Origin of the sequence: Streptomyces colwelliae (genome assembly GCF_048158785.1) — a bacterium.
Classification (GTDB): domain Bacteria; phylum Actinomycetota; class Actinomycetes; order Streptomycetales; family Streptomycetaceae; genus Streptomyces.
Genome location: NZ_JBLTJC010000045.1, coordinates 1 through 42,660, shown reverse-complemented (window position 1 = coordinate 42,660; position 42,660 = coordinate 1). Strand labels below are relative to the sequence as shown.

Genomic DNA, 42,660 nt, shown 5'->3' with positions numbered 1-42,660 from the left:
GGCACAGTGCGGGGGGCGGGGACCCTCCGCAGGGGGCGAAACAGTGTGAGGCGGCGACGCCGGACCACTGGGGACCTTGGGGGGTTCTGTGCGGCAGGGGGGAATAGTCGACCCTTTTCCGTCGGCGCGTGGGCGTCTGGCGAACGGGGCAATGAGTCAGCCCGCGACCGATTGGGAGCAGCGGTACCGCCGTACCGTGATCATCAGTGACACCGTGGCCACCGCCTTCGTGGTGGCGTCGATCGGTGACTTCTTCGGGGCCCGGGACGCGGCCAACTGGCATGAGAAGTGGGGGATTCTCGCCTTCGGCACCCAGCTGCTCGTGCTGGGAGCGCTTGCGGTGAGCCGGTCGTGGGCTCCGGCAGTGCTCGGTCAAGGCGCCGAGGAATTCCGGCGGTTGGGACGTTCGCTGTTCACGGCGACCGTCGTCCTGGCGCTCGGCGGGATCGCGCTGACCTCGCGCAACATCAAGCTCTGGATCTTCGTCGCGATCCCCGCGATCGCGCTCGTCACCATGACCGAGCGGTATCTGCTCCGCCTCTGGCTGCACAAACAGCGCAACGACGGACGATGCCTCAGACCGGTGCTCGCCGCCGGGAGCCCCGCCACCGTGCGCGACCTGATCAACCGGACCCGCAAGCTCCCGCACCTCGGCTGGCGCGTGGAGGCGGTGTGCACGACGGACGGCCGCGGGTTCGGCGGTGACCAACACGGGCTCGACGGCGACGAGTTGGACGGCGTACCGGTCATAGGGCTGCTGGAGGACGTCGCCAAGCACGTCCACCACGACGGCTACCGTGTCGTCGCGGTCACCCCGGACCCGCACTGGTCACCTGACCGGTTGCAGCGGCTGGCCTGGAACCTCGAGGGCAGCGACGCCGAGATGATCGTGGCCCCCGTGCTGATGGAGGTGGCCGGCCCGCGTCTGCACGTCGACGCGGTGCTCGGGATCCCGCTGCTGCGGGTCAGCATGCCGACCTTCAGCGGGGGCCGCCGGGCGATCAAAGGGGTCGTCGACCGGTTGGGCGCAACGATTCTGCTGGTGCTGTTCGCTCCGCTGATGCTCCTCGTCGGACTGCTCGTGCTGATGGACAGCCGCGGCGGGGTGCTCTACCGCCAGCGCAGGGTCGGCAAGGACGGCCGCGAGTTCACCATCGTCAAGTTCCGCACCATGGTCACCGGGGCCCACGGGGCACGCGCGGACCTGGCCGACCGGAACGAGGGCGCGGGCCTGCTGTTCAAGCTCCGCCGGGATCCGCGGGTGACCCGGGTCGGAGCGGTGCTGCGCCGGTACTCGCTCGACGAGCTCCCGCAGCTCTTCAACGTGCTCACCGGATCGATGTCGCTCGTCGGACCGCGGCCCCCGCTGCCGGAGGAATCCGCCGCCTACGGCCCGGACATCCGGCGGCGGCTGCTGGTCAAGCCAGGGCTCACCGGCCTGTGGCAGATCAGCGGACGCAGCGATCTGCCGTGGGAGGAGGCGGTCCGCCTCGACCTGCGCTACGTGGAGGACTGGTCGCTCGCCCTGGACACGGTGATCTTGTGGAAGACGCTGCGTGCCGTGCTCCACGGGCAGGGGGCCTACTGATGCGCGGGGGTCGACCGACCGACGCGCGGACCGCAGGCCGCAAGGGCCTGACTGGGGGGAGGGACGGAGCATGAGAGTCAGCGTTTTCGGGCTCGGCTACGTGGGCTGCGTATCGGCCGCGTGCCTGGCCAGCATGGGGCACGAGGTCATCGGGGTGGACGTGAACCAGGTGAAGGTCGACCTGGTCAACGACGGCAAGGCCCCCGTGGTCGAGGAGCGAATAGGCGAGCTCATCGCCGAGGTCGTACGGACCGGAGCGCTCCGCGCCACCGGTGATGTCCACGAGGCGATCATGGGCAGCGAGATATCGCTGATCTGCGTGGGCACCCCGTCGGAGCCCAACGGCAGCCTGTGCACCACGTACTTGGAGCGGGTCACCGAACAGATCGGCGCCGCGCTCGCCGAACGGGGCGGGCGCCAGACCGTCGTGTTCCGCAGCACCATGCTCCCGGGCACCTGCCTGAACCTGCTGGTGCCGATCCTGGAGAAGAACGTCGGCGGCACGGCCGGGGTGGACTTCGGGGTCGCGGTCAACCCGGAGTTCCTGCGCGAGGGCACGAGCGTCCAGGACTTCTTCGACCCGCCCAAGACCGTCATCGGCGAGCTCGACCCGGCGAGCGGCGACGCGGTGACGGCGCTCTACGACGGCCTGCCCGGCGAGGTGTTCCGGGTTCCGGTCCCGACCGCCGAGGCGATCAAGTACGCGGACAACGCGTTCCACGGCCTCAAGATCGGCTTCGCCAACGAGCTGGGCTCGGTGTGCCAGGCGCTCGGGGTGGACTCGCACCAGGTGATGGACGTGTTCCTGGCCGACCGCAAGCTGAACATCAGCCCCGCCTACCTGCGGCCCGGCTTCGCGTTCGGCGGCTCCTGCCTGCCCAAGGACCTGCGCAGCCTGGTTTACGCGGCGCAGCGGGCCGACGTCTCGGTGCCCATCCTCTCCCACGTGCTGGCCTCCAACTCGGACCATCTCCAGCGCGCGGTGGACCTGGTCGAGCGCACCGGCAAGCGCCGGGTGGGAATGTTCGGGCTGTCCTTCAAACCCGGCACCGACGACCTCAGAGAGAGCCCGCTCGTCGAGCTGGCGGAGAGACTCTTCGGCAAGGGCTACGACCTCAAGATCTACGACGCCAACGTGAGCCTCTCCCGGCTGCTCGGCGCGAACCGCGAGTACATCGAGAGCCGGCTGCCGCATCTCGCGCAGCTGCTCGCCGACTCCGTCGACGAGGTGCTGGAGCACGCCGAGGTGTGCCTGGTCGGGACCAAGGATCCGGCCGTGCTGTCGGCGCTGCCCCACGCGGGCGTCCCGGCGATCGTCGACCTCATCCACCTTCCCGACGCCGACGCGCGCCGGACCGAACCGGGGTACATGGGCCTTGCCTGGTAAAGCGAACAGCGGCGACGGGACGAACCGGCGTGCGCTGATCCTGGTGGAGAACCTGTCGGTGCCGTTCGACCGGCGGGTGTGGCAGGAGTGCACCACCCTGCGCGACGCGGGCTGGGAAGTGCACGTCATCTGCCCCCAGGGGGAGAAACGGGACACGGAACCGGAAGCGGTGATCGACGGGGTGCGGATCCACCGCTACCCGTTGCGCGCGGCCACCGGAGGGCCGGCCGGCTACCTGCGGGAGTACGGAACGGCGCTCTGGCACACGGTCCGGCTGGCCCGCAAGGTCGGCCCGGTCGACGTGGTCCACGCCTGCAACCCGCCCGACCTGCTGTTCCTGCCCGCACTGTGGCTGAAGCGGCGCGGCGCCCGGTTCGTCTTCGATCAGCACGACCTGGTACCCGAGCTGTACCTCTCCCGGTTCGACCGCGGCGAGGACCTGCTCTACCGCGCCGTGTGCGCGCTGGAGCGGCGGACCTACCGGGCCGCGGACATCGTGCTCGCCACGAACGAGAGCTACCGGGACGTCGCGCTCAGCCGCGGCGGCAAGCGGCCGGAGGACGTCTTCGTGGTGCGCAGCGCGCCCGCGACCGACCGGTTCCAACCGGTGCCGCCGGAGCCGGAGTTGAAGCGCGGCAAGCCCCATCTGCTGTGCTACCTCGGCGTCATGGGCCCGCAGGACGGCGTCGACTACGCCTTGCGGGCCCTGGCGAAACTGCGCGACGAGCTCGGGCGGACCGACTGGCACGCCGTCTTCGTCGGCGCCGGCGACGCCTTCGACGCGATGGTGGAGCTGGCCCGGCAGCTGGGTCTGTCCGAGCAGGTGCAGTTCACCGGGCGCATCCCGGACGCCGACCTGGTGCGCTACCTGTGCACCGCGGACGTGTGCCTTTCCCCCGACCCGTGCAATCCGCTCAACGACGTGTCGACCATGAACAAGGTCCTGGAGTACATGGCGATGGGACGGCCGATCGTCTCGTTCGACCTCAAGGAGGCGCGCGTCTCCGCCGGTGACGCCGCCGTCTACGCGCCCGACGACGACGAGGCCCAGTTCGCCAAGCTCATCGCGCTGCTCCTCGACGATCCGCAGAAGCGGGCCCGGATGGGCAAGACCGGCCAGGAGCGGATCAGCGGCCCGCTGTCCTGGCAGAACTCGCAAGCGTCGCTGCTCGCCGCCTACGCCGCCGCCAGCCGGGACCAAGCCCCGGTGTCGGCGGGCGGGCCGGTCCGTACGGGGAAGAGGCCGCACCATTGAATGAGGACACGATCCGTCTGGTCACGATCGGACGGATTCTCCGTCGGCGGTGGCGGCTTCTGGCCGTACTCGCCGTAGTGGGTGCGCTCGTCGGCTACGGCACCTCGGTGCTGCTGTTGCCGCCGCGGTACACGGCGGCGGCATCCGTGCTGCTGCCGGGCCAGTGGGACGAGCGCGAACTGCTGACCCAGGTGGACATCGCGACCAGTTCCGAGGTGGCCGACCGCGCGGCCGCCACGCTCCGCTGGAAGGGCGTCAGCGGCGCCGACCTGAAGGACCAGGTCAGCGCCAAGGCCGACGACGGGAACATCATCAAGATCTCCGGTACGGCCGACACCCCGGAGCGCGCGCAGCGGCTCTCCGACCAGGTCGCCCAGCAGTTCGTCACCTTCGCCGTGCGTGTCGCCGGCGGCAGCATCGACCCCGCGGCGGCCACGGAGACGGAGGCGCTGCGGAAGCAGGTGGCGGACACCAACCGCCGCATCAGCGACCTGGCCGGCGCGGCCGATCCGGGGCAGACCGTGGAGAGCGTGCAGGCCCGCACCGAACTGGAAGGGCTGCGCACCGCGCTGCAGGATGCCATGAAGAAGCTCGAAGAGGCCGCCCCGTCGGCAACCGGCAAGGCCAACATGGTCGTCATGGGGCCGGCGCCCCGGCCGACCGGCGCGGCGGCGCCGACGAGGATGCAACTGACCGTCGGCGGGGCGCTGTTGTTCCTCCTGCTCGCGGTCATCGGCCATCTCGCCGCCGCACGGGTGAGCCGCCGGCCGCGCACCGAACCGGAGATCGCCGCGGCGCTGGGCTCGGCCCTCCTCGGCACCGTCGACGTGCCCGGTGAACGGAGCGGGCACCGGCCGGAGAGCCGTGGCCCGTGGTCCCGGATCCGTCGGCTCCTCGGCGTCGACACCCGGTGGGACATACCGACCCCGCAGCGGTCCGGCGACGAGGCGGACAGACGGATCCGCTACCGGCGGGTGTGCACTCGCCTGAGAGACCAACTGCCCGCCCCCCGGCGGCTGCTGGTCGTCGTACCGGAAGGCGACGAGGTCGCCCACCGGGCCGCCGGGCAGCTCGTCGCCGAGGCCACGGGCGATCCGCTGCTGCGGGTGGTGGAGGTCTCGGTGGACCGGCCGGTCGTGCCGGACCGGGACCGCGACACGGAGTCCGGTGCCCTGGTCGTCGTCGGCGCGGGCAGCCGGACCGCTGAGGAACTCGCGGACATCGCCGAGGCATGCGCGGACGGCGGCCACGAGGTCGTCGGCGTCGTCGTCGCCGGCACGGTACGCACCACCCGTCCGACGCGGACCGCCGACCGTCCATCGGACGAGGCCACTTTGACGTTCGCGGTGCACGGCCACGCGACGGGAGGTTCGGCGTGATGACGAACACGACTTCGGAGTCGTCGGCGACCACTCCGCTCCTCGACGTGCAGGCGCTGGTGGTCGCGGTCCGCAGACGCCGCCGGCTCTGGTCCGCGATGGCCCTGCTCGGACTGCTGAGCGGCGCGGCCGTGGCGGTCCTGCTGCCGCCGGCACCGGCCGCGGTGACCAAGGTGCTCGTCGCGCATCAGGAGGACCAGCCGAACGACACCGGAACGCTGATCCGCACCGACGCCCAGCTGCTGGGGACCTCGCGGATCGCCGGCCAGGCGCTGCGGATCCTCAAGTCCCCGGAAAAACCGGAGGACTTCATGAAGGACTACCGGGGCACCGGACTGACCAACAACGTCCTTGAGATCGATGTGACGGGCAAGACCGACGCGGAAGCGGTGGCCCGGGCCAAGGCCCTGGCCGAGGCGTTCGTCGCGGACCACGCCCAGCGCATCCAGGCCATCGCCAACGCCAACGCCCAGGGCCTGCTCGACCAGCGTGACCGGATGCAGGCGGAACTCGCCGGCGTCAACAAAACGATCGCCGGCCGGACGCTCGACACCGACCCGAAGGACTCGGCGAACCTCGAATCGCTCTTCGCCCGGCGGGCCGAACTCACCTCACAGATCTCCGACTTCGGCCAACGCGCCGAGGAGGCGCGCGTCGGCGCGCCCCAACTCGTCGCCGGCACGCAGATCGTGGACGCACCGCGCGCGGTGCGGCACTCCCTGCCCAAGGCCGCCGCCACCAACGCCGTGATCGGACTCGTCCTCGGGCTCTTCCTCGGGCTCGCGCTGGCCGCGGTCGGCGTGGTCGTCGCGGACCGGCCCGTGCTGCGGCGGGACATCGCGGCGAACCTCGGCGCCTCGGTCATCGCGGAACTGCCCCGCCGATCCGGCAGGTTGTGGCAGCGGCGGCGGACCCGGGTGGCACGCGAACGGCTCACCACGACACTGGCCCGCACCGCGCGCGGCTCGGCGGAACCGCTGTCGCTCCTGGAACTGGGCTGCGCGCGCGGCACGGCCGTGATCGCCCTCGGTCTCGCCCGGGCCCTGGGGGAGGACGGTCCGGTGACCGTCGTCGACGGTCTCCCCGGCACGCAGCTCTCGGGCCGCCGCCCGAAACCGGGGGACCCCACCGTGGTCGGCGGCGAAAAGGCCGCCACCGTGTCCCCGCAGGAGCAGCGGATCGGTGTCGGCTCGGTGGCGCCCGGTACGGCGTGGACCGACCTCCAGCACCTCGGCTCCCGGACCGTGCTCGTCGTGCGGGCCGGGCACGGCAGCGCCGCATGGCTGCACACCGTGGCCCGGCAACTCGCGGACCAGCACATCCCGGTGATCGGTGTGGTGCTGATCGACCCCGATCCGCGCGACCGGACCGACGGCACGCTGTGGGACGGGCTGGCCAACGCGCTGCGCGGCCGGAGCGAGCGGCCGACCTGGCAGAACGCGACCGGCCGACGGCTCACCGAACGGCAGCCGATACGGGCCGCACGGGTCCCGGACAACGACCAGGAGGTGCGGTAGACGTGTGTGGCATCGCGGGCACGTACCGATGGCCGGACGGAAAGGCCGTGACCGACCGGCTCACCGACACCCTCGCCCACCGGGGCCCGGACGGCGCGGGCCGCTACGGGCACCCCCTGGGTGACGGCGAAGTGCAGCTCGGGCACCGCCGGTTGTCCATCATCGACCTGTCCGAGACCGGCGCCCAGCCGATGGTCTCGGACGGCCTCGCCCTGACGTACAACGGCGAGCTGTACAACGCGCCCGAGCTGCGCGCCGAGTTGGAGGCGACCGGGGTGCGCTTCCGCGGTACCTCCGACACCGAGGTGGTCCTGGAGGCCTGGCGGCGCTGGGGCACGGACTGCCTGCCCCGGCTGCGCGGCATGTTCGCGTTCGGCGTCTTCGACGAGCGGACCGGTGAACTGGTGCTGGCCCGCGACCAGTTGGGCATCAAGCCGCTGTTCCTGCTCCGGCGCGGCGAGGGCCTGATGTTCGCCTCCGAGCTCAAGGCGCTCGCCGCCGCGACCGGCAAGTCGCTGGAGGTGGACCACGCGGCGCTGGTGGCCTCCCTGCTCTACTACTGGGTGCCGGACTCCCGCTGCGCGTTCCGCGAGGCGGAGAAGCTGCCGCCGGGGAGCTGGCTGCGCTGCCGGCCCGACGGCCGGGTGGAGCGCGGCCGGTTCTGGAACCTGAAGGACGTCGCCGCCGAGGGCCGGGACCGGGCCCTGGCCGGTGAACAACCCGACCTCGCCGCCGTCGTCGAGGAGTCGACCCGGCGCCACCTGCTCTCCGACGTACCCGTGGCGACCTTCCTCTCCGGCGGCCTCGACTCCAGCTATCTGACCGCGCTGGCGGCCCGCCACCAGCCCGGGATCTCCGCCTACACCATCGGATTCCGCGCCGAGGACGCCAAGTTCGAGGCGATGCCGGACGACCTGCGCTACGCCCGGCAGGTGGCCGAGCAGTTCGGCGTCGACCTGCACGAGATCGAGATCGCCCCGAACGTCCTCGACCTGCTGCCGCAGATGACGTACAGCCTGGACGAGCCGATCGGCGACCCCGCCGCGATCAACACGTACCTGATCTGCATGGCCGCCCGGGAGGCCGGGGTCAAGGTGATGCTCTCCGGGATGGGCGCGGACGAGCTGTTCGCGGGGTACCGCAAGCACTTCGCGAACCTGCTCGCGCTGCGCTACCAGCGCGTCCCCCGACCGTTGCGGCGCGGGGTGTCCGGGGTCGTGGACCGGCTGCCGGTCGCCTCGGCCACCCGGGGCTACCGGTCGGTGCGTTTCGCGAAGCGGTTCCTCTCCTTCGCCGATCTGCCCGAGGAGACCGCGTTCCGGCGCAGCTACACCATGTACGACCAGGACGAGCTGCTCGCCCTGCTCAACCCGGACCTGGCCGGGACGGTCGACGACGTGATCACCGAGCACACGGACGTCTACCAGGACAACGACCTCGACGACTTCGTCAACCGCATGTGCCTGACCGACTCCCGCATGTTCCTGCCGGGCCTGAACCTCGCCTACACGGACCGGTCGAGCATGGCCGCGTCGACCGAGGTCCGGACGCCGTACGTCGACATCGAGGTCGTCAAGGCGGCGTTCGCCATACCCGGCAGTCGCAAGATCGTCGGCCGGCAGGGCAAGGCCGCCCTCAAGGAAGCGGCCACCTCGGTACTGCCCAAGGAGATCGTGTACCGGCCCAAGGGCTTGTTCAGCGCCCCGCTGCGCGCCTGGATGAGCCGCGACCTGGCACCGCTGGTGCGCGAGGTGGTCAACGACGGCGTGCTCGTCAACTCCGGGCTCCTGCGCCGCGACGCGCTGGCACGCATGGTCGCAGAGGACGCCGCCGGACAGGCGGACTACTCCAAACACCTCTGGCACGTACTGACCCTCGAGTACTGGTATCGCGACGCGACCTCTGGCTCCGCCCAGAGCGCTCGGACGACGGCTTAGAAAACAGGAGTTCTGGTGAAGCAGGTTGTACAGAACTACAAGAGCGGCGAGCTGGCGGTGCTCGACGTTCCGGTACCGGGGTGCAAGCCGGGCGGTGTGCTGGTCCGCAGCGCCTACTCGCTGATATCCACCGGCACCGAGCTCATGAAGGTCTCCGAGGCCGGCATGTCGATGCTGGGCAAGGCCCGCTCCCGGCCGGACCAGGTGGCCAAGGTCATGCAGAGCGTGGCCACCAACGGGGTGCCCGCCACCTACCGCAAGGTGATGGGCAAGCTGGACTCCTACACGCCGCTGGGCTACTCGCTGTGCGGGGTGGTCGAGCAGGTCGGCTCCGGGATCGACGACGTGAAGGTCGGCGACCTCGTGGCCTGCGCCGGCAACGAGCACGCGCTGCACGCCGAGTTGAACTGGGTGCCGAAGAACCTCTACGCCCCGGTCCCCGACGGACTCGCGCCGCGGCACGCGGCCTTCGGCACCGTCGGCTCGATCGCGATGCAGGGCGTACGCCAGGGCGAGCCGCAGCTCGGCGAGGTGGCGCTGGTCATCGGCCTCGGACTGATCGGGCAGCTGGTGGTCCAGCTCCTCACCGCAGCCGGAGTCCGCGTGGTCGGAGCCGACCCGGACCCGACGCGCTGCGAACTCGCCGAGCGCCTGGGCGCCGCGGCCTGCGGCGACCCCGCGTCCCCGGCCGTGGAGGCCGCCGTCGCCGAACTCACCGACGGACACGGCGTGGACCAGGTGTTCCTCGCCGCAGGCGGCGGCAGCAACCAGCCCGTCGAGCTGGCCGCCCGGCTCGCGCGGGACCGCGGCCGGGTCGTCGACATCGGCAAGTGCCGCCTCGACCTGCCGTGGAACGCGTACTACGAGAAGGAACTCGACGTCCGCTTCTCGCGCTCCTACGGCCCCGGGCGCTACGACCCGTCGTACGAGCTGGAGGGCCGCGACTACCCGATCGGCTACGTGCGCTGGACCGAGCGCCGCAACCTGGCGTGCTTCCTCGATCTCCTCGCCCGCGGCAGGGTCGACGTGGAGCCGCTGGTCTCCCACATCGCCGACTTCGACGACGCCGTGGAGACCTACCAGAGCCTGAAGGACGGCGAACTCAAGGCCGTGGCCGTGCTGTTCCGCTACCCCGAACAGGCGGAGGAACAAGGGGAGTCGGCGGCCCCGGAGGTGTCCGTGCCCGAGGTGCGGCGCACCGGCGCAACCGTCGCCCCGGCCCGGTCCGCCAAGACGCCGGTGCGGCTCGCTTTCGTAGGTGCGGGCAACTACGCGACGTCGATGCTGCTGCCGCACCTCGCCCAGCGCGAGGGCGTCGAGCTGTCGACCGTCGTCACCACGACGGCGCTGTCCGCGGCCAACGCGCAGCGGAAGTTCGGCTTCGCCGAGGCGACCACCGACCTCGATGCCGTGCTCGGCGACAAGTCCATCGACGCGGTGTTCGTGGTCACCCGGCACAGCTCGCACGCCGAACTGACCCGGCAGGCGCTGCTGGCCGGCAAGACGGTGTTCGTGGAGAAGCCCCTGGCCCTCACCGAGGATGAACTGGCCGGCGTCCTCGCGGCGGTGGAGGAGTCCGGCAACGACCGGCTCCAGGTGGGCTTCAACCGCCGGTTCGCGCCGCTGCTCCAGGAGGCCAGGGAGCGGTTCGGCACCCGGACCGGTCCGGCGAGCCTGCGCTACCTCGTCAACGCGGGCAAGCTCCAGCACGGCAGCTGGTACCTCCAACAGGGCGCCGAGGGCTCGCGGTTCGCCGGCGAGGGCGGACACTTCATCGACACGGCGAGCTGGCTGCTCGACGCCGACCCGGTCTCCGTGTACGCGACGGCCGCGCCCGGCAACGAGGACCTCCAGGTCGTCCTGCGCTACCCGGACGGCTCCACCGCCACCATCAGCTACGTCACCACCGGCGCCCCCGGTTTCCCCAAGGAGACCCTGGACCTGGTCGCGGACGGCAAGGTGCTGCGGCTCGACGACTTCGTCAAGGCCTCGGTGTACGGCCGTAAGAAGTGGGTCAGTTCGCGGCTGCCCAAGGCCCGGGACAAGGGCCAGAACGCCGAACTGGCCGCGTTCATCAAGGCGGTTCGGACCGGCGGACCGATGCCGGTGCCGCTGGAGTCGCTGGTCGCCACCACGGCGGCCACCCTCGCCGTGCAGGCCGGCCTGGGCGGCGGCGCGCCGGTGACGCTGGCGAGGACGCCATGACCATGAGTGCGGGCTGGTACCTGCGGCGGCTGTCCCGGATGGGGCCGCGAGAGGTCGCGGGCCGGGCGGGCGACGCCGTGCGCAGGCGGCGTTGGCGGTCGGCGCCGCCCGCCTGTCCGGCCGTCACCGGCGCCCGGTTCACCGCCGTCCTGCCCGCGGGCACGGTCGCCGAGGTGCCGCCGGACGCCGTGAAACGGCTCGTCGCCGAGGCGGACCAACTGATGGCCGGGCACGCTGAGTTCTTCGGGGTGGTCCGCGACGACCTCATCGACCCGGACTGGTCCTACGACCCGAAGACCGGGTGCCGGGCCCCGTCGGGCTACGCCTTCGACGTGCCGTACCGCGACGAGGACGTGGCCGGGGACATCAAGCAGATCTGGGAGCCGTCCCGGCACCAGCACCTCACCGTGCTCGCCGCCGCCTACGCGGTCACCGGCGACGAGCGGTACGCCGAGCGCGTCGCCGCCCATCTGCGGTCGTGGTGGGCGGCCAACCCGCCGCTGCAAGGCGTGCATTGGATCAGCGGCATCGAGCTGGGCATCCGGCTGCTGTCCTGGGTGTGGGTCCGTCGGCTGCTCGACGGCTGGCCGGGCGCGGCCGATCTGTTCGAGGACAACCCGGTCGCGCTGAACCAGATCTGGCACCACCAGCGCTGGCTGGCCGCCTTCCCCAGCCGGGGCTCCTCGGCGAACAACCACGTCATCGCGGAGACCGCCGGGCAGTTCGCCGCGGCCTGCGTGTTCAACTGGTTCCCCTCGTCGGCGCGTTGGCGGTCGGACGCGCTGCGCTCGCTGGAGCGGGAGCTGCGTGCCAACACCTTCGACTCCGGCCTCAACCGCGAGCTGGCCACCGAATATCACGGACTCGTGCTGGAACTCGGCCTGGCCGCGGTGGCCGAGGCCGATGCCGCCGATGTGCCGGTGCCCGAGTCGCTCCGGCTGGTGCTGCTGCGGATGACCGACGCCCTGGCGGCCGTAGTGGACAACCGGCTGCGACCGCCCCGCCAGGGGGACGCGGACGACGGATACGGCCTGATCCTGGACGGTGAGAGCACCGACCGCTGGGGCTCGCTCCTGGCAACGGGCGACGCCGTGTTCGGCCGCCTCGACTGGTGGCCGGCGGTCACCGGCACCGACGTCCGCACCCCGCTGCTGGCCGCGCTCGTCCGGCCGTACGCGAAGGACGGAACCGCCCGCCCGGCGATCAGGCCCGACCGCTTCGCCGACGCGGGGCTCACCGTCCTGCGCGGTCCTGAGGAGATCTGGTGCCGCTGCGACGGCGGTCCGCACGGCTTCCTGTCCATCGCCGCGCATGCCCACGCCGACGCGCTGTCCGTGGAGGTCCGGCACGACGGGGTGGACGTGCTCGCCGACCCGGGGACGTACTGCTACCACGGGCAGCCCGCGTGGCGGCAGTACTTCCGCTCGACCCTCGGCCACAACACCCTGCAAGTGGACGGCGGTGACCAGTCCGTCTCCGGCGGCCCGTTCCTGTGGACCCGGCACGCCGGCACCCGCGTCCTGGACGTGGACAACTCCGGTGTGGGGGTGGCCCGTTGGGCCGCCGAGCACGACGGCTACCAGGGTTCCGTGCACCGCCGCGAGGTCGAACTGACCGACGTGAGCCGGGAGTTGCGGATTGTCGACGAGGTCCGCGGCCCACGGCGGGCCGTGCGCCTGGCATTTCACCTCGGCCCGACGATCGCCGCGGACCTCGCGGGACACCGGGCCGTGCTCACCTGGACCTGCGACGGCGAGGACCGCTCCGCCGTACTCGACCTGCCGGAGCAGCTGTCCTGGCAGGCGCATCGCGGCGAGACGGACCCGCCGCTGGGCTGGTACTCCGCCGGATTCGGGCGCAAGGAACCCACCACCACGCTGGTCGGCACCGGTTTCGCCGACGGCGTGGCCGGGTTCACCACCGTGCTCGGGTTCCGCGGCCAGGGGGGCGCGTGAGGATCAACCGGCGGCACTGGGCGTTGGCGGCGGCACCGCTGGCGCTGGCCCTGCTGACGGCGACCGGCTGCGAGAGCACGTCGAGCGCCCCGGCCACGACGAAGCCGACCGCCGCGCCGTCCACGTCCACGTCCGCCGCCCGGTCCGTGGCCCGGGTGTGCGCCAACCCCGCGGCCGGGCCGGCGAAGGCACCGGCGGGCGCGGTGACCGTCGACCCCGCGGTGGTCGGTGACCTGGCGGCGAAGACCAAGAGCAGCCCTCCGAACACCACGTTCTGGCTCCGGCCCGGCAAGCACAGGCTCGACCCGGACCGCTACGCCCAGGTCATCCCCAAGAAGGGGGACCACTACCTCGGTGCGCCGGGCGCGGTGCTCGACGGCCGGAAGAAGAACCAGTACGCGTTCACCGGTACCGCCCCCGATGTCACCATCCGCTACCTGACCGTGCAGGGTTTCGTCGCGCCGCAGGACGAGGGCGTGGTCAACCACGACTCGGCCGACGGATGGGTGATCGAGAACTCCTCGATCCAGAACAACTCCGGCGCCGGTCTGATGGCCGGTGCCCGCCAGCAGGTCCGCGCCAACTGCCTGCGGGACAACGGCCAGTACGGCATGAACGCGTACAAGGGCAGCGGCCGTATCACCGGCCTGGTGGTCGAGGGCAACGAGATCACGGGCAACAACACCGGTGACTGGGAGCGGAAGCGGGAGGGTTGCGGCTGCACCGGAGGCATCAAGTTCTGGGAGGTCAACGGCGCCGAGATCAGCGGCAATTGGGTGCACGACAACCGCGGCACCGGGTTGTGGGCGGACACCAACAACAACGACTTCCGCATCGAGAACAACGTGATCGAGGCCAACGACGGTGCCGCACTGATCTACGAGACCAGCTACAACGCGGTCATCCGGGACAACACGATCCGGCGGAACAACTGGGTCGAGGGCCGTAAGGCGGCCGACAGCGGCGACAACTTCCCATACGCGACCGTCTACCTGTCCGAGTCCGGCGGCGAACCACGGATCAAGGCCCGCACCGACAAGATCGAGATCTACCGGAACGTGCTGGAGAACAACTGGTCCGGGATCACCCTCTGGGAGAACGCCGACCGGTTCTGCAACAGCCCGGCCAACACCTCGTCCGGTGACTGCACGCTGCTGGTGAAGAAGACCGCCAGCTGCGCGAAGCCGGCCATCGCCAAGGCACCCCTCTACTCCGACTGCCGGTGGAAGACCCAGCGGGTGGACATCCATGGCAACCGTTTCGTGCTCGACGAGTCCGTCGTCAAGTGCACGGAGATGTGCGACCGCATGGCGGTGCTGTCCAACTACGGCACCTATCCGGACTGGTCGCCGTACAAGGGCGAGCAGGTGGCCGACGCCATCACCGAGAAGCAGCACAACCGCTGGCACGACAACGCCTACGTCGGGCCGTGGAAGTTCGTCGCCCAGGACCAGAGCCGGGTGCTCGACTTCGGGCAGTGGCAGGCGGCGCCGTATCTACAGGACAAGGGCAGCACCCTCGACCTTCAGGCCGGTGGTTGAGATGGGGGAGAACCTGACGCGCGGACCGGACACGGCGGGGACGCTGCCCGGCGCCGCACCGCGCCCGGCCGGCACACCGAAGACCGTCGGCATCGTGTGGGGGCTGCTGATCCTCAACACGCTCGGCTCCGCCGGGGCGAAGACCATCGTCCCGCTGCCCCGCTCCCTCATCCAGATGGTCACGATGGGCTCGCTGGTCGCCGCGTTCGCGCTGGCACTCGTGGTCAACCAACGGCTGCGCGTCCGGCCCAGCGCCTACGTGCTCCTGCTCACCCTGCTGCTGGTGTCGAGCGTGATCGCCAGCGCGAGCCTGGAGTCCGGGCTCGGCGCGCTGTTCCGGTGCGGCCGGCTGGCCCTCTTCATCGGCACCCTGTGGCTGCTCACCCGCTGGTGGGACGGCGGCCTGACGTTCGTCCGCTACCACATCCGGATGTACTTCGCGGTACTCGGATCGGTGGCCGCAGGCCTGGTCGTCTCCCCGGGCGCGGCCCTGCCCGGCCTCTACGGCGGACGCCTCGTCGGCGCCCTGTGGCCGCTCACCCCGCCGCAGATCGGGCAGTACGCGGCGGTGATCATCGGGCTCACCGTGCTGCTCGTCGTGGGCCGCCGGGTCGACAGGACCAGCGCCGTGCTGGTCATCGTGCCGTCCTTCGTGCTGCTCGCGCTGACCCACACCCGGACGGCCACGCTCGGCCTGTTCATCGGACTGGCGTTGGCGATCTGTTCGCTCATCCTGACCAGCGCTGCGGCCCGCCGGTTCTTCACCTGGGCGGTGCTGTGCGCCGTGGTGGCCGCGGTGGGGTTCGCCTCCGCGTTGCAGTCGTGGTTCCTGCGCGGACAGAGCCAGGAGAACTTCTCCAGTCTCACCGGCCGGGCCAAGGTCTGGAACGCCCTGCTGGCCGCGCCCCGGTCGACCGCGGAGCAGGTGTTCGGCGTGGGCCTGGGCGACAAGTCGTTCGGCGGGCTGCCGATCGACAACAGCTGGCTGGCCGTCTACAACGAGCAGGGTCTGATCGGCGTCACCCTCGTCGCGGCGGTCGTCGTCGTACTGGGCGGCGTCGCCCTGCTCCGGCCACCGTCGCTGGAGAGGGCCTGCGCGATCTTCCTGATCAGCTACTGCGCGATCGCCTCGTACACCGAGGCCGGTCTCGGCGACGCCTCGCCGTATCTGCTCCATCTGGCCCTGGCCGCCTCGCTGTTGGCGGCCCCCGCCCAGGCCGCTCCGCTCGCGCTGCCCGAAGTCTCTCGACGGCACGTCCCGCGCTGGGCCCGTAGAGCGGAGGTGAACTGAGCATGCACGTTCTCGTGGTGCACAACCGCTACAACTCGGCGCAGCCGAGCGGGGAGAACAAGGTCGTCGACCAGGAGGTGGAGCTGCTGCGCGCGGCCGGCCACCGGGTCGAGGTGTTCGAGCGGCGCAGCGACGACATCGGCGCCCGCTCCCTCCTCGGCAAGGTCGCGGTGCCGCTCCTCGTGCCGTGGAACCCGGCGGTGCGTACGGAACTCGCCGCCCGGCTGCGCGCGGAGCGGCCGGACGTGGTGCACGTCCACAACGTCTTCCCGCTCCTGTCGCCCGCCGTGCTCGCCGCCTGCGCCGACGCCGACGTGCCCGCCGTCGCCACGCTGCACAACTACACCCAGGTCTGCCCGCCCGGCACGCTCCAGCGGGACGGCCGGCCGTGCACCGAGTGCGTCGGATCGACGCCGCTGCCCGCCGTCCGGCACGGCTGCTACCGCAACTCCCGCCTGGCGACGGTGCCGCTCGCGGTCAGCCTGTCGGTCAACCGGCGGCGGTGGTGGTCCGGCGTGGAGCGGTTCCTCTGCATCTCCGCGGCGCAGCGTGACGTCCTGGTGCGCTCCGGCATGCCGGCCGAGCGGCTGGCGGTGAAGCACAACTTCGTGCCGGAGCCGGGCAGTTGCCGAACGGGTGACGGCGAGCACGTGCTGTATCTCGGCCGGCTCGCGGAGGCCAAGGGCGTGCGGCTGCTCATGACCGCGTGGGACGAGATCGCGGCGAGCGGCGGTGTCGGCGTACCGCTCGTGATCGCCGGCACCGGGCCGCTGGAGCCGGAGGTGACCGCCTGGGCCGCGGGCCGGGACGACGTGCGCTACGTCGGCCTGCTGGACGGGGCGGAGTGCCGGAAGGCCATCGCGCGGTCGGTCGCCGTGGTGGCTCCCTCGACGTGGCTGGAGGCGTTCGGCCTGGTGGTCGTGGAGGCGATGGCGGCCGGGGTCCCGACCGTCGCCGCGGGCCACGGCGCCTTCGTCGAACTCGTCGAGGACGGCGTCACCGGGCTGCTGCACCGGCCGGGCGAGCCCGCCTCGCTCGCGTCCTGCATACGCCGGATCGCGTCCGAGCCGGACCGCAACCGGGAGATGGGGCAGGCGGCCCGGCGCCGCTACGAGCAGGGATTCAGCCCGGCCGTCGGCCTGGAGCGTCTGCTGGAGGAGTACCGCACCGCGATCGCGGGTCGGTCAGCACTGGCTCGCGGTGGGGACACCCGCGCGAGCAGGGGGGATGGGGACAGCGGATGACACGATGCCGACTCTGCGGCTCGGAGGCGATGACGAGCGTCGTCGATCTCGGGGCGACACCACCATGTGAGAGCTTTCTCGCCGCGGACCAACTGGACCGGCCGGAGCAGACGTACCCGCTGAACCTGCGGGTCTGCACCGACTGCTGGCTCGCGCAGATCCCGCCGCTGATCACGCCGGAGGAGACGTTCAAGGAGTACGCCTACTTCTCGTCGTACTCGACCTCCTGGGTGGAGCACGCGCGCACGTTCGTCGCGGATGCCGTGCGGCGGGTGGATCTCGGGCCCGACGCCTTCGTGGTCGAGGTCGCGAGCAACGACGGGTACCTGCTGCGGCACGTGGTGGACCGGGGGATCCGCTGCCTGGGCGTCGAGCCGTCGGTGAACGTCGGTGCCGCGGCGCGGGAGGCGGGGGTGCCCACGCTCACGGAGTTCCTGAGCCCCGACACCGGCTCGGCCGTCCGCGCCGAGCACGGCCCGGCGGACCTGGTCGTGGCCAACAACGTGTACGCGCACATCCCCGACGTGGTCGGCTTCACCCAGGGGCTGCGCGCGCTGGTCGCCGACGACGGCTGGGTCTCCATCGAGGTGCAGCACCTGCTGACCCTGATCGAGGAGAACCAGTACGACACGATCTACCACGAGCACTTCCAGTACTACACGGTCGCCTCCGCGATCCGGGCCCTCGCGAGTGGCGGACTCGCCCTCGTGGACGTCGAGTTGCTGCCCACGCACGGCGGCTCCATCCGGCTGTGGGCGCGACCGGCCGAGGTGGCGGGGGAGCCGTCGCAGCGGGTGGCCGACGTGCTGGCCCGGGAGAAGGCCGCCGGGCTCCAGGAGCTGTCCGGGTACAGCGAGTTCTCCGCCCGGGTGGCCAAGGTGCGCCGGGACCTGCTGCGGTTCCTCATCGAGGCGGCCGAGCGCGGCGAGACGGTCGTCGGCTACGGCGCCCCGGGCAAGGGCAACACCCTGCTCAACCACTGCGGCATCCGGCCCGACCTGCTCGCGTACACGGTCGACCGCAATCCGTACAAGCACGGCAGGTTCACCCCGGGCACCCGCATCCCGATCCTGCCGCCCGAGCAGATAGCCGCCGACAAGCCGGACTACGTCCTCGTCCTTCCGTGGAACCTGCGGGCCGAGCTGGTCGAGCAGCTGTCGTTCGTGCACGAGTGGGGCGGCCGGCTGGTCTTTCCGATCCCCGAACTGAGCATTGTCGAGGGCGTCTTGAAGGAGGTCACGGCATGAAGGTCGTCCTGTTCTGCGGCGGTTACGGGATGCGCATGCGCAACGGAACCTCCGACGACGTGCCCAAGCCGATGGCGATGGTCGGGCCGCGCCCGCTGATCTGGCACGTCATGCGCTACTACGCGCACTTCGGGCACACGGAGTTCATCCTCTGCCTCGGCTACGGGGCCCACCACATCAAGGACTTCTTCCTCAACTACGAGGAGACGGCGTCCAACGACTTCGTACTGCGGGGCGGGCGGACCGAGTTGCTGTCCACCGACATCGCCGACTGGACGATCACGTTCGCGCAGACCGGCATCGAGTCGCCGATCGGGGAGCGGCTGCGCAGAGTGCGGCACCACCTGGACGGCGACGAGATGTTCCTCGCCAACTACGCCGACGTGCTCACCGACGCCCCGCTGCCCGAGATGATCGACCGGTTCGCCCTGCGTGACGCCGGTGCGTCGATGATGGTGGTGCCGCCGCAATCCTCGTTCCACTGCGTGGAGTTGGGCGAGGACGGCCTCGTAGGGGGCATCACCGCGGTGAGCGACATGCCGCTGTGGGAGAACGGCGGCTACTTCGTGCTCCGCCAGGAGGTCTTCGACCACATACCGGAGAACGGGGACCTGGTCGCCGACGGATGTGCCCAACTGGCCAAGCGCGGACGGCTGGTGGCGCATCAGCACCGTGGCTTCTGGAAGCCGACCGACACCGTGAAGGAGCGGGCCGCGCTCGACGACGCCTACACCCGGGGCGACCGCCCGTGGGCCGTGTGGGAGCGGGACGGCGCGGGGGTGCGTGCGTGATCAGGCTCGGAGCCGGCCGGCTCGACCGGATCGTCGTCGTGGGCGCCCACTGCGACGACATCGCCATCGGCGCCGGTGGCACCCTGCTGACGCTGTGCCACGCACGGCCGGGCATCCGCGTCGACGCACTGGTGCTCTCCGGCGGCGGCAGCGAGCGGGAGCAGGAGGAGCAGGCCGCGCTCACCGCCTTCTGCCCGGGCGCCGACCTGCGGCTGACCGTGCACAAGCTGCCGGACGGCCGGCTGCCCACGCACTGGGACGAGGCCAAGGCCGCGGTCGAGGAACTGCGCGGACAGACCGACCCGGATCTGGTCCTGGCCCCGCGTACCGATGACGCGCACCAGGACCACCGCGGCCTGGCGCGGCTGATACCCACCGCGTTCCGCGACCACCTCGTGCTCGGCTACGAGATCGTCAAGTGGGACGGCGATCTCGGCCGTATGGCGGCGTACCAGCCGCTGTCGCCGGAGACCGCCGAACAGAAGGTGCGGCTGCTTCAGGAGCACTACCCCTCGCAGCGGCACCGGCCCTGGTACGACCGGGAGGCCTTCCTCGGCCTCGCCCGGATCCGCGGCATCGAATGCCACGAGCGATACGCCGAGGCGTTCGCCGTCACCAAACTCACGCTCAACCTGGGGGGTTGAACACCTTGCGCGTACTACTGACCGGACACCAGGGCTATCTGGGCACCGTGATGGCACCCGTCCTCACCGCCGCCGGACACGAGGTCGTCGGCCTCGACTCCGGCCTGTTCGCCGACTCGGTCCTCGGCCCGCAGCCCGCCGACCCGCCCGGCGTACGGGTGGACCTGCGCGACATCACCGCCGAGCACGTGGCCGGGTTCGACGCGGTGATCCACCTGGCCGCGCTGTCGAACGACCCGCTCGGTTCGCTGGCGCCGGAACTCACCTACGACATCAACCACCACGCGTCCGTACGACTGGCAAAACTGGCCCGCGACGCGGGAGTTGGGCGCTTCCTGTACGCGTCGACCTGCTCCGTCTACGGCGCCTCCGGCGGCGACGACCTGGTGACCGAGGACGCCCCGCTGCGCCCGGTGACGCCGTACGCGGAGTCGAAGGTGCGGGTCGAGGACGACGTGCACGCGCTGGCCGACGGCGACTTCACGCCGGTGTTCATGCGCAACGCCACCGCCTTCGGCTACTCGCCCCGGCTGCGCGCCGACATCGTGCTGAACAACCTGGTCGGCCACGCGCTGCTCTCCGGCGAGGTGCTGGTGCTCTCCGACGGCACCCCCTGGCGCCCGCTGGTGCACGCCGCCGACATCGCCCGCGCCTTCACGGCCGCCCTGACCGCGCCGCGCGAAGCGGTGCACGACCGGGCGTTCAACATCGGCAGCGAGATCAACAACGTCACGGTCGCCGAGATCGCCGACCAGGTCGCCGAGGCGGTGGCCGGCGCGAAGGTGGTGATCACCGGCGAGAACGGCGCCGACCCGCGCTCGTACCGGGTGGACTTCTCGCGCTTCCGCACCGCGATCCCCGGCTTCGACTGCGAGTGGACGGTGAAGCAGGGCGCGCTCGAACTCGCCGACGCCTACCGGAAGTTCGACCTGACCCGGGAGGCCTTCGAGCAGCGCTTCACCCGCCTCGCCGTGCTGCGCGCGGCGACCGACGCCGGCACCGTCGACGACACCCTGCGGTGGCGCCGATGACCGACACGGGCGAGGAAATGTACGGCCTGGTGGAGCGGCTGTATCCGCTCTGCCGGAGCATCACCGGCGACGGTGTGCGCGCCACCCTGGACATCGTCGGCGAGTACCTCCCGCTCCAGGTGCACGAGGTGCCGACCGGGACGCAGGTCCTCGACTGGACCGTGCCGCAGGAGTGGAACATCCGGGACGCGTACATCGCCGACGCCGCCGGCAACCGTGTCGTCGACTTCGCCGCGTCCAGCCTGCACGTGCTCGGCTACAGCGTGCCGGTGGCGAGGACCATGCCCCTGTCCGAGCTGCGCGCGCACCTGCACACCTTGCCGGACCACCCGAACTGGGTTCCGTACCGCACCAGTTACTACAAGCCGGAGTGGGGCTTCTGCCTGGCCCAGGAGACCCTGGACGCGCTGCCGGACGGCGACTATGAGGTACGGATCGACTCCACAATCGCCGACGGCCACCTCACCTACGCCGAGCACGTGGTCCCCGGACAGGTCGCCGACGAGGTGATCGTCTCCTGCCACACCTGCCACCCGTCGCTGGCCAACGACAACCTCGCCGGCATCGCGGTGGCCACGTTCCTCGCCCGGGAGCTGGCGCGGCAGACGCCGTACTACACCTACCGGTTCATCTACGCGCCCGGCACCATCGGGGCGATCACCTGGCTGGCCCGCAACGCGGAACGGGTGGACCGGGTCAAGCACGGGCTGGTGCTGGCCTGCGCAGGCGACTCGGGTCAACTGACGTACAAACAAAGCCGACGCGGTGACGCGGAGATCGACCGCGTCCTGCGGCACGTGCTGGCCGCGTCCGAACGCCCGCACCGCGTCAACGAGTTCACCCCGTACGGCTACGACGAGCGGCAGTACTGCTCGCCCGGCTTCAACCTGGGCGTGGGCTCGCTGACCCGGACCCCGTACGCGGGCTATCCCGAGTACCACACCTCGGCGGACAACCTGGACTACGTCTCCCCGATGGCGATGGCGGACACCCTCGCCGTCTGCCGCGAGGCGTTCGCCGTCCTCGACCGCAACCGGCGGTACCTCAACCTCAGCCCCTACGGCGAACCCCAGCTGGGCCGCCGCGGGTTGTACGACGCGCTCGGTGGCCGCAGCGACACCAAGCAGGCCCAGATGGCCATGCTCTGGGTGCTCAACCTGTCCGACGGCGAGCACAGTCTGCTGGACGTCGCCGAGCGGTCCGGGCTGCCGTTCGACACCGTCGCCGGCGCGGCCGGCGCTCTGCACGAGGCCGGGCTGATCAAGACATGACGCCGATGACCACCGACGGGGAGAAGGCGCCGACGCGGGCCCGGTCAGCCAAGCGGGCCCTCGTCGGCCGGCTGTCCTGGGGGCTGGCCGACCAGGCGGCCTCCAGCATCAGCAACTTCGCGGTGGGCATCTACGTGGCCCGCTCGCTGGGGGTGACCGCGTTCGGCGTGTTCAGCCTTGCCTGGGTCACCTACGGCGTGGTGCTCAACGTCTCCCGCGGCCTGGCCACCGACCCGCTCGTGGTGCGCTTCAGCGGGGTGCCGGAGATGTCCTGGCGCGGGGCGGTGGCCCGCTCGACGGGTACCGCGCTCTGCGTCGGCACGGCCCTCGGAGCGGTGTGTCTGGTGGCCGGGCTCGGCCTCGGCGGCCGGGTGGGGCCCGCCTTCGCCGCCCTCGGCCTCATGATGCCGGGGCTGCTGCTCCAGGACGCCTGGCGGTTCTCGTTCTTCGCCGCCGGCGACGGGCGCAAGGCGTTCGTCAACGACGTCGTGTGGGGCATCGCGCTCGTCCCGGCCATGGTGGTGGCGGCCCATGTCGGCACCGTGGCCGCCTTCGTGCTCGCCTGGGGCGCGTCCGCCACCGTGGCCGCGGGGTACGGCTGCGTCCAGTCCGGCATCCGGCCCCGGACGGCACAGGCTCGCGCCTGGCTGCGCGAACAGCGCGATCTCGGCTACCGGTACCTGGTCGAGAACGTCAGCCTCAGCGGCGCGAGCCAGCTCCGGGCGTACGGCCTCGGCGCGATCGTGGGAGTGAGCGCGGTCGGCGCGGTGCGCGGCGCCGAACTCCTCCTCGGCCCCTTCCTCGCCGTACTGATGGGGCTCTCGCTGGTCACCGTCCCCGAGGCGGCACGCGTCCTGCGGGAGGCCCCGCAACGGCTGGGCAGGTTCTGCCTCCTGCTCGGCGGGGGACAGGCCGCCGGGGCGCTGCTCTGGGGCTCGGCGCTGCTGCTGATGCCGGGCAGGCTGGGCGAGTTGGCGCTCGGCGACGTCTGGCACTCCTCCTCGCATCTCATCGTGCAGATCACCCTCAGCGTCGCGGGAGCGGGCCTCGGCACCGGCGCGGCGGCCGGGCTGCGCGCGCTCGGCGCGGCCCGACGCAGCCTGAAGTGCCAGCTGTTCGCCTCCGCCTGCTACGTCGGCGGCGGACTCGGCGGCGCGGCCCTCGGCGGCACGTCCGGCTCGGCCTGGGGCGTCGCCGCCGCGACCATCAGCGGCTCGGCCGTGTGGTGGCTGCAACTGCGCTCCGCCCTGCGCGAGCGCCATCGCGATCCCATTCCCGAAGTGAGGACCTCATGACCGACCGACCGAGGCTGAGCATCGGCCTGCCCGTGTACAACGGCGAGGAGTACCTGGCCGAGTCGTTCGACGCCCTGCTCGGCCAGACCTACGAGGACTTCGAACTGGTCGTCTCCGACAACGCCTCGACCGACGGTACCGAGACCATCTGCCGCAAGTACGCCGCGCAGGACTCCCGCATCCGCTACCTCCGGCTGCCCCGGAACATCGGCGCCACCCCGAACCACAACCACGTGTTCGCCGAGTCCCGCGGCGAGTTGTTCAAGTGGGCCTCGCACGACGACCTCTACGGCCGCGACCTGCTGACGCGCTGCATAGAAGCACTGGACGAGCGGCCGGACGTGATCCTCGCCCACACCGACCAGGCGGTCATCGACGGCGACGGCCAGGTGACGGTGCCCTACGAGTACACGCTCGCCACCGACTCCCCGCACGCACCGGAGCGCTTCCGCAGTCTGCTGTTCGAGCCGGGCGGCGACGACTTCTACGGCGTGATCCGCGCCGACGTGCTGCGCCGGGTGAAACCGATGGACAGCTACCACCACGCGGACCGCACGTTCGTCGCCGAGATCACCCTGCACGGGCCCTTCCACCAGGTGCCGGAGGTGCTGTACTTCCGCCGCGACCACCCCACCCGCGCCGAGCGGGCGAACCCCTCCAAGCGCGCCCGGTGCGTCAACCTGGACCCGCGCCGGGCAGGCGCGCTGCACCCGACGCCCCGGCTGCTCGCCGAGTACGTCTGGGGCTTCGCCTCGGCGATCCGACGGGCACCGCTCTCCCCGGCCGACCGGCGCGCCTGCTACCGCCACCTGGCTTCCTGGATGACCAGCCGGGTCCGGCCCGGCGCCGGCGAGCGGGTCGAGGACCGCGCCCCGGTCGACCCGGCCCAGCTCACGGTCTCTGTCGACGCCCTCGTCGCCGGCCGCGAGGGGAGGCACGCATGACGTCCGCGGCCGAACGGCCGGTGCGCGTCGGAGTGTTCGGCCTGCTCGGCTCCGGCAACCTCGGCAACGACGGGTCGCTCCAGGCCGTCCTCGGATACCTCCGCGCCGACCACCCGGGCGCGGTCGTGGACGCGCTGTGCGGCGGACCCGAGGCCGTGACGGCCCGGTTCGGGATTCCTGCCACACGGATGCACTGGAACCGCGCCGAGTACCGGACCGCGTCCCGCTTGGGCTCGATCGCGTCGAAGGGCCTGGGCAAGTTCGTCGACATCTTCCGCACCGCCGCCTGGGTACGCCGGCACGACGTGGTGATCGTGCCGGGGATGGGCGTCCTGGAAGCCACGCTGCCGCTACGGCCGTGGGGCTTCCCGTACTCGCTGTTCCTGCTCTGCGCGAGCGGCCGGCTGCTGCGCACCCGGGTCGCGCTGGTCAGCGTCGGCGCCGCCGAGATCGGCAACCGGCCCACCCGGGCCCTGGTGCGCTGGTCGGGGCGGCTGGCCGCCTACCGGTCGTACCGGGACGCCCAGTCCCGTGACGCGATGCGGGCGATGGGCGTGGACACCACGCGCGACGAGGTCTACCCGGACCTCGCGTTCTCCCTGCCGGCGCCGCCGTCGCGCGCTCCCTCGGACACGCCGGGCCCGGTCTGCGTCGGCGTCATGGACTTCCACGGCGGCAACGACGACCGCGCCCGGGCCGACGAGATCTACCGGCGCTACCTCGACGGGACGATCCGGTTCGTCCGCACGCTGGTCGAGGAAGGCAGGCCGGTCCGGCTGCTCACCGGCGACACGTGCGACGCGACCGTGGTCGCCGCGATCCTCGACGCGGTGAACTCGCCCCTGGTCACCGCCGCCGAACCGGCTTCCCTGGCCGACCTGATGAACGAGATGGCGGCCGCCGACACCGTGGTCGCGGTCCGCTACCACAACCTGATCTGCGCGCTGAAGACCGGCACACCGGTGCTCGCCCTCAGCTATGCGGCGAAGAGCGACGCGCTCATGGACCGGATGGGCCTGGGCGAGTACTGCCACCCCGCGCGCGAGGTCGACGCAGACCGGCTGCTCGAACAGTTCCGGGCGCTGGAGAAGCGATCGGCCGAACTGCGGCAGACCCTCGCCGAGCGGAACCTGGCCGCGGCCCGGCAACTGCGGGACCAGTTCAGCTCGTTGACCGCAGCCGTGTTCCCCGCGACCGACCACAGCCATGCTCACGCCCGCCAGGAGTCTCCATGAAAGCGACCGAAGTCCCGGAGATCGCCGGTGCGTTCCTCTTCGAGCCGACGCCGTACGCCGACGAACGCGGCTTCTTCTGCCGCACCTTCGACGCCGACGTGGTCCGCTCGGTGGGCCTCGACCCGGACGCCTTCGTCCAGGACAGCCTGTCCCGCTCGGCCAAGGGCGTGCTGCGCGGCCTGCACCTGCGCTCCGGCGCGGGCGAGGCCAAGCTCGTGCGGTGCTCGTACGGGAAGGTCTTCGACGTCGTCGTGGACCTGCGGCCGGACTCGCCGACGTACCGCAACCGGGCCTTCTTCGAACTGTCCGGTGAGACGCAGAGAACCCTTTACATCCCGGCGGGGTGCGCGCACGGCTTCCAGGCGCTGACCGACACCGCCGACACCTCGTACCGGATCGACCGCCCGCACGATCCGACCGAAGACGTGACGATCGCCTTCGACGACCCGGAGCTCGCCATTCCCTGGCCGCTGCCGGCCGCACTGATGTCCCAACGGGACCGAGAGGCGCCGAGCCTCGCCGAGGTCCTGAAGCACAGAGAAAGCTGAGGTCCTCGTGGACACCCAAGTGCTTGACCTGCCCCTCTCGCGGACAGCCAACGAGCGGCTGCACGCCATGATCCCCGGGGGCGCTCACACCTACGCCAAGGGCGACGACCAGTACCCCGAGAACCTGGCCCCGGTCATCAGCCACGGCAGCGGTGCCCACGTGTGGGACGTCGACGGCAACCGCTACATCGAGTACGGCTCCGGCCTGCGGTCGGTCAGCCTCGGCCACGCCCACCCACGCGTGCTCGAGGCGGTGCGGCGGCAACTCGACCGCGGCAGCAACTTCGTCCGGCCGTCCATCGTGGAGGTCGAGGCCGCGGAACGCTTCCTGGCCACGGTGCCGACCGCCGAGATGGTGAAGTTCGCGAAGAACGGCTCCGACGCCACCACCGCCGCGGTACGCCTCGCCCGCGCCGCCACCGGCCGCTCGCGGGTGGCCCTCTGCTCCGACCACCCGTTCTTCTCCGTCGACGACTGGTTCATCGGCACCACGCCGATGTCCGCCGGAATTCCGGCGGCGACCAACGAACTCACCGTGGCGTTCCCCTACGGCGACCTGGCCGCCACGGAGCAGCTGCTCAACCGGTACCCGGACGACGTCGCCTGCCTGATCCTCGAACCCGCCACCCACACCGAACCACCGCCCGGGTACCTCGCCGGCCTCCGCGACCTGGCCGACCGGTACGGCTGCGTACTGATCTTCGACGAGATGATCACCGGCTTCCGCTGGTCCGAGGCGGGCGCCCAGGGCCTGTACGGCGTCGTCCCCGACCTCTCCACGTTCGGCAAGGCGCTGGGCAACGGATTCGCCGTCTCCGCGCTGGCCGGGCGCCGCGATCTGATGGAGCGGGGCGGACTGCGTCACCCCGGCGAGCGGGTGTTCCTGCTGTCCACCACCCATGGTGCGGAAACGCACTCCCTGGCGGCGGCGATGGCCGTGCAGACCACCTACGTCGAGGAGGGCATCACCGCGCGGCTGCACGCCCTCGGCGAGCGGCTGGCCGCCGGTGTCCGCGAGGTCGCGGCCGGCATGGGCGTCGGCGACCACGTCGTCGTCCACGGCCGGGCCAGCAACCTGGTCTTCGCCACCCTCGACGAGAACCGGCGGCCGTCGCAGCAGTACCGCACCCTGTTCCTGCGCCGGCTCCTCGCGGGCGGAGTGCTGGCCCCCTCCTTCGTGGTGAGCAGCGCACTCGAGGACGCGGACATCGACCGTACCGTCGACGTGGTGGCCGAGGCGTGTGGGGTGTACCGGAAGGCGCTGGACGCCGCCGACCCCACCCCCTGGCTGGCCGGGCGACCCGTGAAGCCCGTGTTCCGTCGCTCGGCGTGATGTGACGTGACGTGACGTGACGTCAGCGGCGCTCGCGCCGACCGGTGTCGGCCGTCCGGCCGGACGGCCGATCTCCCAGCCGGTCGGCCATCCGGTCGACCAGCCACGCGGTCGCCGGAACCACCGCCAGCGCGGTGCACCAGCCGCCGAGCACGTCGGTCGGATAGTGCGCGCCCAGGCCGACCTGCGCCCAGCCCATGATCGCGCCGGCCACCAGCCCCGCCGCGAACACGAGTGACGTACCGGCTGTCCTGCCGAGGCCGAGCCGGTCCGTCGCGAACAGCGCCGCCATGAGGGCGAGCGCGGTGGCGAAGGCGGTGTGCCCGCTCGGGTAGGACAGGTTGCCGGGGCCGTGGATGGTACGACCCACCAGATGCTTGAGCAGCGTGGTCGTTCCCACGGTCGTGCCCGCGCCGACCGCGACGAGCACCGCCGCACGGGGATGCCGCATCAGCAGGCAGCCCACCACGCCGGCCACGATCAACATCGCCGATCCCGCGGGTTCCCCCAAGAAGTCCAGGGCCAGGGCGACTTGGCGCCACGGCGGCCGCACACTGTCCGCCGTCGGTGGGACGATCCACCTGTCCACCGCGCCGGGCTCGCTGTGCCCGGCGTACAGGACCCCGAGCGCGACGACCACCAGCGCGGCGAGGACCGCGATCAGCCCGAGCCACGGACGCAGCGGCGGGGGCAGCACCGATGGTGCCGGCCGGCCGGTCACACGTTCACCGCGTCCGGTCGACCTGGGGTGGTGACCTTGCTCCGCCGCCGCCCGCCGTGATCCACCCCGAGCCCCCGTCGTGTCGACTCACTCTCCAGCGACCATGCCCCCATGACCGCCCCGCGGACACCGTCAGCACCCTAGCCGCAATCCGGTCGCGGCAAACCGCCGTTGGATAGTCTCGAAGCACGAGTCCCCATCTGGCCCGCGGGCCTTCGAGGTTGAGCAGCTGCGGGACGAGGCGGTCATCAGCCTGCCGCGTGGGCCGCGCCCACCAGTGCGGCGTCCCCCGTGGACGCGGCTGGTCTTATCGCACGCGCTCCGGGAGGCAGTGGATCCACGTCGGCACCCAGGTCGTCCGGTATCCAGCCCCCGGTCGCGAGACCGGTGGACAGGGCCGGGGCGACGAGGTCCCAGGAGAGGGCCATGGAGCCTCCGACGACCAGGGCGGTCGCGCCGAAGTCCGCCATGCGCGGGCCCAGTGCCAGGCCCAGTCCGGTGAAGGCGTCGTTCAGCACCCGCCGGGCCCGCTCGTCCCCGGCTCGGGCTCGTCCGGCGATGTCGCTCACGTCGGCGGCGGGGTCGCCGTAGCGGGCGAGGATCGCCCTGCGGGAGACGGTGTCCTCCAGTGGTCGGCCGGCGATCTCGGTGAGGTCCAGCCGTCCCTCGGGCGGCACGCCGGGACCGGTGTCGCAGATGCGGCCGTCGGAGAGAAACGCGGAGCCGACACCGGTGCCGAGCGTGATGCCCACGGCGCGGCGGTGCCCGCGGACGGTGCCTGCCGACCACTCGCCGGTCAGGAAGGCATGGGCGTCGTTGAGGAACACGATGTCGCCGGGGCGCTGTCGCATTCCGTGGAGGAGTGCTGCCCGGATGTCCATTCCGTACAGGGCGTCGAACTTGCCCACGCCCTCGAAGAGGGCGATCCCCCTTGCGTAGTCGAACGGACCGGGCACCGCCACACCCCACCGCGCACCAGGAGGCACCGGCAGTCCGTCGGCGCAGCGTCGGACGGTGGCGAGGATGCCCTCTGCGTCGCCGTCCGCGTCGAGCGGCTCGCGCGTACGGCCGGTGACGCGTCCGTCGCGCAGGTCGACGAGCGCCGCGGTGACGTGGGTGCCGCCGATCTCCAGGACAGGGATCAACGGACCAGCGCCTTCACGACACGCACCGGGCCGCCGGCCGCTGCGCGCAGGGTGTAGCGGCCTACCGAGGCCGGCACGGTCAGTGTCTCCGCGTAGGACAGTTCGTGCTGGTCTCCGGCCGCCGTGTGCACCGTGATGCCTTCCCCCTCCACCACGTTCAGGATGTGGAAGCGTCCCTGCGTGTCGTCGGCCGCCTCGGCCTCGGGGTCGAGCACGAACCTCCTCACCTCGTAGAACATCTCGGACAGGCTGCCGATGACCTCCTCCCGCCAACCTGTGCCCTCGCGCAGGGTGCGCGGCTTCTGCACCAGGTCACGGGCGACGGCCGCACCGCGTCGTCCGGTCTCCAGGTTGGCGAACCCGTGCTCGTAGGGGAGGGGGCGCGGGTTGCCGTCGGCGCCGGGCCGCAGCCAGTCGTAGAACCTCAGGCTGTACAGGTAGGGGGTGGCGCTGATCTCCAGTACGAGGTTGCCCGCGCCGCTGGCGTGCGGGGTGCCCGCCGGGATCATGAACAACTGGCCCTGCTCGGCGGGGAAGGCGAGGACGTGGTCCTCGGGGTCCATGGGGACTCCGTCGGTGATTGCCCTCTCCACCTCCTTGCGGAAGACGTCCACGTCGGTGTCCTCGCGCAGGCCGAGGAACACCTTGGTGTCGGTGCTGCCGAGGGTCAGGTAGTACGTCTCGTGCTGGGTGTACGCCCAGCCGAAACGCTCGCGCATGTACGGCTCCTTCGGGTGGCAGTGCACGGAGAGGCTGCCGCCGCCGACGGTGTCGAGGTAGTCGAAGCGGATCGGGAAGGACGTGCCGAAGCGGGCGTGCACCTCCGCCCCCAGCACGCTCAACGGTTCGAGTACGCACAGGAGTTGGAACGGCACTTCGGCCTGGGCCTGCGGTCCGGTGCCGATGAGGATACCGGCCTCGGGTGCGATCAGTTCGTAACCGAGCGCGGTGTTGGGGGAGTCGGGGTTGAAGCCGAGCTCGCGCTGGGCCCAATGGCCGCCCCAGGGCGTGGAGTTGAAGTACGGGCGGGTGCGGACGGGCTTGCGGGCCAGGGCGGCGTACGTGGCGCGCAGGCCCGCTCCGTCGATCCATGCCGGGTGCTCGGGGCGCTGCATGTCGAGCCAGGCGTCGAGGCGCTGGGCGAGCGAGTCGCGGTGTCGGTCGAGCATCGGCCAGTCGATGTAGAAGAGGCGTCTGAAGTCGGGCTTCTCGTCCGGCAGTCCGAGGTTGGCACCCTGTTCACCCGCGCCGACGGCGGCCTCCGCGTAGCGCTTGGGCACATCCGCGTACCAGAACAGGTCGTGCTCCACGAGAGCGGCGCCGGGGCCGTAGACGAGGAGCAGTCCTGCCTGTGGGGGTGCGGGTGTAGGGAGGGTCTCGAAAAGGTCGTCGAGGGGGTTGTCGGCGAGTTTGCGGAAGTAGGGGTCGGCGGTGTCTGTCGGGTGTTCGGTACGGCTCCTGACGTGTGCCGGCGGTGCGTAGTGGCTGCGTATGTCGAGCAGGGTCACGGGGGTGCCGCGGCCCGTCAGTTCGTGTGCGAGGCGATCGGCGAGGAGGGACCAGTCGACGGACGGGGGGCCGTCGATGGCCAACACCGCCGGACCGTCGGGGAGTTGGGAGGCCGCTTGCTGCCATCCGGTGCGGAGGGCGGCCTGCGGGGCGGGGGCGTAGCGCGGATCGAGGCGGTACACGCGGTCTCCTCTGTGGACAGGGGCAGCGCTCATTCCTTGCTCGATCCGGCGAGCATCCCGGACACCAGAGTGCGCTGCGAGAAGACGAAGAGCACCAGCACGGGGAGGATGGCGACGATGATGGCCAGGGCGAGCTCGGGGATGGTGACGTTCAGTCCGGCGCCGGCGACGGGGTTGAACGACGGTGTGGAGGTGAGCAGTTGGTTCAGGCCCACCTGCACGGGGAACTGCTCGCTGTTCGGCAGGACGAGATAGGGCAGGAAGAAGTTGTTCCAGTTGCCCACGAAGCTGAAGAACGCGACCAGTCCGACCACCGGCTTGGCGAGCGGGAGCGCGATGCGCGAGAAGAGCTGCCATTCGGTGCAGCCGTCGATGCGCGCGGCGGACAGCAGGTCCCTGGGGAGGCTGCTCCCGAAGTAGATGTAGACCAGGTACACGCCGAACGGATAGAAGGAGAAGGGGAGTATCAACGACCAGACGGTGCCGATGAGATGGAAGCGGTTGAGCTCCAGGAAGATCGGCAGCACCAGGGTGGCCTGCGGCATGATCATGGTGACCAGGGTGATCACGAGGAGCGTCCTGCGTCCCCGGAACTTCGTCAGCGCCAGCGCGTAGCCGGCCGGAACGCTGACGGCCAGCGTCAGGATGAGCGAACCGCCCGAGTAGACGGCCGAGTTGAGCAGCCACCTCGTCATGGCGCCGTCCTGGAAGGCGAACAAGTGCCGCCAGACGGTGCCTATTTGATGGAACGAACCGAAGGAGAGCGGGTTGTCCCGCACCACTTCGCCGGCGGTCTTCGACGGGGCCAGCAGTAGCCAGATCACCGGCAGTACGAAGAACACCAGGAGCAGGACCAGGAGGAGTCCCACGACCAGGAAGGGGAGGGCCCTGGAAAGGCGGATACGCCGCCTCACGGCCGTCAGGGAGGGAGCGGTCGGTGTCATTTCTCATCCAGCTTGAACAGGTTCGAGCGAGCGACCAGCAGCCCGGCGGCGAGGAGGCCCACGGCGAGGAGGACGACGGAGATGGCGGCGGCGCCGTTGAAGTCGCCCTGCTGGAAGGCGTAGACGTAGGCCAGTTGGTTGGGTGACCAGGTGGGACTCACCCTGCCGAGGCTGGCGGTCTGGAGAAGCTGGGGCTCCACGAACAGCTGGGTGCCCGTCGCGAAGGCCATGATCGCCATGTAGACGATCCACTGCCGGATCATCGGGATCTGGATGTGCCAGGCGGTGCGCCATGGGCCCGCACCGTCCATGCGGGCCGCTTCCAGCACCTCGTCGGGGATGTTGTTCAACGCCCCGTACATCACGACCATCCAGCCGCCGGCGCCGGTCCAGAAGGCGATCAGCATGAGGATCAGCGGCAGGTTGCCGGGGGCCAGGACGGCGGCGAACGTCTTGAACCCCAGGGCGGTGAGCAGCCGCGACACCGGGCTGACGTCGGGGTCCAGCATGAACAGCCAGACCAGCACGCTCGCTACGCCCGCGAGGGCGCCGGGGATGTAGTAGAGGAAGCGGAGGAGCGCCGAGGTGCCCGGACGCACACGGCCGCGCAGGACCACGGCGGTCAGCACGACCAGGACGACGAGCGTCACCAGCCACATGACCAGATAGATCAGCATGTGGGTGAAGGCCGGGGCGAAGCGGTAGTCCTGGACGACCTTCGTGAACTGGTTGAGCCCGGTGAACTGGCCCCGGTCGTTGGTGAGCGACAGGTAGAACGCGTACCCGGTGGGGAAGACGCCGAACGCGAGCAGCAGTAGCGCGTAGCCCGCGACGAAGAAGTAGCCCGCGCGACCGCGGCCCGTGCGCCGCGGCGCGGTGCCACGGCGCACGGGGGAGACGGTGACGCGTTCGGTCTCCAGCAAGGTCACTGATCGACCACCTTGTAGCCCTGGGTCTTCGCCTCGTCGGCTATCTCCCGCTGCCAGGCCGGCAGCGTCTCGGTCAGGCTCTTTCCGGCGGTCAGAGCGGGGAGTACGACGCTGGACCAGGCGGTGGAGTCCGAGAACCTGGTGTTCGACCAGCCGGTCCACACCTCGTTCGCGGCCTGCTCGAACGGCCCGCTCACGTCATTGGCGAAGTAGTCCTTGTTGGCCGGGTTGGCCAGCCAGGCCTTCGCGGCCTGGGCGTAGGCCGGATAGGTGGGCGCGGTGGCCTGGTTCGCGTCGGAGGTGGTCAGCCAAGTGACCAGGTCCGAGGACGCCTTCAGGTTGGCGCTGTGCGAGGACACCATCCACACGCCGCCGCCGACGTTGCCCGTGGCGGCCGTGCTCTCGCCCTTCCAGGTCAGCGGGGGCGCCGCGGCGATCTGCTTGGCCGGAGTCTTGAAGCCGGCCTTGAAGAGGTACTGGCCGTACCAGGAAGGGCCGTAGGCCATCAGCACCTTGCCGCCGCTGTTCTTGGCGAATCCCTGGCTGAAGAAGCCCTGCGTGGCGACGGCCTTGGCGCTGATCAGGTGGTCCAGCAGTGTCGCCATCCGGGTGCACTTCGGGTCCTGGAGGTCGGTGCGCAGGGTGTCCGGCTTCGTCAGGCTGAACGCCGGGCACTGGCCCGACCAGAAGTACGACTCATGGGAGTTGGTGTCGCCGACCGAGCCGACGAGGTAGCCGGGATGCTCCTTGGCGACCTTCGTGCCGAGGGCCTCGTAGTCCTCCCATGTGGTGGGGACCTGGTAACCCCACTTGTCCATGAGGGACTTGTTGTACCAGAGGACGACCTGCGCGATGTCGTTGCGCATGCAGTAGGTGTGGCCGTTGAACTGACAGGGCGTCAGGGAGCCCTTGGCGAAGCCGTCCAGGGTGCTCTGCGGTACGAGCTTCTCGTCCAGGGGCGCGGCGAACGGCTGCGCGCCGGGCTTGGTGGCCTCCGACGCCCAGGTCACGTCCGTCGGCGTGCCGAACACGACGTCGGGCCAGCCGCTGCCGGTCCGGTCGAACAGCTGCACCTTCGACTGGAGGTACGTCGATCCGTCGGCCCCGCCGTCGTACGTGACGACCTTCATCTTCACGTCCGGGTGCGCCTTCTGGTACGCCTGCACCGACGGCAGCCGGGTCGAGTCGGCCCACACCGTTATCTGCGAACTCGCCTTCTGCGCAACCGGCTTGAACGCCGACTGCTTGGACGAGGAAGGGCTGGTGGTGTCGGCGCTTGCGCAGCCCGCGAGGGCGGCCGCGGTGGCCAGGGACAGCGCGATTGCCGCCGCGCGGAGCGGCGAGTGACGCCGGCCGGTTCTCCGAGATCGGGAAGACTCCATCGTCTTGCCTTGCCTTTCTGTTCTTGCGCCGCTCAGCGCGGTTGCTCGACGAACGGCAGGAGTTGGCTGCCGTAGCCGAAATCGAGGGGGAGGGCTATGCCGGGCCCCGTGGGGGCGTGCACCAGGCCCTGGTCGTTCACGTGGCGCTCCCGGACGACGTTCACCGAGGTCACCAGGGACTCGTAGTAGGTGGTGTTGGAGATGGCCATGCACAGGTGGTGGTTGGGAATGTCCGAACCGTGCACCTCGGCCCGCAGCCGGTAGGCGTCGGCGAGATGCGCGGTGCGCATGGCGCCGGTGATTCCGCCCCGGAGGGTGGTGCCGGCCCGGACTCCGAAGGTGGCGGCACCGGCGCGGATGAAGTCCGCCGCGTTCATGTGCGCTCCGTCGGAGGTCTCGGCGACCAGCAGCGGTACGTCCACGACCTCGGCCAGCTTCTGGTACGCGGAGATGCTGAACTCCCGCATCGGCTCCTCGTACCAGAGGTAGTCGGCCTCGGAGAGCGCCCGCCCCAGCCGGATCGCGTCGGGCAGGTCGAAGCCCGCTGAACCGTCGTACATCAGGGGGACGTTGGGGCCGACGTGCTCGCGCAGGGCCAGGCACAGTTCCGCGTCACGGCGGGCGTCGCCCCAGGCGTGCAGTTTGATGCCGCGATACCCCAGGGCCAGGCACTGGTCCGCCACGTCGAGGAACTCCGCGACGCTCGAGAACGTCGAGGTGGAGGCGTAGGCGGGGATGGCGTCCCGGAAGCCGCCGAGCAGGCGCCAGACCGGTTCGCCGTGGTAGCGGCCGGCCAGGTCCCACAGGGCGATGTCGATCAAGCCCAGGGCGGGGAGCGGGAGTTCGTGGATACGGTCCAGCTCCCACACCCGGTGCCACAGCCACTCCCGCTGGAACGGGTCGGCTCCGACCAGCTCCGCGCGGAACACGCGGTCCACCAGGTCCCGCAGCATGGAGTGGGCGCCGGGACGGGCGAAGACCGCCACGCCCTCGGCTCCCTCGTCCGTCCCGATGTGCAGGACCGCGCCGTCGCCCACCGGAGCGCTGCCGCTCAGCCCGTCGCGCCAGCGGAAGGGCGGACTGGCTGCCGGAACATCGATCCGGTGCACTTCGACATGGGTGATCTTCATCCTGGCTTTCGTCTTCTGTAGGGAGAAAGGTTTCGGCTCGGCGGCGGAGTACTCGGAAGCGCAGTGCTCGGCAGCGGAGTGCTCGGCAGCGAGGTGCTCAGAAGCCGCCGTACGCCTGGAGCGCGTAGACGCTGCCGCCGTTGCCGCTGGAACCGGTGACGGTCAGGCGCAGGAAGCGTGCGGTGACGGGGGTGCCGGCGAAGGCGTAGTCGGTCCGCGCAGTGGTGTTCTCGGCGGTGTGGTCCTCGAACGTCGACCAGTTCTGGCCGTCGGTGGAGTACTCCAGGCGGTACTTGTAGCCGCTCGTCAACTCGAAGGTGGTGACCACGGCGGAGACGGCGGTGTCCTTGCCGAGGTCGACCTGGAGCCAGGACGGGTCGGGCAGTCCCAGGCCCTGCGCCCAGCGGGTCGACAGATCGCCGTCGACCGCCTTCGCCGGGGCGTAGCCCACCGACTCGGAGGACGCGGTCGCCGTCCTGTTCAGGGCCAGGTCGTTGTCGGCCGGGGTGGTCACCCCCGCCGCCGGGCTGGGCGCGGAGGCGTTGAGCTCGGCGTCACGTGCCACGACGGTGAAGGAGTACTGCGTGTCGGCGGTGAGGCCGGAGACCCGCAGGGTCGTGGCGTCGGTGACGGCGATCCGCTTGCCGTCCTGGTGGACGACGTAGCTGGTCACGCCGGTGTCATCGGTGGCCGCGGGCCAGCTGACGTCCACCAGTCCGGGCAGCAGCGGCTTGACCGTGGGCTGCCCGGGAGCGGTCGGGGCGGTGTGGTCCGTGACGGTCCTCGGGGTGCCGTAGACCTGGAAGTCGTAGATGCTGCCGCCGTTCCAGTTGGAGCCGGTGACGGTCAGTCGTACGAAGCGGCCCGGGACCGGGGTGTCCGTGTGGGCGTAGTCGGTCGCCGCCGTGGTGTTCGTGGCGGTGCGGTCCGCGAGGGTCTTCCAGTGGACCTCGTCGGGGGAGACCTCGATGCGGTACTTGTAGCCGCTCGCCTTCTCGAAGGTGGTGATCGCGCCGTTCACGTCGTACGACGCCCCGAGATCGACCTGGATCCAGGACGGGTCGGGGAGGCCGAGGCCCTGGGCCCAGCGGGTGGAGAGGTCTCCGTCGACCGCCTTTTCGGGGGTGTTGGCCTCTGAGTACGACGAGGCGGTGATCGGCTTCTTGAGGGCGAGGTCCGTGCCCGAGGGCATGGTGACGCGCAGCGTCGGGCTGGGAGCGGACTCGTTGCCGGCGGCGTCACGGGCGGTGACCGTGAAGGCGTACGTCTTGCCGGCGGTCAGGCCCGGGAGGCGCACCGAGGTCTTGCCGGTTGCGCTGATCAGCTTGCCGTCGCGGTAGACGGAGTAGCCGGTGACGGCGGTGTCGTCGGTCGACGCGGGCCAGGTGAGGTCCGCGATCGTCGGGAAGTCGGTGACCGCGCTCGGAGTGCCGGGGCTGCTGGGCGCCTGGTGGTCGGGGACGGCGGGGCCGGGGTCGAGGTGGCGGTAACTCGCTTGCAGGCCCGCGTTGTTGACGATGGAGGCCGGCAGTTGGGCGCAGGAATCCACGGTGGTGTTGCCGGTGATGGTGCTGCCCGTGCTGTTGGCCTGGGCGGAGTAGGCGGGCTGGCTGGTGTAGTTGCCCGTGGCGTCGATGTCCATGCCGTGGTTGAGGAACAGCCACTGGTAGGCGATGTCGCACAGGGCGTTGCCGGTGTTCGTCCAGTACCGGCTGCCTTCGTCGTGGTAGATCGCGCCGTAGGCGGGCGGCGGTGTGCCGTGGATGTAGTTGCCGGCCACCACGCCGCCGGGGTTGGAGCTCAGCGTGTAGATGGCACCGCCGTCGGCCTGCGACTTCATGATGTCGGAGATCTCGTTGTCCGTGACCTCGGTGTCGCGGCTGGTTGTCGGGGTGTCCCAGATCGGTACGCCCAGATTCCCCGGGGAGTAGTTGCTGTTGCCGCCCTGGTCGGTGAGGCCCCAGCCCCAGCCGACGGAGATGCCGGTGTAGGGCAGGTCGTAGACCTTGTTGTGGGTGATGGTGGTGTGGTCGGTGTAGCCGGCCAGGATGCCGATGGAGCCGTTGTACTGGTCGGCGACCTTGGTGACCACGTTGTTGGCGACCATCGTGTCCTTGGTGATGTCCCGGGGGTCGTCGGGGTGGGCGTCGATCACCTCGACCCCGCCTATCTGGATGCCGGTGGCGGCGATCTGGCGGAAGACGTTGCCCGTGATGTCGGTGCCCTGCGTGCCGGTGTTCAAGTTCAGCCCGACCGCGCCGAGATGGGTGAAGGTGTTGCCCTCGAAGCCGATGCCGTGGCCGTAGGAGACGTTGACGGCGCCGGGCGTCTTCTGCCACTTCAGGCGGGTCGCGTCGAAGTCCGGGTCGTTGCCGACCATTCGGAAACCGGCCTGGCCCTCGATGAGGCCCTCGGATGAACTGGGCGCCAGCCAGGTGGAGTTGGAGAAGGTGATGCCCCGGAAGGACACGTTGCTCACCGGGGCGGTCCTGGTGCCATTGAGGTCCACCAGGTCCTGCACGAGCGGCACGGTGACGTTTGCGGTGGACAGGTTCTGGCCGGCCTTGGGCATGTAGTAGATCTCGCCCGCGCCCTTGTCCAGGTACCACTCACCGGGGGTGTCCAGCAGCTCGCGGGCGTTCTCCAGCCAGGTCGGGTTCTGGATCTCCTGGCCCTGCTGGAGATGCGCGTTGTGCCAACAGGGCTGCTGCATCGTCATCTTGTTGTCGGCGATCGACTGCACGGGGCAGCGCATCAGCTTCCAGCCCCAGGAGTTGACGACCTCCAGGTCCGAGGGGCGCTTGTACGCGTTGAGGCTGGAGTCCGTGAAGGCGTAGCCGGTGGACGTCTGGCTGAAGCCGACGGGGTTCTTGCCGCTGCGCGCCCGGGTCTCCAACTCGCCGTCCACGTACAGCTGGCGGGTGTCGATGTCGCCCACCTCGGCCTTGTAGACCTTGCCCGCCGAGTCGGCCGGGGTCCAGCTGGTGACCTGCTCGCCCCCGCTGATCACCGGGTGTGCGCCGGGGGCGGCCTCGTAGAAGATCCGGTGTCCGTCGCGGCCGGAGTCCCGGGCGGTCAGGGCGAAGGTGCGGCTGAGTTGGTAGGTGCCGGACAGGAGCCGGACATGGATGTCGCCCTTGGCCTTCTGCTTGACGTCGCGTACGTAGTCCCGCGCGTGGTCGAGGGTCTTGAAGGGGTGGGCGGCGGTTCCTGATCCCATGTCCCGGCCGGTCGGGGAGACATAGACATCGAGGTCCGGCGACCGGGGAGCCGCCTGGGCCGGCCCGCCATTCAGCAGGGCGGCCACAACGGCCACCGAGCAGGCGGCCGTGAAACTTCTTCGCAGCGGCACGAGGGCGCCCCTGCGCGCAGACGGATGAGACACACGTATCCAATCGCCTGAGGGAGGTTGATACCTGCAAGTCCCGGTCGTCCACCGGGACTTCAGGGCGTCGGGCGGCCCGATCGCTGTGCCGCGGCACCTGCGGGGTCGGCCGGTTTCACGGGGCCACCGCCGCGGACGGCGGTGGAGCCCCGGTACTGCCACTTATTGAGAGCGCCCCGGAGGTTCCTCGGGGGTCGCGTGAGCGTCGGTACTGAACAGCCGGTCGCGGATCTTCCGCTCGAACTGGCTCTGCGTGGTGCCGATGTGTTCCACCATCAGCCGCTCGGCGAGATCGGCCGCCCCCGCGGCGACCGCCTCCGCTATGGCCACATGCTGGTGTGCGGCGACTTCCAGCGATCCGGGCACGTCACCGTGGAAGAGCAGCACGTCGGACTGGGCCGCCAGGCGCCGCACGCCGGCGACGCTCGCCCTGAGGAACACGTTGTGCGAGGCGGCGCCCACCGAGTCGTGGAAGGCCGCGTCCGCCTTGGCGAAGGTGTCCACGTCGTCCATCGTGGCCGCCGTCAGGGAACTCTCCGCGCTCTCCCGGATGGCCCTGACCTCGATCGGGGTGGCGTGGGAGGCGGCACGGCGAGCTGTCTCCGACTCGATCACCTTGCGGTAGTCCAGGAGCATCCGGACGTCTTCCATGCTGGTCGGCCGGAAGTGCGAGAGCTCGTCGTCCAGCAGTCCGCCGACCGAGGCGGCGACGAAAATCCCGGCGCCGCGCCGCACTTGGAGCCGGCCGATGGCGGCCAGGACCTTCACGGCCTCCCGGGTGACGTTGCGGGACGCTCCCAGGATCTCGGCCAGACCCTGTTCGGTGGGGAGTCGGTCGCCGGGCCGCAGGTTCTGCTGGGCGATGTACTCCAGCAGCTGTTCCGCGACCAGTTCGTACCCCGGACGGTAGGCCGGTGTTGAGTCGCCCAAGGCGAACCCCCTCTTGCGTCACGGATTAATCAGATTCATTTTCGGTGGCCAATATGGCACTGCCGTTGTGAGTTGGGAAGAGGTCGGACAGATCTCGGGCTGAAGGCCAGCGAATACACCGACAAAGCGCGATGAACTGGGCACTCCTGCCGAGGTGTTGCGCGAAATGGATCCCATCCTTAGGGTCCTGCCTGCCAGATGAAGCAGATCCTTCTCTATGCGGCGAGAGCCGTGGAAGCGGGAATCCCGTGAGGGCACGCCCACTCGGCCGTACGAGCGTCCAGGTCAGCGCGCTGGGATTCGGCGCCGCCCCCGTCGGCAATCTCCACAGCCCGATCGGCGAACTCCAGGCACAGGCCACCCTCGATGCCGCCTGGGACGCGGGGGTGCGCTACTACGACACCGCCCCGCACTACGGCCTCGGACTGTCCGAACGGAGGCTCGGCGATGCCCTCGCCCACCGTCCACGGACGGAGTTCACCATCTCCACCAAGGTCGGCCGACTGCTGGAACCCCACCCGGCACCCACCGGATCCGACCTGACGGCAGGCGGCTTCGCCGTACCCGACACGCTGGTCCGCCGCCCGGACTACTCACGGGACGGTGTACTGCGAAGCCTGGAAGGCAGCCTGGAACGCCTGCGACTGGACCACGTGGACATCGTCTACGTCCATGACCCCGACGATCACCTGGACGTCGCCCTCGGTCATGCCCTGCCCGCGTTGATCGCTCTGCGCGACCAGGGCGTCATCGGCGCCGTCGGTGTCGGCACGAACACGGTCGCCCCGCTGCTGCGCGTCGTCGCGGAGGCGGAGGTCGACGCCGTCATGGTGGCCGGGCGGTGGACCCTTCTCGACCGCACCGCCCGCCCGTTGCTGGACGCGTGTGCCGAACGCGGGGTCGCGGTGGTGGCCGCCGCTCCGTTCAACTCCGGTCTGCTCAGCCGTCCTTACCCCGCGAGTGACGCTACCTTCGACTACGGCCCCGCCCCGGAATCGGCACTGCGCCGTGCTCGGCTTCTTGGCGAGGTGTCCGCCCGACACGGCACCGAACTCCCGCACGCCGCCCTGCGGTTCCCGCTGCGCGACCCTGGCGTGGCCTGTGTGGTCGCGGGCTTCCGTACCCCTGAGGAGGCCATGTCCGCCGCCCGCTGGACCGTGACCGATCTGACCGAGGAGGCGTGGCTGGACCTCGACACGGCAGCCGCGCGGGCGGCGGACGTCCCGCTCTCGTAGCAGCGGCTGAAATGGCGACAACGCTGCCAAGTCCGACGCCTGGTCACAGCGTGACGGTCTTGTACTCCACATACTGCGCGAGCCCAACTGCCCCGTACTCGCGGCCGATTCCGCTGGCCTTGTAGCCGCCGAAGGGGCCGTCGAAGGCGATGGGCGCACCGTTCACGGTGACCGTGCCGGTGCGCAGGCGGCGGGCGACGGTGAGTGCGCGGGCCTGGTCGGCGGACCACACCCCGCCGGAGAGGCCGTACTCCGAGTCGTTGGCGATCCGTACGGCGTCGTCCTCGTCGTCGTAGGGAATGACGACGAGGACCGGTCCAAAGATCTCCTCCTGCGCGATCCGCATGGAGTTGTCCACGTCGGCGAAGACGGTCGGGGTGACGTAGTTGCCGCCTTCGAGGCCGGGCGGGATCTGGGGGCCGCCGGTGACGAGGCGGGCGCCTTCCTTGATGCCGAGTTCGATGTAGTCGCGTACGCGCTGCTGCTGGTCGGGGCGGACCATCGGGCCGATGAACGTGTCGGGGTCGTTCGGGTCGCCCACCTTGAGCGACTCGACGAGGTTCTTCAGGGCGGTGACGACTTCCTCGTAGCGACCGCGTGGCGCGAGGACCCGGGTCTGTGCGATGCAGGCCTCGCCGTTGTTCAGCAGGGACGCGAATTTCAGTCCCTGTACGGCCTGTTGGACATCGGCGTCGTCCAGGATGACGGCCGCCGACTTGCCGCCGAGCTCCAGGCTGACCCGCTTCAGCTGCTCGCCCGCGATGGACGCGATCCGGCGGCCGGCCCCGGTCGAGCCGGTGAACGCGATCTTGTCCACGTCGGGGTGCGACACCAGGTACTCACTGGTCTCGCGGTCGGCGGGAAGGACGCTGATCACGCCCTCCGGCAGGTTGGACCGTTCCAGGAGTTCGGCGAGGAAGCCCATGCTGAGCGAGTTCTCGGGGGACACCTTGAGGACGACCGTGTTCCCGGCCAGCAACGCTGGGATGACCTTGGCCAGGGCCGCGGAGAACGGGGAGTTCCACGGGATGACGGCGGCCACGACACCGATGGGCTCGCGGCGCAGCACGCTCCGGGTGGGGGAGCCGGGGTCGGACGGCGTCAGGGTCTCCTCCCAGCCGAGTTCCTCGGCCGCCTTGAGGTAGGCGCCCGCCTGCCGGCCGAGTCCCGGTTGCCCGGCCAGCGTGAACCAGCCGGCCGAACCGTTCTCCGCCGAGATCAGCGTCGCGATCTTCTCGGCGTCGGCCTCGCGCAGGGCGTTGAGCTGGCGGATGGCGGCGATGCGTTCCGCAGGTGCGGTGTGCGGCCAGGGGCCCTCGTCGAAGGCGGCGCGGGCGGCGGCCACGGCCCGGTCCACGTCGGCGGGGCGGGCCTGCGCGGCCCGGCCGATCACCGTGCGGTCGTGCGGCGAACGGATGTCGAGCAGCTCGGGGCTGCTTGGAACGGTCCACGAACCCGCGATGAAGAGTCGGTCGTAGGTGATCATGTGCGCTCTCCTGGGGGCTGGGGCGGTGAGGTGAGGGGGTGAGG

Annotated in this window: 32 protein-coding genes; 22 read left to right on the top strand and 10 right to left on the bottom strand. The window is 70.7% G+C overall.

Translation table 11 applies throughout. From position 1 onward, the window contains the following. Positions 1-88 precede the first annotated feature (88 nt). The 21 genes from ACNFOC_RS12510 (at position 89) to ACNFOC_RS12410 (ending at position 27,638) form a co-directional block, all read left to right on the top strand. Positions 89-1,588 (top strand): sugar transferase, encoded by a 1,500-nt coding sequence (locus ACNFOC_RS12510; protein WP_416959184.1) that lies wholly within the window; start codon positions 89-91, stop codon positions 1,586-1,588. A gap of 70 nt (positions 1,589-1,658) precedes the next feature. After that, a complete protein-coding gene (locus ACNFOC_RS12505; protein WP_416959183.1) occupies positions 1,659-2,975 on the top strand; it encodes a nucleotide sugar dehydrogenase in 1,317 nt (438 codons plus the stop codon). Further along, on the top strand, positions 2,965-4,230 hold the full coding sequence (locus ACNFOC_RS12500; RefSeq protein ID WP_416959182.1) for a glycosyltransferase family 4 protein: 1,266 nt from the start codon (positions 2,965-2,967) through the stop codon (positions 4,228-4,230). Before ACNFOC_RS12505 ends, ACNFOC_RS12500 begins: the two co-directional genes overlap by 11 nt. After that, positions 4,227-5,609, top strand: coding sequence for a Wzz/FepE/Etk N-terminal domain-containing protein (locus tag ACNFOC_RS12495; protein ID WP_416959181.1), 1,383 nt, complete (start codon positions 4,227-4,229; stop codon positions 5,607-5,609). The genes ACNFOC_RS12500 and ACNFOC_RS12495 overlap by 4 nt, the downstream gene beginning before the upstream one ends. Continuing rightward, complete coding sequence (locus ACNFOC_RS12490) at positions 5,606-7,126, top strand: Wzz/FepE/Etk N-terminal domain-containing protein (protein WP_416959180.1); 1,521 nt, start codon at positions 5,606-5,608, stop codon at positions 7,124-7,126. Before ACNFOC_RS12495 ends, ACNFOC_RS12490 begins: the two co-directional genes overlap by 4 nt. Positions 7,127-7,128: 2 nt before the next feature. Next, positions 7,129-9,063, top strand: coding sequence for an asparagine synthase (glutamine-hydrolyzing) (gene asnB, locus ACNFOC_RS12485; RefSeq protein ID WP_416959179.1), 1,935 nt, complete (start codon positions 7,129-7,131; stop codon positions 9,061-9,063). A 15-nt stretch (positions 9,064-9,078) separates the two neighbouring features. After that, the gene (locus ACNFOC_RS12480) at positions 9,079-11,268 is read left to right on the top strand and encodes a bi-domain-containing oxidoreductase (RefSeq protein WP_416959178.1); all 2,190 of its coding nucleotides are present in this window, start codon (positions 9,079-9,081) and stop codon (positions 11,266-11,268) included. Further along, complete coding sequence (locus ACNFOC_RS12475; RefSeq protein WP_416959177.1) at positions 11,265-13,223, top strand: heparinase II/III family protein; 1,959 nt, start codon at positions 11,265-11,267, stop codon at positions 13,221-13,223. The genes ACNFOC_RS12480 and ACNFOC_RS12475 overlap by 4 nt, the downstream gene beginning before the upstream one ends. After that, on the top strand, positions 13,220-14,764 hold the full coding sequence (locus tag ACNFOC_RS12470; RefSeq protein ID WP_416959176.1) for a right-handed parallel beta-helix repeat-containing protein: 1,545 nt from the start codon (positions 13,220-13,222) through the stop codon (positions 14,762-14,764). The genes ACNFOC_RS12475 and ACNFOC_RS12470 overlap by 4 nt, the downstream gene beginning before the upstream one ends. A 1-nt stretch (position 14,765) precedes the next feature. After that, positions 14,766-16,055: an O-antigen ligase domain-containing protein gene (locus ACNFOC_RS12465; RefSeq protein WP_416959187.1), complete on the top strand. Its 1,290-nt coding sequence runs from the start codon at positions 14,766-14,768 to the stop codon at positions 16,053-16,055. Positions 16,056-16,057: 2 nt separating this feature from the next. Beyond that, complete coding sequence (locus ACNFOC_RS12460) at positions 16,058-17,299, top strand: glycosyltransferase family 4 protein (RefSeq protein WP_416959175.1); 1,242 nt, start codon at positions 16,058-16,060, stop codon at positions 17,297-17,299. Further along, on the top strand, positions 17,296-18,546 hold the full coding sequence (locus ACNFOC_RS12455) for a methyltransferase domain-containing protein (RefSeq protein WP_416959174.1): 1,251 nt from the start codon (positions 17,296-17,298) through the stop codon (positions 18,544-18,546). Before ACNFOC_RS12460 ends, ACNFOC_RS12455 begins: the two co-directional genes overlap by 4 nt. After that, positions 18,543-19,337 (top strand): glycosyltransferase family protein, encoded by a 795-nt coding sequence (locus ACNFOC_RS12450; protein ID WP_416959173.1) that lies wholly within the window; start codon positions 18,543-18,545, stop codon positions 19,335-19,337. The genes ACNFOC_RS12455 and ACNFOC_RS12450 overlap by 4 nt, the downstream gene beginning before the upstream one ends. Further along, complete coding sequence (locus ACNFOC_RS12445) at positions 19,334-19,981, top strand: PIG-L deacetylase family protein (protein ID WP_416959172.1); 648 nt, start codon at positions 19,334-19,336, stop codon at positions 19,979-19,981. The genes ACNFOC_RS12450 and ACNFOC_RS12445 overlap by 4 nt, the downstream gene beginning before the upstream one ends. Positions 19,982-19,986: 5 nt before the next feature. Further along, positions 19,987-21,012: an NAD-dependent epimerase/dehydratase family protein gene (locus ACNFOC_RS12440; protein ID WP_416959186.1), complete on the top strand. Its 1,026-nt coding sequence runs from the start codon at positions 19,987-19,989 to the stop codon at positions 21,010-21,012. After that, a complete protein-coding gene (locus ACNFOC_RS12435; protein ID WP_416959171.1) occupies positions 21,009-22,283 on the top strand; it encodes a DUF4910 domain-containing protein in 1,275 nt (424 codons plus the stop codon). The genes ACNFOC_RS12440 and ACNFOC_RS12435 overlap by 4 nt, the downstream gene beginning before the upstream one ends. Continuing rightward, positions 22,280-23,578: an MATE family efflux transporter gene (locus ACNFOC_RS12430; RefSeq protein ID WP_416959170.1), complete on the top strand. Its 1,299-nt coding sequence runs from the start codon at positions 22,280-22,282 to the stop codon at positions 23,576-23,578. The genes ACNFOC_RS12435 and ACNFOC_RS12430 overlap by 4 nt, the downstream gene beginning before the upstream one ends. Beyond that, complete coding sequence (locus ACNFOC_RS12425; RefSeq protein WP_416959169.1) at positions 23,575-24,522, top strand: glycosyltransferase family 2 protein; 948 nt, start codon at positions 23,575-23,577, stop codon at positions 24,520-24,522. The genes ACNFOC_RS12430 and ACNFOC_RS12425 overlap by 4 nt, the downstream gene beginning before the upstream one ends. Further along, positions 24,519-25,757 (top strand): polysaccharide pyruvyl transferase family protein, encoded by a 1,239-nt coding sequence (locus ACNFOC_RS12420; protein WP_416959168.1) that lies wholly within the window; start codon positions 24,519-24,521, stop codon positions 25,755-25,757. Before ACNFOC_RS12425 ends, ACNFOC_RS12420 begins: the two co-directional genes overlap by 4 nt. Continuing rightward, complete coding sequence (rfbC, locus tag ACNFOC_RS12415) at positions 25,754-26,305, top strand: dTDP-4-dehydrorhamnose 3,5-epimerase (protein WP_416959167.1); 552 nt, start codon at positions 25,754-25,756, stop codon at positions 26,303-26,305. Before ACNFOC_RS12420 ends, rfbC begins: the two co-directional genes overlap by 4 nt. Positions 26,306-26,312: 7 nt before the next feature. Next, entirely contained in the window at positions 26,313-27,638 is a 1,326-nt protein-coding gene (locus tag ACNFOC_RS12410; RefSeq protein WP_416959166.1) for a glutamate-1-semialdehyde 2,1-aminomutase, read from the top strand. Positions 27,639-27,660: 22 nt separating this feature from the next. Here ACNFOC_RS12410 and ACNFOC_RS12405 read toward each other — a convergent pair whose 3' ends face one another. The 9 genes from ACNFOC_RS12405 to ACNFOC_RS12365 form a co-directional block, all read right to left on the bottom strand. Continuing rightward, entirely contained in the window at positions 27,661-28,359 is a 699-nt protein-coding gene (locus tag ACNFOC_RS12405; protein ID WP_416959165.1) for a phosphatase PAP2 family protein, read from the bottom strand. Between the two features lie 248 nt (positions 28,360-28,607). Further along, positions 28,608-29,504 carry an ROK family protein gene (locus tag ACNFOC_RS12400; RefSeq protein ID WP_416959164.1) on the bottom strand — a complete coding sequence of 299 codons (897 nt, stop codon included), beginning with the start codon at positions 29,502-29,504 and terminating at the stop codon, positions 28,608-28,610. Beyond that, positions 29,501-31,195, bottom strand: a complete 1,695-nt coding sequence (locus tag ACNFOC_RS12395) for a class I mannose-6-phosphate isomerase (RefSeq protein ID WP_416959163.1) — start codon at positions 31,193-31,195, stop codon at positions 29,501-29,503. The genes ACNFOC_RS12400 and ACNFOC_RS12395 overlap by 4 nt, the downstream gene beginning before the upstream one ends. A 29-nt stretch (positions 31,196-31,224) precedes the next feature. Then, complete coding sequence (locus tag ACNFOC_RS12390; protein WP_416959162.1) at positions 31,225-32,139, bottom strand: carbohydrate ABC transporter permease; 915 nt, start codon at positions 32,137-32,139, stop codon at positions 31,225-31,227. Beyond that, complete coding sequence (locus tag ACNFOC_RS12385; RefSeq protein ID WP_416959161.1) at positions 32,136-33,068, bottom strand: carbohydrate ABC transporter permease; 933 nt, start codon at positions 33,066-33,068, stop codon at positions 32,136-32,138. Before ACNFOC_RS12385 ends, ACNFOC_RS12390 begins: the two co-directional genes overlap by 4 nt. Next, complete coding sequence (locus ACNFOC_RS12380; RefSeq protein ID WP_416959160.1) at positions 33,065-34,450, bottom strand: ABC transporter substrate-binding protein; 1,386 nt, start codon at positions 34,448-34,450, stop codon at positions 33,065-33,067. The genes ACNFOC_RS12385 and ACNFOC_RS12380 overlap by 4 nt, the downstream gene beginning before the upstream one ends. A 32-nt stretch (positions 34,451-34,482) precedes the next feature. Beyond that, positions 34,483-35,580: an enolase C-terminal domain-like protein gene (locus tag ACNFOC_RS12375; protein WP_416959159.1), complete on the bottom strand. Its 1,098-nt coding sequence runs from the start codon at positions 35,578-35,580 to the stop codon at positions 34,483-34,485. Between the two features lie 97 nt (positions 35,581-35,677). Continuing rightward, positions 35,678-38,800, bottom strand: a complete 3,123-nt coding sequence (locus ACNFOC_RS12370; RefSeq protein ID WP_416959185.1) for a discoidin domain-containing protein — start codon at positions 38,798-38,800, stop codon at positions 35,678-35,680. Between the two features lie 327 nt (positions 38,801-39,127). After that, positions 39,128-39,895: a FadR/GntR family transcriptional regulator gene (locus ACNFOC_RS12365; RefSeq protein ID WP_416959158.1), complete on the bottom strand. Its 768-nt coding sequence runs from the start codon at positions 39,893-39,895 to the stop codon at positions 39,128-39,130. Between the two features lie 248 nt (positions 39,896-40,143). Between ACNFOC_RS12365 and ACNFOC_RS12360 the strand changes: the two genes are divergently transcribed. Then, positions 40,144-41,130, top strand: a complete 987-nt coding sequence (locus ACNFOC_RS12360) for an aldo/keto reductase (RefSeq protein ID WP_416959157.1) — start codon at positions 40,144-40,146, stop codon at positions 41,128-41,130. Positions 41,131-41,173: 43 nt separating this feature from the next. On the opposite strand, the gene ACNFOC_RS12355 is transcribed toward ACNFOC_RS12360, so the two are convergent. Then, positions 41,174-42,616, bottom strand: a complete 1,443-nt coding sequence (locus ACNFOC_RS12355) for an aldehyde dehydrogenase (RefSeq protein WP_416959156.1) — start codon at positions 42,614-42,616, stop codon at positions 41,174-41,176. Positions 42,617-42,660 lie beyond the last annotated feature (44 nt).

What these genes read in the sequence shown, in the direction of transcription:
- ACNFOC_RS12505 (WP_416959183.1), top strand. Translation starts at nt 1,659, where the DNA reads ATGAGAGTCAGCGTTTTCGGGCTCGGCTACGTGGGCTGCGTATCGGCC.
- ACNFOC_RS12475 (WP_416959177.1), top strand. Translation starts at nt 11,265, where the DNA reads ATGACCATGAGTGCGGGCTGGTACCTGCGGCGGCTGTCCCGGATGGGG.
- ACNFOC_RS12465 (WP_416959187.1), top strand. Translation starts at nt 14,766, where the DNA reads ATGGGGGAGAACCTGACGCGCGGACCGGACACGGCGGGGACGCTGCCC.
- ACNFOC_RS12460 (WP_416959175.1), top strand. Translation starts at nt 16,058, where the DNA reads ATGCACGTTCTCGTGGTGCACAACCGCTACAACTCGGCGCAGCCGAGC.
- ACNFOC_RS12455 (WP_416959174.1), top strand. Translation starts at nt 17,296, where the DNA reads ATGACACGATGCCGACTCTGCGGCTCGGAGGCGATGACGAGCGTCGTC.
- ACNFOC_RS12450 (WP_416959173.1), top strand. Translation starts at nt 18,543, where the DNA reads ATGAAGGTCGTCCTGTTCTGCGGCGGTTACGGGATGCGCATGCGCAAC.
- ACNFOC_RS12435 (WP_416959171.1), top strand. Translation starts at nt 21,009, where the DNA reads ATGACCGACACGGGCGAGGAAATGTACGGCCTGGTGGAGCGGCTGTAT.
- ACNFOC_RS12430 (WP_416959170.1), top strand. Translation starts at nt 22,280, where the DNA reads ATGACGCCGATGACCACCGACGGGGAGAAGGCGCCGACGCGGGCCCGG.
- ACNFOC_RS12425 (WP_416959169.1), top strand. Translation starts at nt 23,575, where the DNA reads ATGACCGACCGACCGAGGCTGAGCATCGGCCTGCCCGTGTACAACGGC.
- ACNFOC_RS12420 (WP_416959168.1), top strand. Translation starts at nt 24,519, where the DNA reads ATGACGTCCGCGGCCGAACGGCCGGTGCGCGTCGGAGTGTTCGGCCTG.
- rfbC (WP_416959167.1), top strand. Translation starts at nt 25,754, where the DNA reads ATGAAAGCGACCGAAGTCCCGGAGATCGCCGGTGCGTTCCTCTTCGAG.
- ACNFOC_RS12390 (WP_416959162.1), bottom strand. Translation starts at nt 32,139, where the DNA reads ATGACACCGACCGCTCCCTCCCTGACGGCCGTGAGGCGGCGTATCCGC.
- ACNFOC_RS12380 (WP_416959160.1), bottom strand. Translation starts at nt 34,450, where the DNA reads ATGGAGTCTTCCCGATCTCGGAGAACCGGCCGGCGTCACTCGCCGCTC.
- ACNFOC_RS12375 (WP_416959159.1), bottom strand. Translation starts at nt 35,580, where the DNA reads ATGAAGATCACCCATGTCGAAGTGCACCGGATCGATGTTCCGGCAGCC.
- ACNFOC_RS12370 (WP_416959185.1), bottom strand. Translation starts at nt 38,800, where the DNA reads ATGGGATCAGGAACCGCCGCCCACCCCTTCAAGACCCTCGACCACGCG.
- ACNFOC_RS12355 (WP_416959156.1), bottom strand. Translation starts at nt 42,616, where the DNA reads ATGATCACCTACGACCGACTCTTCATCGCGGGTTCGTGGACCGTTCCA.